At 47.6% G+C, this 56,521-nt stretch carries 62 protein-coding genes (2 of these 62 running past the window's edge); 45 read left to right on the top strand and 17 right to left on the bottom strand.

Translation table 11 applies throughout. From position 1 onward, the window contains the following. Both glnG and trmL read left to right on the top strand, forming a co-directional pair. Positions 1–38, top strand: the 3' end of a protein-coding gene (glnG, locus tag XMD579_RS10820; protein ID WP_173482212.1) for a nitrogen regulation protein NR(I). Its footprint begins 1,372 nt before the window's first position; 38 of the gene's 1,410 nt are visible here — the last part of the coding sequence; its start codon lies beyond the left edge, outside the window; the stop codon is at positions 36–38. A 45-nt stretch (positions 39–83) separates the two neighbouring features. Then, positions 84–539, top strand: a complete 456-nt coding sequence (trmL, locus tag XMD579_RS10815) for a tRNA (uridine(34)/cytosine(34)/5-carboxymethylaminomethyluridine(34)-2'-O)-methyltransferase TrmL (protein WP_173482245.1) — start codon at positions 84–86, stop codon at positions 537–539. Positions 540–565: 26 nt separating this feature from the next. Here the strand turns inward: trmL and holA are convergent, their stop codons facing one another. The 3 genes from holA to leuS are packed head-to-tail and all read right to left on the bottom strand — an operon-like array spanning position 566 to position 4,699. Then, positions 566–1,612 carry a DNA polymerase III subunit delta gene (gene holA / locus XMD579_RS10810; protein WP_173484512.1) on the bottom strand — a complete coding sequence of 349 codons (1,047 nt, stop codon included), beginning with the start codon at positions 1,610–1,612 and terminating at the stop codon, positions 566–568. 3 nt (positions 1,613–1,615) lie between these two features. Continuing rightward, the gene (lptE, locus tag XMD579_RS10805; protein ID WP_173484513.1) at positions 1,616–2,104 is read right to left on the bottom strand and encodes an LPS assembly lipoprotein LptE; all 489 of its coding nucleotides are present in this window, start codon (positions 2,102–2,104) and stop codon (positions 1,616–1,618) included. Positions 2,105–2,113: 9 nt separating this feature from the next. Next, complete coding sequence (gene leuS, locus XMD579_RS10800; RefSeq protein ID WP_173483439.1) at positions 2,114–4,699, bottom strand: leucine--tRNA ligase; 2,586 nt, start codon at positions 4,697–4,699, stop codon at positions 2,114–2,116. A 185-nt stretch (positions 4,700–4,884) separates the two neighbouring features. On the opposite strand from leuS, the gene XMD579_RS10795 reads away from it, so the two are divergent. After that, a complete protein-coding gene (locus XMD579_RS10795; protein WP_173506356.1) occupies positions 4,885–5,403 on the top strand; it encodes a metalloendopeptidase in 519 nt (172 codons plus the stop codon). Here XMD579_RS10795 and lnt read toward each other — a convergent pair. Genes lnt through miaB form a run of 5 tightly spaced genes read right to left on the bottom strand, consistent with a single transcriptional unit; the run spans position 5,368 to position 10,478 of the window. Then, positions 5,368–6,846 carry an apolipoprotein N-acyltransferase gene (gene lnt / locus XMD579_RS10790; protein WP_173482217.1) on the bottom strand — a complete coding sequence of 493 codons (1,479 nt, stop codon included), beginning with the start codon at positions 6,844–6,846 and terminating at the stop codon, positions 5,368–5,370. The two genes, XMD579_RS10795 and lnt, sit on opposite strands and share 36 nt — an antisense overlap. Positions 6,847–6,848: 2 nt before the next feature. Continuing rightward, positions 6,849–7,691: an HlyC/CorC family transporter gene (locus XMD579_RS10785; protein WP_173482218.1), complete on the bottom strand. Its 843-nt coding sequence runs from the start codon at positions 7,689–7,691 to the stop codon at positions 6,849–6,851. A gap of 14 nt (positions 7,692–7,705) precedes the next feature. Next, entirely contained in the window at positions 7,706–8,152 is a 447-nt protein-coding gene (ybeY, locus tag XMD579_RS10780) for an rRNA maturation RNase YbeY (RefSeq protein WP_371731481.1), read from the bottom strand. After that, positions 8,152–9,135, bottom strand: coding sequence for a PhoH family protein (locus XMD579_RS10775; protein ID WP_173482219.1), 984 nt, complete (start codon positions 9,133–9,135; stop codon positions 8,152–8,154). The genes ybeY and XMD579_RS10775 overlap by 1 nt, the downstream gene beginning before the upstream one ends. Beyond that, positions 9,135–10,478 (bottom strand): tRNA (N6-isopentenyl adenosine(37)-C2)-methylthiotransferase MiaB, encoded by a 1,344-nt coding sequence (gene miaB, locus XMD579_RS10770; RefSeq protein ID WP_173482220.1) that lies wholly within the window; start codon positions 10,476–10,478, stop codon positions 9,135–9,137. The genes XMD579_RS10775 and miaB overlap by 1 nt, the downstream gene beginning before the upstream one ends. A 155-nt stretch (positions 10,479–10,633) precedes the next feature. On the opposite strand from miaB, the gene XMD579_RS10765 reads away from it, so the two are divergent. Further along, entirely contained in the window at positions 10,634–10,954 is a 321-nt protein-coding gene (locus XMD579_RS10765; protein WP_173482221.1) for a DUF1820 family protein, read from the top strand. A gap of 17 nt (positions 10,955–10,971) precedes the next feature. On the opposite strand, the gene XMD579_RS10760 is transcribed toward XMD579_RS10765, so the two are convergent. Then, the gene (locus tag XMD579_RS10760) at positions 10,972–11,493 is read right to left on the bottom strand and encodes a hypothetical protein (RefSeq protein WP_173498692.1); all 522 of its coding nucleotides are present in this window, start codon (positions 11,491–11,493) and stop codon (positions 10,972–10,974) included. Between the two features lie 40 nt (positions 11,494–11,533). Then, on the bottom strand, positions 11,534–12,541 hold the full coding sequence (gene epmB / locus XMD579_RS10755; protein ID WP_254443787.1) for an EF-P beta-lysylation protein EpmB: 1,008 nt from the start codon (positions 12,539–12,541) through the stop codon (positions 11,534–11,536). Positions 12,542–12,605: 64 nt separating this feature from the next. On the opposite strand from epmB, the gene XMD579_RS10750 reads away from it, so the two are divergent. The 9 genes from XMD579_RS10750 (at position 12,606) to XMD579_RS10710 (ending at position 19,522) form a co-directional block, all read left to right on the top strand. After that, entirely contained in the window at positions 12,606–14,429 is a 1,824-nt protein-coding gene (locus XMD579_RS10750; protein ID WP_173506355.1) for a recombinase family protein, read from the top strand. A gap of 389 nt (positions 14,430–14,818) precedes the next feature. Further along, complete coding sequence (locus tag XMD579_RS10745; protein WP_173506354.1) at positions 14,819–15,139, top strand: hypothetical protein; 321 nt, start codon at positions 14,819–14,821, stop codon at positions 15,137–15,139. Positions 15,140–15,150: 11 nt separating this feature from the next. Then, entirely contained in the window at positions 15,151–15,615 is a 465-nt protein-coding gene (locus XMD579_RS10740) for an HNH endonuclease (protein ID WP_173506353.1), read from the top strand. Then, complete coding sequence (locus XMD579_RS10735) at positions 15,605–15,769, top strand: hypothetical protein (protein WP_173506352.1); 165 nt, start codon at positions 15,605–15,607, stop codon at positions 15,767–15,769. The genes XMD579_RS10740 and XMD579_RS10735 overlap by 11 nt, the downstream gene beginning before the upstream one ends. 101 nt (positions 15,770–15,870) lie before the next feature. Beyond that, on the top strand, positions 15,871–17,202 hold the full coding sequence (locus XMD579_RS10730; protein ID WP_173506351.1) for a primase-helicase family protein: 1,332 nt from the start codon (positions 15,871–15,873) through the stop codon (positions 17,200–17,202). Between the two features lie 175 nt (positions 17,203–17,377). Continuing rightward, complete coding sequence (locus tag XMD579_RS10725) at positions 17,378–18,343, top strand: hypothetical protein (RefSeq protein ID WP_173506350.1); 966 nt, start codon at positions 17,378–17,380, stop codon at positions 18,341–18,343. Beyond that, the gene (locus XMD579_RS10720; protein ID WP_173506349.1) at positions 18,336–18,545 is read left to right on the top strand and encodes a hypothetical protein; all 210 of its coding nucleotides are present in this window, start codon (positions 18,336–18,338) and stop codon (positions 18,543–18,545) included. The genes XMD579_RS10725 and XMD579_RS10720 overlap by 8 nt, the downstream gene beginning before the upstream one ends. 26 nt (positions 18,546–18,571) lie before the next feature. Further along, positions 18,572–18,982, top strand: coding sequence for a hypothetical protein (locus tag XMD579_RS10715; protein ID WP_173506348.1), 411 nt, complete (start codon positions 18,572–18,574; stop codon positions 18,980–18,982). Between the two features lie 36 nt (positions 18,983–19,018). Further along, positions 19,019–19,522 (top strand): hypothetical protein, encoded by a 504-nt coding sequence (locus tag XMD579_RS10710; RefSeq protein ID WP_173506347.1) that lies wholly within the window; start codon positions 19,019–19,021, stop codon positions 19,520–19,522. A gap of 47 nt (positions 19,523–19,569) precedes the next feature. Here the strand turns inward: XMD579_RS10710 and XMD579_RS10705 are convergent, their stop codons facing one another. Then, on the bottom strand, positions 19,570–19,719 hold the full coding sequence (locus tag XMD579_RS10705) for a carbon storage regulator (protein WP_173506346.1): 150 nt from the start codon (positions 19,717–19,719) through the stop codon (positions 19,570–19,572). 177 nt (positions 19,720–19,896) lie between these two features. Next, on the bottom strand, positions 19,897–20,448 hold the full coding sequence (locus XMD579_RS10700) for a recombinase family protein (protein ID WP_173506345.1): 552 nt from the start codon (positions 20,446–20,448) through the stop codon (positions 19,897–19,899). A 163-nt stretch (positions 20,449–20,611) separates the two neighbouring features. On the opposite strand from XMD579_RS10700, the gene XMD579_RS10695 reads away from it, so the two are divergent. From XMD579_RS10695 to epmA, 3 genes are all read left to right on the top strand, one after another. Beyond that, entirely contained in the window at positions 20,612–21,019 is a 408-nt protein-coding gene (locus XMD579_RS10695) for a hypothetical protein (protein WP_173506344.1), read from the top strand. A 146-nt stretch (positions 21,020–21,165) separates the two neighbouring features. Beyond that, complete coding sequence (gene efp, locus XMD579_RS10690; protein WP_173482223.1) at positions 21,166–21,729, top strand: elongation factor P; 564 nt, start codon at positions 21,166–21,168, stop codon at positions 21,727–21,729. Between the two features lie 63 nt (positions 21,730–21,792). After that, on the top strand, positions 21,793–22,761 hold the full coding sequence (gene epmA, locus XMD579_RS10685) for an EF-P lysine aminoacylase EpmA (protein ID WP_173489272.1): 969 nt from the start codon (positions 21,793–21,795) through the stop codon (positions 22,759–22,761). On the opposite strand, the gene XMD579_RS10680 is transcribed toward epmA, so the two are convergent. Continuing rightward, the gene (locus tag XMD579_RS10680; protein WP_371731480.1) at positions 22,758–23,903 is read right to left on the bottom strand and encodes a MalY/PatB family protein; all 1,146 of its coding nucleotides are present in this window, start codon (positions 23,901–23,903) and stop codon (positions 22,758–22,760) included. The genes epmA and XMD579_RS10680 overlap by 4 nt on opposite strands. Before the next feature lie 108 nt (positions 23,904–24,011). On the opposite strand from XMD579_RS10680, the gene XMD579_RS10675 reads away from it, so the two are divergent. From XMD579_RS10675 to XMD579_RS10605, 15 genes are all read left to right on the top strand, one after another. Further along, positions 24,012–25,550 carry a 2-isopropylmalate synthase gene (locus XMD579_RS10675; protein ID WP_173506343.1) on the top strand — a complete coding sequence of 513 codons (1,539 nt, stop codon included), beginning with the start codon at positions 24,012–24,014 and terminating at the stop codon, positions 25,548–25,550. A 2-nt stretch (positions 25,551–25,552) separates the two neighbouring features. Beyond that, positions 25,553–26,395, top strand: a complete 843-nt coding sequence (locus XMD579_RS10670; protein WP_173482226.1) for a hypothetical protein — start codon at positions 25,553–25,555, stop codon at positions 26,393–26,395. Positions 26,396–26,410: 15 nt separating this feature from the next. Beyond that, entirely contained in the window at positions 26,411–26,848 is a 438-nt protein-coding gene (rimI, locus tag XMD579_RS10665) for a ribosomal protein S18-alanine N-acetyltransferase (protein WP_173489271.1), read from the top strand. 9 nt (positions 26,849–26,857) lie between these two features. Continuing rightward, positions 26,858–27,526, top strand: coding sequence for an energy-coupling factor ABC transporter permease (locus XMD579_RS10660; protein ID WP_173482228.1), 669 nt, complete (start codon positions 26,858–26,860; stop codon positions 27,524–27,526). 219 nt (positions 27,527–27,745) lie between these two features. Next, positions 27,746–28,735, top strand: coding sequence for a DctP family TRAP transporter solute-binding subunit (locus XMD579_RS10655; protein ID WP_217364119.1), 990 nt, complete (start codon positions 27,746–27,748; stop codon positions 28,733–28,735). An 89-nt stretch (positions 28,736–28,824) separates the two neighbouring features. Continuing rightward, a complete protein-coding gene (locus XMD579_RS10650; protein ID WP_371731479.1) occupies positions 28,825–29,499 on the top strand; it encodes a TRAP transporter small permease in 675 nt (224 codons plus the stop codon). A gap of 12 nt (positions 29,500–29,511) precedes the next feature. After that, positions 29,512–31,131 carry a TRAP transporter large permease gene (locus XMD579_RS10645; RefSeq protein ID WP_173489270.1) on the top strand — a complete coding sequence of 540 codons (1,620 nt, stop codon included), beginning with the start codon at positions 29,512–29,514 and terminating at the stop codon, positions 31,129–31,131. Between the two features lie 133 nt (positions 31,132–31,264). After that, the gene (locus XMD579_RS10640) at positions 31,265–32,386 is read left to right on the top strand and encodes a 1-acyl-sn-glycerol-3-phosphate acyltransferase (protein WP_173482230.1); all 1,122 of its coding nucleotides are present in this window, start codon (positions 31,265–31,267) and stop codon (positions 32,384–32,386) included. Beyond that, complete coding sequence (gene moaC, locus XMD579_RS10635; RefSeq protein ID WP_173482231.1) at positions 32,386–32,862, top strand: cyclic pyranopterin monophosphate synthase MoaC; 477 nt, start codon at positions 32,386–32,388, stop codon at positions 32,860–32,862. The genes XMD579_RS10640 and moaC overlap by 1 nt, the downstream gene beginning before the upstream one ends. A gap of 20 nt (positions 32,863–32,882) precedes the next feature. Beyond that, positions 32,883–33,137 carry a molybdopterin converting factor subunit 1 gene (gene moaD / locus XMD579_RS10630; protein WP_173483432.1) on the top strand — a complete coding sequence of 85 codons (255 nt, stop codon included), beginning with the start codon at positions 32,883–32,885 and terminating at the stop codon, positions 33,135–33,137. A gap of 4 nt (positions 33,138–33,141) precedes the next feature. Continuing rightward, the gene (locus XMD579_RS10625; RefSeq protein ID WP_173483431.1) at positions 33,142–33,867 is read left to right on the top strand and encodes a lysophospholipid acyltransferase family protein; all 726 of its coding nucleotides are present in this window, start codon (positions 33,142–33,144) and stop codon (positions 33,865–33,867) included. A 6-nt stretch (positions 33,868–33,873) separates the two neighbouring features. After that, positions 33,874–34,263: a hypothetical protein gene (locus tag XMD579_RS10620; RefSeq protein WP_173506342.1), complete on the top strand. Its 390-nt coding sequence runs from the start codon at positions 33,874–33,876 to the stop codon at positions 34,261–34,263. A 78-nt stretch (positions 34,264–34,341) separates the two neighbouring features. After that, positions 34,342–35,292: a dTDP-4-dehydrorhamnose reductase gene (gene rfbD, locus XMD579_RS10615; RefSeq protein ID WP_173483429.1), complete on the top strand. Its 951-nt coding sequence runs from the start codon at positions 34,342–34,344 to the stop codon at positions 35,290–35,292. A gap of 108 nt (positions 35,293–35,400) precedes the next feature. Beyond that, a complete protein-coding gene (locus XMD579_RS10610; protein ID WP_173483428.1) occupies positions 35,401–36,984 on the top strand; it encodes a peptide chain release factor 3 in 1,584 nt (527 codons plus the stop codon). A gap of 1 nt (position 36,985) precedes the next feature. Continuing rightward, positions 36,986–37,759, top strand: coding sequence for a TatD family hydrolase (locus tag XMD579_RS10605; RefSeq protein WP_173506341.1), 774 nt, complete (start codon positions 36,986–36,988; stop codon positions 37,757–37,759). Here XMD579_RS10605 and XMD579_RS10600 read toward each other — a convergent pair. Continuing rightward, positions 37,756–39,603: a beta-ketoacyl synthase gene (locus XMD579_RS10600; protein ID WP_173484528.1), complete on the bottom strand. Its 1,848-nt coding sequence runs from the start codon at positions 39,601–39,603 to the stop codon at positions 37,756–37,758. The genes XMD579_RS10605 and XMD579_RS10600 overlap by 4 nt on opposite strands. 178 nt (positions 39,604–39,781) lie before the next feature. Here XMD579_RS10600 and XMD579_RS10595 point away from each other — a divergent pair, with 178 nt between their 5' ends. After that, positions 39,782–40,435 carry an OmpA family protein gene (locus XMD579_RS10595; RefSeq protein ID WP_173506340.1) on the top strand — a complete coding sequence of 218 codons (654 nt, stop codon included), beginning with the start codon at positions 39,782–39,784 and terminating at the stop codon, positions 40,433–40,435. Positions 40,436–40,477: 42 nt separating this feature from the next. Here the strand turns inward: XMD579_RS10595 and XMD579_RS10590 are convergent, their stop codons facing one another. Genes XMD579_RS10590 through map form a run of 3 tightly spaced genes read right to left on the bottom strand, consistent with a single transcriptional unit; the run spans position 40,478 to position 44,259 of the window. After that, positions 40,478–40,774: a DUF1244 domain-containing protein gene (locus tag XMD579_RS10590; RefSeq protein ID WP_173481459.1), complete on the bottom strand. Its 297-nt coding sequence runs from the start codon at positions 40,772–40,774 to the stop codon at positions 40,478–40,480. A gap of 9 nt (positions 40,775–40,783) precedes the next feature. Continuing rightward, the gene (locus tag XMD579_RS10585; RefSeq protein ID WP_173481458.1) at positions 40,784–43,483 is read right to left on the bottom strand and encodes a [protein-PII] uridylyltransferase; all 2,700 of its coding nucleotides are present in this window, start codon (positions 43,481–43,483) and stop codon (positions 40,784–40,786) included. A 5-nt stretch (positions 43,484–43,488) separates the two neighbouring features. Beyond that, a complete protein-coding gene (map, locus tag XMD579_RS10580) occupies positions 43,489–44,259 on the bottom strand; it encodes a type I methionyl aminopeptidase (protein ID WP_173481457.1) in 771 nt (256 codons plus the stop codon). Positions 44,260–44,646: 387 nt separating this feature from the next. On the opposite strand from map, the gene rpsB reads away from it, so the two are divergent. The 13 genes from rpsB to lpxB all read left to right on the top strand — a co-directional run. Then, complete coding sequence (rpsB, locus tag XMD579_RS10575) at positions 44,647–45,381, top strand: 30S ribosomal protein S2 (protein ID WP_173481456.1); 735 nt, start codon at positions 44,647–44,649, stop codon at positions 45,379–45,381. Between the two features lie 105 nt (positions 45,382–45,486). Continuing rightward, complete coding sequence (gene tsf, locus XMD579_RS10570; RefSeq protein WP_173481455.1) at positions 45,487–46,347, top strand: translation elongation factor Ts; 861 nt, start codon at positions 45,487–45,489, stop codon at positions 46,345–46,347. Between the two features lie 92 nt (positions 46,348–46,439). Then, positions 46,440–47,189 (top strand): UMP kinase, encoded by a 750-nt coding sequence (pyrH, locus tag XMD579_RS10565; protein ID WP_173481454.1) that lies wholly within the window; start codon positions 46,440–46,442, stop codon positions 47,187–47,189. Further along, positions 47,189–47,746 (top strand): ribosome recycling factor, encoded by a 558-nt coding sequence (gene frr, locus XMD579_RS10560; RefSeq protein WP_173481453.1) that lies wholly within the window; start codon positions 47,189–47,191, stop codon positions 47,744–47,746. Before pyrH ends, frr begins: the two co-directional genes overlap by 1 nt. Positions 47,747–47,787: 41 nt before the next feature. Continuing rightward, positions 47,788–48,549, top strand: coding sequence for an isoprenyl transferase (locus XMD579_RS10555; protein ID WP_173481452.1), 762 nt, complete (start codon positions 47,788–47,790; stop codon positions 48,547–48,549). Continuing rightward, positions 48,542–49,348, top strand: coding sequence for a phosphatidate cytidylyltransferase (locus XMD579_RS10550; RefSeq protein ID WP_173481451.1), 807 nt, complete (start codon positions 48,542–48,544; stop codon positions 49,346–49,348). The genes XMD579_RS10555 and XMD579_RS10550 overlap by 8 nt, the downstream gene beginning before the upstream one ends. Positions 49,349–49,357: 9 nt before the next feature. Next, positions 49,358–50,710, top strand: coding sequence for an RIP metalloprotease RseP (rseP, locus tag XMD579_RS10545; RefSeq protein WP_173506339.1), 1,353 nt, complete (start codon positions 49,358–49,360; stop codon positions 50,708–50,710). 21 nt (positions 50,711–50,731) lie between these two features. Beyond that, positions 50,732–52,999 (top strand): outer membrane protein assembly factor BamA, encoded by a 2,268-nt coding sequence (gene bamA / locus XMD579_RS10540; protein WP_173506338.1) that lies wholly within the window; start codon positions 50,732–50,734, stop codon positions 52,997–52,999. Then, positions 52,999–53,493, top strand: a complete 495-nt coding sequence (locus XMD579_RS10535) for an OmpH family outer membrane protein (protein WP_173506337.1) — start codon at positions 52,999–53,001, stop codon at positions 53,491–53,493. The genes bamA and XMD579_RS10535 overlap by 1 nt, the downstream gene beginning before the upstream one ends. A 7-nt stretch (positions 53,494–53,500) precedes the next feature. Further along, the gene (lpxD, locus tag XMD579_RS10530) at positions 53,501–54,532 is read left to right on the top strand and encodes a UDP-3-O-(3-hydroxymyristoyl)glucosamine N-acyltransferase (protein WP_254443786.1); all 1,032 of its coding nucleotides are present in this window, start codon (positions 53,501–53,503) and stop codon (positions 54,530–54,532) included. A 15-nt stretch (positions 54,533–54,547) separates the two neighbouring features. Next, on the top strand, positions 54,548–54,985 hold the full coding sequence (gene fabZ, locus XMD579_RS10525) for a 3-hydroxyacyl-ACP dehydratase FabZ (protein WP_173506335.1): 438 nt from the start codon (positions 54,548–54,550) through the stop codon (positions 54,983–54,985). Positions 54,986–54,987: 2 nt separating this feature from the next. Further along, positions 54,988–55,758 (top strand): acyl-ACP--UDP-N-acetylglucosamine O-acyltransferase, encoded by a 771-nt coding sequence (lpxA, locus tag XMD579_RS10520; protein WP_173484531.1) that lies wholly within the window; start codon positions 54,988–54,990, stop codon positions 55,756–55,758. After that, positions 55,742–56,521, top strand: the 5' portion of a protein-coding gene (lpxB, locus tag XMD579_RS10515; RefSeq protein ID WP_173495316.1) for a lipid-A-disaccharide synthase. It continues 390 nt past the right edge of the window; 780 of the gene's 1,170 nt are visible here — the first part of the coding sequence; the start codon lies at positions 55,742–55,744; its stop codon lies beyond the right edge, outside the window. The genes lpxA and lpxB overlap by 17 nt, the downstream gene beginning before the upstream one ends.

Below are 56,521 nucleotides of genomic sequence, written 5' to 3'. Positions count from 1 at the left end.
CCCGCAAGCTAAAAGAGCTGGGTATTGAGGCGGATTAGAGTCGCTTAATGCTACAATCGGCATCTAACAGTTTAGGTGCCGATATGCTTCACGTTGCTCTTTACGAACCCGAGATACCACCCAATACCGGAAATATTATTCGCCTGTGTGCTAACACGGGTTTCTCCCTTCATTTGATTAAACCCCTCGGCTTTGAGCTGGATGATAAGCGCCTGCGCAGAGCGGGATTGGATTATGCCGAGTTTGCCTCTATGAAAGTTCATGAGTCATTAGAAGCCTGTATTCAATCAGTCTCCCCAAGAAAAGTATGGTCGATGACGACCAAAACGGATCGCGCCTATACCGATGCTGATTTTGCATCGGGTGATATGATTCTATTGGGCCCGGAGACACGGGGTCTGCCTCAGAGTGTCATCGATTCGACCGATGCAATTACCTTGCCGATGTGCCCTGATTCACGCAGTTTGAATCTGTCTAATGCCTGTGCCATTGTTGTTTATGAGGCGTGGCGGCAGCTCTCTTTTGCGGGAGCCAAGTAGCTAAGGTCTGAGGTGGTTAGGCTTGCTTAAGGGGCTGAGTGTTGGGTATGGAGTGAAGCCATCTCGACACCCGCTAGGCGTAAGCAGATCTGTCCAATTATTAACCAGGGGTCGGTCGGTAGTTGTCCTTTAACGGCCTGATCAGCTTGTCCACAAAGTCGCAGTAACTGCTCAATCTCCGAGACTTTAATCTGACGACTGGCATTGCGAATAGCGGTTTTACGTTTGCTAAACAGTCTCAGTCTGTTCGCAATCGTATCGTAATTCTTCCCTTCTGATATCTCTGTAATCACGCTGCTTAGCGTGCGCAACTCACGTGAAATGGCCCAGAGTATGAAGGTCGGTTCGACACCCTCTTGTCTTAGCGCCTGCAGAATGTGTTGTACTCTTGCAGGTTGTCTTTGTATCGCCGCATCTGCAAGTGCAAAGGCATCAAATCGTGACATGTCGCCAACCGCCTCGGCAACCTGGTTGGCATCAAGGGTTTGGTTGGGGTAGAGCAGAGAGAGCTTCTCTAACTCTTGTTGTGCCGCGAGTAGGTTGCCCTCTACACGATCGGCTAAGACGCCGATCGCCTCTTGATCCATAGAGATTGGAAAAGATTGAAGGCGTGTCGCTAGCCAGCGCGGGAGTTGGTCAACTTCAATGGGCCAGATTTCAACCACTAGCCCGAGCTTTTCGACCAGCTTGAACCAGGCGCTCTTTTTCGCACCGGCATCGAGTCGATCAGCCAAAATGAATATCACCGTATCGGGCGCAGGGTTCTCTAGATAGCGTTGTAGCAGATCTGATTCGGCTTTTTTGATCTTTTGTGAACCGAGTCGTAACTCAATAATTTTGCGCTCTGCAAATAGAGAGAGGCTATTGGCGGCCTCCATCAGGCTGTCCCAGTTAAAGCTGGAATCGATGTGATAGAGCTCTCGTTCAGTGAATTCTAGACCGCGAAGATGGGCTCGAATGGCGTCACAGCTTTCGTCGTGTTGAAGTGTTTCGTCCCCGGTTACAAGGTAGACCGGTAGCGAGGTATTTAGCTTGTTGAGCTGCTGAGGTAGCTGATCAACTCTAACTTTCATAGGTTAGCGCGGAACGAAACTTAGGTATTGGCGAATAATCTGTTCAGCCAGTGCACGATTGATCTCTGTGCGGTAGCGCTCTTCCAGAGTCTCTTGTGCCAAGGTGTCTGAAGTTTCGGTAACACTGCGTTGAACATTGACTCGGCGCTCAATGGCGGGCGCTGTGCTATCACCTTGATAGATGGCAAATTGAGCTTCACCGCTTAATTCGTACTCTTGTGCATCGGCATTGGCATCAAGAATCACCGCGCGGCGATTGTAGCGTGCCGATTCAACGATCAGTTTAAGCTTAGCTCGGGATGTGAGGGTCACGCCGTTGCGTTGCAGTTGAGCTGTCAGCTCTCTGCCTAACGAAGTGGGCTGTGTGGTGTTTTCAACCAGAGTTAATTTCTGTAACGCTGGTGGTACCTCATAAAGCCCTTTTAGGTGGAAGCCACAAGCTGTTAGAAACAGCATGGCAAAACCTGCAACGAACGTACGTGACAACTTCATCTTTTACTCCTAGCTGACGACGATGTTGACCAGTTTGCCTGGTACAACAATCTCTTTGCGCAGCGTTAGGCCTTCCATGTATTTCTGAACATTAGCTTCAGCCAGGGCCAGTTGCAAAATTGTGTCCTTATCGGCATCGGCGGCAACATTGATACGAGCACGAAGTTTGCCATTAACCTGCACAATCATCTCGATGTTATCACGTACCAAAGCGGATTCATCAACACTTGGCCAGCTATCATTTTGGCTTGCACCCGTCAGTTCAGTCAGCAGCTGATCGGCTGCGTGTGGAATGATCGGGGACAACAGCTGGACAGCAGCGCTAAGCGCTTCTTGTTTACAAGCACGTCCTTGCTCGGAGTCATCGTTGAATCGACCGATACTGTTTGAAAGCTCCATGACAGCGGCAATGGCTGTATTGAATGTCTGGCGGCGCTCAATATCATCCGTCACTTTTTGGATGGTTTCATGAGTCTTACGGCGCAGCTCTTTCTGCCCATCATTCAGCTTGGACGTGTCTAAAGTTGATGCTGGGCCGGCTGCGATATGGTCGTGTGCCTGTTTCCAGAGACGTTTGATGAAACGGTGTGCACCTTCCACACCTGAGTCAGACCACTCTAGTGACTGTTCTGGTGGTGCCGCAAACATCATGAATAGACGAACCGTATCGGCGCCGTATCGATCGATCATAACCTGAGGGTCGATGCCGTTGTTTTTCGACTTAGACATCTTGGACATGCCGTCGTGAATCAGCGTTTTACCCGTCTCTTTATGAGTGGCTTTGGTCACACGACCTTTCTCGTCTGTCTCAGTCTCTACATCAACCGGTGAGATCCAAACCTTACCGCCCTGTTCATCTTCGTAGTAGTAGCCATCGGCTAGAACCATGCCCTGACAGAGTAGGCGAGTGAAAGGTTCATCAGAGTTTACTAGACCCTCGTCACGCAGTAGTTTGTGATAGAAGCGTGAGTAGAGTAGGTGCAAAATAGCGTGCTCGATACCACCGATGTACTGATCAACAGGGAGCCAGTAGTTGGCTGCTTGAGGATCCAGCATCGCACTGTCTGAGTAACGGCTTGCATAGCGAGCAAAGTACCAACTTGACTCCATGAAGGTGTCGAAGGTATCCGTTTCGCGTTCTGCATCTGCGCCACACTTTGGACAGCTTGTTTTGATGAAGCTCTCCATCTTTTTAATCGGTGAACCGACGCCGTCGAAGGTTACCTCTTCTGGCAGAAGCACAGGCAGCTGATCTTCAGGTACGGGTACTGATCCACAGCTATTACAGTTAACAACCGGGATCGGTGCGCCCCAGTAGCGTTGGCGTGAAACACCCCAATCGCGAAGGCGGAAGTTGATGGTTGTATGACCGCGACCTTTGTTGTTCAGTTCAGTTGCAATGGCTTTAAACGCCATTTCGAACTCTAGATCGTCAAAGTCACCCGAGTTGCACAGAACGCCTTTCTCTGTGAACGCTTCTTTCGTCAAGTCGACAGTCTGATCGTCAGACAGAGGCTTGATGACCTGTTTGATGTTCAGTCCGTATTTGGTTGCAAACTCCCAGTCACGTTGGTCGTGACCCGGAACCGCCATGACAGCGCCTGAACCGTAATCCATCAGAACAAAGTTTGCTGTCCAAACCGGCACCATTTCACCAGTGAGAGGGTGAGTGGCTTCGATGCCCAATGGCATGCCGCGTTTTTCCATCATCGCCATGTCAGCTTCGGCGACTTTTTGGTGACGACACTCATCAATAAAGCTAGCAAGTTCTGGGTTATTTTCGGCTGCTTCAAGTGCTAGAGGGTGTTGTGGTGCAACGGCTACATAGGTAACACCCATCAGCGTATCAGGGCGGGTTGTGAAGACCTCTAGATCACCTTTGTTAGGCACCGCAAATTTCAGCTCAACCCCTTTAGAGCGGCCGATCCAGTTGCGCTGCATAGTGCGGACCTGTTCTGGCCAGTGATCCAGCTTCTCTAGATCTTCCAGTAGTTGGTCTGCGTAGTCAGTAATTTTCAGAAACCATTGAGGGATTTTCTTACGCTCAACAATCGCGCCAGAGCGCCAACCGCGACCATCGATCACTTGCTCGTTAGCCAGAACGGTTTGGTCAACTGGGTCCCAGTTCACCTCGGCCTCTTTCTTGTAGACCAGACCTTTCTCAAGAAGACGAGTAAAGAACCACTGCTCCCAACGGTAGTACTCCGGGTGACAGGTCGCTAGCTCGCGATCCCAGTCGTAACCAAAGCCCATCTGTTTAAGCTGATTACGCATGTAATCGATATTGCTGTAGGTCCAGTTAGCAGGCGGCACATTGTTTTTAAGTGCAGCGTTTTCAGCTGGTAGACCAAAGGCGTCCCAACCCATGGGCTGAAGAACGTTTTTGCCCTGCATGCGCTGGTATCGAGAGACGACATCACCGATGGTGTAGTTACGTACGTGGCCCATGTGCAGACGACCACTTGGGTAAGGGAACATCGAGAGGCAGTAAAACTTCTCTTTGCTGGAATCCTCTTCAACGTTGAATGCGCCGGATTCTTCCCACTGCTGCTGGACTTTCGGCTCAATATCCTGGGGTTGGTACTGTTCGTTCATCGGTCTCTATATTCTGCAAACATAAAAACGGCATCATTGTTCTTGGAGCAAATTACTTTGCTAAGAAATGACACCGCTCAATGGTTATTTCATTAATACTGTTCAATACTGCATAGGATACATCAGATGCGGTCGCGCCGACAGGTTTGGCTGCTGAATAATCCGCTCTTAAAAGGAGTTTACTTATGAGTGATACAAACCAAGATAAGCTCGATTCTGGCCGTTATGATCAATTGGTCGATCAAGTGATGGATTCTCTCGATGGTGCCAGTGAAGTGACGCTTGAGAAACTTACCTTAGCGGTCAATGAAACGGTTGAGTTGGAGCAGACAGCGCTTGATATGTCTGCAGATGAAGCGGCCCTGCTAAAAGCCTACCTAATGCGTGATCTGAAGCAGTTCTCAATCGGTGTTCAAAAGGTCGGCGGAGCGCTGGCTGATTGGTTAGAGCTGGATCTTGCCGTATTGGAGAAGGGGATTGTTGATCGCTTGATGAGAGTGGCCGATAAAACTCGTATTGAGCAGGAGTTGCTCCGTGAACAGTTGAGTCACGGTGAAGCACACTACGCCGCCGGTGAAATCGCACTACCTGGGCAGTTTGTCTGTACACAGTGTGGAGCTAAGCAGATGCTGAGCGAGAGTCAAAAATTACAGCCTTGTCGTGACTGTTCAGCGGTTCTGTTTGAACGAGCGATGTCTAAATAGCGCGGCTAATAACAGTGCTGCAGCAAGGATAAGCGCTGGCCACAACCCCAGCTGTTGATAGGGGGTTTGGCCCATGCTTGGGGCGATCTCATGGGTTAGGATCGCCGTCTCGAATCTGGGTGCGGTCGCTAAGACTTGACCCTTGGCATCAATGAAGCCTGAAATACCGTTGTTGGTGGCTCTTATCACGGGCCTACCATTTTCGATAGCACGCATTCTGGCGATCTCAAAGTGCTGATCTGGGCCATGAGATCCGCCGAACCAGGTGTCATTAGAGAGCGTCAGAATCATGTCACTCTGATTGGCATTCTCTCTGACCAACTCTGGGTAGGCGATCTCATAACAGATTGCGCCCGCCAGCGACCCCTGAGGTGTCTCTACCTGAAAAGTTGGTTGTTCTGGCAAGCTAAAGCTGGACATTGGTAGATCAAAAAAGGCGATCAGCCCTCGCAACTGATTTTCAAAGGGAATGTACTCCCCAAAAGGGACCAGTCTCTGTTTGTCGTACAGGCTGATTTTACCCGTCAACGTGCCCACCGAGTTGTGGTACAGGTTTCGCTGTTGGCTCTCACTCCACTCTTTTCTTGGGAAACCTGAAATTAACGTGGTGCCTTGTTGGTTGAGGATCTCCACTAGCGGACTGATCTGGTTGATGGCGCGGCCTATTAATTTGGGTACGGCGGTCTCAGGCCAAATGAGCAGATCGGTAGCGGGTGCTTGGACGCTTAAATTAATAATGTTCTGTATGTGTCGATCAACTTGCTCAATTTGCCACTTAGACTCTTGGGCTAAATTGGGCTGTATTAATGTGATCGAGACGGTCTTTTCTGAACTCTCTGTCCAGTGTGACGGAATAAGGTAAGAGGCACCTAATATCGCAAGGATCAGTAGGAGAGGGGTCGGTTTTTTACGGTGGATGACATGGGAAGCCGAGACAGCAATGATCAGAACCATCGCCGACACTAGCCACACGCCGCCGATCGGGGCTAATGAGATAAGTGGTGTATCGATGAACGCATAGCCGATGAGCAGCCAAGGGAAGCCGGTAAATAGCCAGCTTCTCACCCATTCAAACAAGATCCAAAGAGCGACAAATCCTGGTGCTGAGCCGTCAGTAAACAGGCGTTTGTAGAGCCAAATTTGTGCGGCAAAGAGTATCGCTAACGCGCCAGTGAACATGAGAGTCATCAGTGCGGCGGCTAAAACACCCATGCCACCGTGTAAGTGAATACTCACATAGACCCAAGAGACACCGGCGGTGAAGTATCCCAAACCATAGAGCCAACCCATCAGGAACGCTGAATCGGATTTAAGGGTCAGCAAGTAGAGGGTGGCAATAGAGACAATCGCTAATAGCGGGTAACTAAAAGGGGCAAAAGCGAGTGTCGCTATTGCCCCTGCAGCAACCGCCAAAGTCCTATTCACAAGAGGCTGGAGCAGCATCACTACTCCTTGTGGTGCTTAACCTGTAGCAGTCTAATTCTGCGGTTTTCAGACGCTAGCACGGTGAAGGTGAAGTCATCGAGTCGAATCGTCTCCCCTTTATCGGGTAGGTGACCAAATTGACGTGTCACCAGTCCACCCACGGTATCGAACTCATCATCAGGTAGGCCGACGTCAAAGTACTCGTTAAAGTCTTCGATAGGGGTTAACGCTTTGACAATGAAGCCATCATCTTCAAAGGCTTTGATGTTGCCCTCGTCTTCATCTTCGTCGTGCTCATCTTCGATATCCCCGACGATCTGTTCGAGCACGTCTTCGATGGTAATAAGACCGGCAATTCCGCCGTACTCATCAACGACGATGGCCATGTGATTGCGTGTGACACGGAATTCACGTAGCAAGACGTTCAGTCGCTTACTTTCAGGAATGAAGGTTGCTTTGCGAAGGTGCTCAGCGAGACTGAACTGTTCTAAGCGGCCGTCCAGTGCATAGGGAAGAAGATCCTTGGCAAGAAGAATGCCGACGATCTCATCTGGGTTTTCACCTGCAATAGGAAAGCGAGAGTGTGCACTGTCGATGACCAGTGGCATAAATTCGTGGGCAGATTGATCGATCTGTACCGAGACCATTTGTGATCTAGGGATCATGACGTCACGCACTTGCATGTCGGTCACTTGTATAGCGCCTTCTACAATCGTTAGCGCATCTTGGTCTAGTAGGCCAGTGTCGTTGGCCTCATAAAGAACTTCAAACAGGTCTTCGCGGGTTTTGGGCTCATCCGAAAAAGCTGAAGCAAGTTTGCTAAAAAAGCTTTTGGATGAGCCGCTCGATCGGTCTTCACTCATAGTGTGTGGTTGCCTCAAATATAGGGGTCTGGGATTTGGAGTTGAGCGAGCAGTTCTCGTTCAAGTGACTCCATCTCCTCGGCTTCTTCATCCTTTATATGATCGAATCCAAGTAGATGCAATACCCCATGGATCACCATGTGAGCCCAATGGTGATGAATCTGTTTGTTTTGTTCGGTTGCTTCGCGCTCTACAACCGCGGCACAAATCGCTAGATCACCTAATATATTGCCAGGGAAGCCCGGAGGTGCTTCAAACGGAAAAGAGAGTACGTTGGTCGACTTGTCTTTACCGCGATATTCACGATTCAGTGTCTGGCTCTCGGTTTCATCAACGATACGAATGCATAGTTCAGCTTCGCCCGATAGCTGTGATGCCGCTAATTCGGCCCAGGATTGAAACTGCTCATCACTCGGGAGTGAGTTGCTATCAACAGCGCGAATAACCTCTAAATGAATCACTATTTACGCTCGTCTGTATGTTTGGCTTCGTACGCTTCATAAGCACGTACAATGTGCTGCACGATAGGGTGACGAACCACATCTTTCGCTTCGAAGTGAGTAAATCCAATCCCTTTCACCCCGTCCAGTACCTGCATTGCATGAATAAGGCCTGAGCTGGCGCCGCGTGGTAAGTCGACCTGGGTTTTATCCCCTGTGATAACCGCTGTTGAGCCAAACCCTATGCGGGTAAGAAACATCTTCATCTGCTCGCGTGTCGTATTTTGTGACTCATCAAGAATGACAAACGAGCCGTTCAACGTTCTGCCGCGCATGTAAGCTAAGGGTGCGATCTCTATGACATTCTTTTCGATCAGGCGTGCTACCTTCTCAAAGCCCATCATCTCATAGAGTGCGTCGTAGAGAGGGCGTAAGTAGGGATCGACTTTCTGAGTCAGATCGCCGGGTAGAAAACCGAGTTTTTCACCCGCTTCGACGGCAGGGCGAACCAGTAGTATTCGACTGACCTCTTCGCGCTCAAGGGCCTCAACCGCACAAGCAACCGCAAGGTAGGTTTTACCGGTGCCGGCAGGTCCGATACCAAAGTTAATGTCATGGTAACGAATCGACTGAACGTACTTTTGCTGATTCTCCCCGCGAGGTCGAATCGTCATTTTTCGAGTACGAATAGTGACATCATCCGTCGCAGTCGATTTCACATCAGTTTGTGAAATGCCTGAGTGTTGTAGCGATAGATGAATGTCTGATGGGGCAAGTGGTTTGCCGTTTAGAGACTCTTTGTACAGTGCTTCAATCAGTGTGCAGACCGGGCGAACGGCCTGAATTGCACCTTCAACTTTGAACTGGAATCCACGGTTACCGATTTGGACTCCGGTGCGCTCTTCAATCAGACGTAAGTGCTCATCAAACTGGCCGACTAGATTAGCCAAGGCTGCGCCATCTTCAGGCTGTAGGTTGATGTGGAAAGATTGTGTTTCGCTCATTATTGATCCAGCTCGGAGCTAACTAACTCACCGATCAACGAGTTCGGAAGCGCTTCAGCAATGCGGACATCGGCGAAGTGACCAATCAGGTCTGGATTATCGCAACGGAAGTTCACAACACGATTGTTCTCCGTGCGACCCGATAGTTGGCCAGGGTCTTTACGCGAGTAACCGTTGACCAGAATGCGTTGAGTGGTTCCGACCATGCGGCGGCTGATCTGCAAAGCGTTCTGAGTGATACGGCTTTGCAAAATGTGTAGGCGTTGTTTCTTCGTCTCTTCCGATACGTCGTCAGGCAGGTCTGCCGCAGGGGTGCCTGGGCGACGGCTGTAGATGAAGCTGAACGACGTATCAAAACCTATATCCTCGATTAGCTTCATGGTCGCCTCAAAGTCGGCATCCGTTTCACCTGGGAAGCCGATGATAAAGTCCGACGAGAAGCTGATATCTGGACGCTTCGCCTTGATTCGACGTAATTTCGACTTGTACTCAATCGCCGTGTGGCCGCGCTTCATTGCCATTAGTATGCGGTCAGAGCCACTCTGAACCGGTAGGTGAAGATGACTCACCAATTCCGGCACTTCGTCATAAACCTCGATCAGGCTGTCGGTAAACTCTACAGGGTGTGAAGTAGTGAAACGAATACGATCGATACCCTCAATCGCGGCAATGGTGCGAATCAGCTCAGCCAGATCAGCCGTATCACCGTCATGAGTCGCACCGAGGTAAGCGTTGACGTTTTGGCCCAGTAGATTGACTTCACGCACGCCCTGTTCAGCCAGCTCAACACACTCGGCTATCACATCATCCAGCGGGCGGCTGACCTCTTCGCCACGGGTGTAGGGCACGACACAGAAAGTACAGTACTTACTACAACCTTCCATGACTGAAACAAATGCCTCTGCCCCCTCAACTTTAGGAGCGGGGAGGTGGTCGAACTTTTCGATCTCTGGGAAGCTGACATCAACGATACCGACCTTGCCCCCCTTTGTATCTTCAATCATCTCGGGAAGACGGTGTAGGGTCTGTGGGCCAAAAATCATATCGACGAACGGCGCGCGATCACGAATCGCTTCGCCCTCTTGGCTTGCAACACAGCCGCCTACCCCGATCATTAATCCGGGTTTTTGCTCTTTCAAAAGACGCCAACGGCCTAACTGGTGGAACACCTTCTCTTGCGCCTTTTCACGAATTGAACAGGTGTTTAGAAGCAGGACGTCAGCCTCTTCTGGATTATCGGTTAGCTCCAGCTTGTGGCTATCGCCCAGAAGGTCAGCCATTCGTGCGGAGTCGTACTCATTCATCTGACATCCGTGTGTCTTGATAAAGAGCTTTTTAGTCATGTTTCACCTGTCGTTACGTTGAATCTATGCCCCATCATTTGGGGCGATGAAGTATACCTCAGCGCACTCTTTGGCGCTAACGAACTTGCAATTGTTTAGAGCGCCCCCACTAACCTGATTAGGCAACTCAAGTTTAGATTGATTGGAGATTCTCAATGGCCGATGCCAAACGCCTCTATCGCGTCACTTACATCAACAAAGATAAAGTCTACGAGCTTTACGTTGAACAGGTTTACAGTGCTGATATGTGGGGGTTTGTTGCGCTAGAGGGTTTCGTGTTTGGTAGTCACACTGAGATGCTGATTGATCCTGCCGAAGATCGTCTACAGCAGGAGTTCGCAGGTGTAAAACGCTCTTTCGTTCCGATGCAGGCCATTATTCAGATTGATGAGGTTGAGAAGCGAGGAAAAGCTCGTATTACGGATGCCGAGGGCACCGTCACCGCTTTTCCAGTCATGCCCTCACGGAGTAAATAACCTCGCGAAACTGATAATCAGTTACTAGCCAGCGACCCTTGGTCTTGCTGACAGATGGCAGGCTGCAAGGTGGGTAGTTGGAGCTCGATCTGATCTTTAGAGTAGTCCTCTACGCTTGAGTCCGAAAAGATCAGTTCAGCACTCTCAATTCTAAAGCAGCTAACCGAGCTGTCAGCCCAGACCTTATCCCACTGTTGATCGCCGGTTCTATGCTCGGGCGACAAAGGCCCTGCAATTCTCAAGTAGGCATGATCATCGCCGCTCTTCATCGCAGGAATAACCTTACCCTCTGCGTCGAAAGCGATCGTCTTAAACATCACGTAGTCTAGGTCGCGATCCGTCTGATTACTGAAATCGATGACTGCAGCAACATTTTTTGGGGTGATGACTTCCGTCTGAAGTTGGTGAATGACCAGTGTTTTTTGTAGTGGAGTGGGTGTGATGGGCGGTTGAGTTGTCAGCTTAGCTGTTGTGTCTGGCAAGCTGATACAACCTGACAATACCAGTGCTGGCAGGGTCAGTTTTAAAGCGTTTTGCATTGTTATTCTTTTTGCAATCACGTTGTTTTCTCCAAAAACCTTAACTGGATATTAACAAGGTTTTTGATGTTTTGCCTGAAATTTCTTTCGCGAGTCTAGGAACAAGATATCCTGGTAGCTCTCTCTGCATTTGCGTAAAGATCTCTTTACCCTGTTCAATCGGGATATCAAAGTGACTGGCCCCCGCGACAGGATCAAAAAGAAAGAGGTAGTAGGGGAGGATGCCTGCGCTAAACAGAGCACGTGAGAGTCTGACCTGCTCATCGGCGCTGTCATTGACCCCTTTTAACAACACCGCTTGATTGAGAATGGTTGCACCACTCTGTTTTAGCTTGGTGACGGCGTCGCTCAGACTCTGATCAATCTCATTGGCGTGGTTGATGTGAAGGACCACGACGCAATTGAGCCTTGAATTATGCAAGGTGTCATTGAGTTGATCGGTTACTCTGGATGGAATCACCACGGGTAGGCGAGTGTGGACTCTGAGTCGTTCGAGATGAGGTATGGCTTCAAGATCCGCCACCATCTTTGAAAAACGGTGATCAGAGGTGACCAGTGGATCACCGCCTGAGAAGATCACCTCTCTTAACTCTGTATGCTCTTTTAGATAGGCGAGAGCCCTTTGCCAATGCTCCCCACTAAGCTGGTTGTCAGAGTAAGGGAAGTGTCTGCGAAAACAGTAACGACAGTTTATGGCGCAAGCTCCGCTCAAGATCAACAGTGCTCGATCTTTATATTTGTGCACAACGCCTGGAGTCGGGCGTGCATCACTCTCGTTTAACGGATCTTCTGTGAAACCTGGAGTTTGAATGAACTCGTCTCTGATCGGAAGGACCTGTTTTAGCAAAGGATCGTCTGGATTGCCTAGCTCCATGCGGCTTAGGAACTCAAGAGGGACTCGCAATGGGAAGAGCTGGCTAGCCGCTTGAGCCTGTTCGAGTAGCTCGTTGGGTAGGGACAGTCTCTCCAGTAAGGCTTTAGGATCGGTGATGGCACTTTTCAGTGAGTCTTGCCAAGAGTTTGGCGTAATGTCCAACAGCTGCATCATTGAAGTGACCAAAATTTCCAAGAATGTAAACGATCTGTTGGAGCCGATTCTCCTTTGAAGTAAGATGCCATTAGTACCAAATAATGGAAGACTTAAAGTGCCTCAAGCAATTCGCTACATCAGATTCAGCAGCGACCAACAGCGCTATGGTAGCAGTGTAGCTCGCCAACAGGAAAGTATTGATAAGTGGCTGGCCAAAAACCCTCAATACCAACTCTCCAATCTTAGTGCTAGTGATCTAGGTAAGTCAGGATATAAAGGCGAGCATCTGGCCGACGGAGCTGGCCTGAACTCCATTATTCAGGCTATCCATGATAGGAAAATTAACACAGGGGATGTAATCCTAGTTGAGGCGCTTGATCGCCTTGGGAGATTAGAGCCGCTCAAGATGATTAGTCTTATAAGTACTATTCTGAGTAGTGGTGTAGAAATTGTCACGCTTGAGCAGGGTCACGTTCAGAGATATAGCGAAGAGTCATTGACTAATAATATGGGCGAACTTTATATGCTAGTTGGCAAGGTTCAAATGGCCCATGATTATTCAAGGAAACTGTCCGAGAGAATCTCAGCGGCTAATAGGGAGAAAATTAAGAAAATAGCAAAAGGTGAACACGTAAAGTTTTATAAGACTCCGTGGTGGTTGGATAATACAGGTAAGTTGATTCCTGATAGAGCGGAGTTAGCCATTGTTATTATTGAAGAGTTTAAAAAGGGTAACTCTATCAGGGGCATTACAGCACTTTTGCACGATCAATACAGTGAGAAATTGAGTAAGACAGCGGTTGAAACAGTGCTTACTAGTAGAGCTGTCTACGGTGTGTATCAAAATAAAGACCGTACTGAGATGGTTTTAAACGCCTATGAGTCTCTGATAAGTGAAGAAGATTACCATTCGCTCCAGTTATTGAAGTCCTCCCGACCCAAGCAGTCAAAACCTCAAACATCCAGCAAGACCATATTAAGTTCATTCATCCGATGTGGTTGCGGAGCTGGTACTCATAAAGTTAACAAGAATGGTTACGATTACCTTAGGTGTAATAGATATGGAAAAGTTGGAAATTCATGTGGTGAGAAACAGTTTCCGTATCATCTAGGAGAGTGGGCGTTTTATAGGTTCTCACGCAAAGCACTTCAACAATGGACTAGATCAGTGCGTGTTAACGAGTATGAGCAAGAAATACACACCATAGATGTCAGGCTGTCAGAGTTGAACGAACAAGCCGATAACCTAACTGACCTTTTTGCTGTTACTGGTAGGAGTCAGTTGAAGGAAAAGATTGCTGACATTCAAGAGAAAATAAATAAGCTTGAGGGGCAACGGGGATTGTTGTCTGTTAGCTCTGCGGAGCAACGAGCCACAATGACTGTCAAGGAAGAGTTTCTTCAATCGGAGGGTTTGTTAGGCTTTTCTAGTACTGAAACTTCAAAGTTCTTAAATATTTTAAGGCTGTCAGGCTACTCGCTGACCTTAATTGACGCTCAAATAGTTTCTAGTGCGGGGCAAGTGCTTAAGATTCTGAAGCACAGACGATCTCTTGTTGCTCATCAGGTTGAAGTGCTTGATGAGAAGAATCCTCCGAGAAGTTTTCTTATCAGAAAAGACCTGCATTGGAAGGAGGGCGATGACTCTACTTGGCTTACTCCTCTTGATGCCGATTGGGCGGTTTCAAACTGGTCGCAAGTATTTAAGTTCTTGGATGAATTGTCCGAAAAGAAACTATTCAAAACGATAGAGGATATTGCTCTGAGGGAAGGTTTTGAATTAAGCGATCTATCTCCAGTTCAGAGAGCGGCATTGCTACTAGAAAATGGAACTCAGGACGAGCTTAAACAGCTTGAAGAAGCAATTGGCTTAACGCTAAATTTTGTTGGAAGAGAGGGCGCATAAAGCACCTGTACAGGCTTCATAGAAATAACGGCCTTTACAACGGCCTCACTTATTATTTAAAGCCCGTCACATTAACTAAAAGCTGTTCATATTTTGACCATTCCTTATAACCAAAACATACAATATGTCTTGACAAATGAACAAAAGTGTGGTATAATAACATGTATAGATTCAATGCCGATGATGCCTATAGCTTCGGCTAAATTTCATTCCAGTTTCTATACTGTTCTCCAAACAAAGAATCTATATTTAAAGCGGCTTAGAGCCGTTTTTTTTAAACAAACCAACCCACAACTTAGCCCTAATCAGGTCATTAGAATCTGCGTATTCGTATGCACGTTCGTTATGTCCAACGATTGGGGCTTTGTCGTTTAAAGGATACTTAAACCATGACGAACCTAACTCGTGTTCCATACGATGCCAATGACTTTGAAGTTGGCGCTCTATCCCACATCAAAGACCACCTGCAGCTCGCCTTTGGTAAGCAAAAACGTGTCACTACAGCTGATGCAATCACCTATGCCGTTCTTATCGGTTTAGAGACGATTGATGAAGCTCCGACATACACAGCGGCTATGCCCTACTCGTTTACAGCAGAGCAGACCCGCTTAGGACGCTTCCTTCAGAGTCATCCAAGCAATGAAGGCTTTGACCCAGACGCTCCGCTCGATGAAGTGCAACTAGATCTGTTCAACAAACTAAAACACTAAGGAGACGGACAATGACATCTAGACAGACTTTGAAGGCTTTAACTCCAGTCACAATTATCGTTAAAGATCGCCTCTACTACGCATTGCCTGTACCAAGCTATCACGGCTACTTAGCTACAACGACAGGAGAAATCATCAGCTGTGTAAGTCACTTCAATGGAAGAGGAGCAAGGATTAACAAAGCCGAACCACACGTCTTAAAAGCCCAAAATAGCGGCAATGGATACAAGAAGGTCACACTGACGACTAGAGAGGGAAAACCACACCAAGAACTAGTGCATAGGATTGTAGCTAGGACATTCTTAGAAGATGGTGGATGTGACAGAGACGGTTCAAAGCGCATCCAAGTAAATCATATCAATGCTGTTACTGATGATAATAGGCTCTGCAATTTGGAGTACGTCACAGCTAAAGAGAACTCTGATTGGGCAATATTGCTCAATGCGGTTAAGGAGGAAGTGAAGTATGCAAGCTAATGAGATTGTAATTTACCTGTCGTCTGCAGAGACGGCTGAGTTAATGGAACTTAAAAGACTCATAAACGAAGGCTCATTAGTTCGCTACAGCACCAGTAGAGTGGTGGCACAGGCTATTAAGACTGCATTGAGCAGTGGAGCTAACGAGTTCTAATACAGCACCACCTTACCTTTCAGCAAACATCCCCGTCTGCCTTGTCCGCTTTGCCCTAAAGCTGCAGACACCACAGAACATCAGACATCTAGGTATAAATTATGAACACAGCAGTGAATGTGAGCATTGTCTCGCCATGTCCAAAAGAAACAAATACAGCTTCTGAATACAAAAAGCGCCAGCAAGCAGAGAACTACTTAGCTAAGCGGTTCTTGATTGCTAAAGATAGCCCCACTGTAAAGCTCTACGTGGATACGGCTGACAATCAAAAAGACCTGCAAAGGGGTGCTGTCATTGGTGCACTAGCACACGCTACTGATATTGATTACGAGCTTGCTAAAGAGATCGTAGAAAACACCAACCAACTAAGGTACTGGTCAGGCCGTGAGATTTACGCTCCTAATGAGGGCGTGGTAGTTAATCGCAACCACAAGTACCACCTGAACCTATGGAAGCCCGCATCTATTAAACCTGACGCCAATGTTGATGCGACACCTTTTGTTGAGCATTTGCAGCTGGCGCTTGGCAGCAATGAAGAAGTAGAGTTTGTTTTAGACTTCCTAGCGTATCGCTACCAGAACCCCAAGCCCAAACATAAAGCACACCACGCACTTTACCTGTTCAGTGAGCAGCAAGGTCAGGGTAAAAGCCTTTTTAAAGACACCATCATGGAAGTATTTGGGCGTGACGCTATTCGGGTAAGTTCGGATGTTAAGGAGATTACAGGCCAGCCCTCATATCAGTTCTGGGGAAGAACATTGTTAGTCGTAGAAGAGGTCAAAGTCGGTGCTGATACACGCTTATATGACTCCATCAAAGCCTTATCTGGAATGAACGTAATGGATGCAAACCCGAAAGGACGTGAGTCCTTTGAAGCAGAGATACCTGCTCAAGTAATTATGCTATCTAACCGTGCGCCCATGTTTATTGAAGAACACGATCGTAGGTTCTTTGTTGCTGAGTGGGATACAGGCTTACGTGGAAGTGAAAAAGAAGAGTATTTCACAAGGTATATAGCTTGGCTTGAATCAGGCGGCTATGAAGCTATAGCAGGTTTGCTAGATACTAGAGACCTTAGCGGTTACAAACTAACTGCTCATGCGCCTATGACACCTGCAAAGTCTGCTTGCATTGAAGACTCTATACCTCCAGCTGTTGAAGAGCTAATTGAGTTTCTAGCGGATAATCCGAGATCACTTGTGTTTAGCTATAGCGACCTCAAGAGCTTCTTGAAGGATATGGAAACAACTAGGCAAAAGGAGTTTCTGGCAATGGCTGGCCTAAACAAGGGCCGCAAACCTGTTAATGCTAACAAGCCTACTTTGTACTGGCGTGATGGTGTTGAGATTACAAAAGCAAATGGGGAATGGATTGTTACATATCAAGGTAGCAGTAATCAGCTAGAGAGAGTAGTCTATAAAGATAGCCTATAAGCATTTAAGAGGGTTTGGCGTGATGTTTAAAACTATTATGGCAATTACTACACTTTTGTTCATAACTGCTTGCTCGCAAGTTTATGTAGATGCACAGGGTAATAGATATATTGAGACTGAAGAGGGAATGAAGCTCATTGAACAGCCTGGCAACTAAAACGAAAGGGAACATTCTATGAGTTTAATGCAGCTTGTTGGTATTGCTTGTATTACAACATTCCTGTCTGGTTGCGTTCAGCAAAATGTCTCGCCTTACCCTCCTGCTGATAACCCAGCCCCATTGGAAGCACGTTTAGCAGTAAATGAATTATTGATAGAAAAGCTGCAGGATATGCCAGAGTCTTACTATATCCGCTTTGGGAATAATATTTATGCAGTTTACAAGATTAAGCTTCTTAACTTGAAGGGTGATATTTCTGTAAATGCAAATCGAGAGCGTGTTATTTACACAAAAGACGGTAAAACCCTCAAGCTGTGGGCTCATACACGAGAGCTTCAAGAGGCTTTGGTAGCTTATCTCAAGCCCATTCTAGAAGATCAAATAGAAGCCTATGATGCTGTTAGAGAGTTCACGGCCAGCAAAGCATTTATGAGAGCTTCTACTTACTTGTCCACCGAAGAGCTGATTAATGCCTCTTCTCTGTGCTTTGACCTTTCAACAAGAACTGGTAGAGGAGACTTGGATTCTGATGGTGTAATTGACTTCTATTCAGCAATGAATCTAAAGAACATGAACTATGACACATCAGCCAATTATTATAAAAAAGGTAAGCGAGATATAGATGAGAAAAAGCTTACTAAAGGGTTCACAAAAGCCATAGCTAAAGAATACAAGTTATCGGAAGGCAGTAAGTTATATGAAACTGCGTACTACTGTACCGCCCAGGATGCGATTGTAGGCGAGGGTATAGCTAAAGCACTGTATGCGTATATGAGAAGTCTTAAAGGTAAAAAGCTTGAGCAAATGCCGCCTCAAGCACAAAAGCTCATTAACATGATTACAGGCAAAACTACCAAGAAAACCATTGAAAACTCTGCTCAAGAATCTGAGATGGTTAGATGCCGAACTAAAGGTCGCAAAGAGCGAATAATCACTAGGAAATACTGTACTGAACTATGGGGTGGAACAGTAGTTGACTAAACACATCGGTATTATAGTTAAGATTGTTATTGTGGTTTGTGCCTTATCCACAACGACAGGTTGCATGACTAAGAAATACGGACTGTCACATCCTTTGTCAGCAGAGGCATTCAAGCAAGATATTGCTATTGGAGCTGTTGTAGCTGTCGGTGTTGTGGCTTACAAAAAGGCGGAAGAACTCTTAATAGAAGAGGACTTATAACTTAGGGAATCATGCTTGAGGTAAAATTGAAACTACTAACATTTGTTGCGCTGTTAACAATAGCCACAAGTCATTTAAAAGCTGAAACTCTTGAGTATTCCTGTATGGATACTTGGAGAGGTTCGCTTTCTCATTTTCCATCAAAGCCTGATACTGCTGAAATCCAAGATGTTTCAAAGTACCAGCCCAAGGTTTTCAGTTTTGCAGATATTTCATCAAACGAAATTAATGGCAGTAAAGATCAATGGCTCGCCTTAGATTGTAACCGACAAATCAATGACCAAAGAGATCTTTTGGATTGCTCTAGTGGCGACAGAGAGTATCTTCTCCATTTTGATATTTTGACGGGCACATATGCTGAATGGTTATTAAACTCTGGAGTTGATTGGAGCATTGCAATTATGTCTCGTGGCAAGTGTAAAAAGATTGATAGTTAAGCTCATATCAAAACAAGACGATTAGGAAGTAAATCAGTGATAACTAAAATATATGCAGTTTTAATTTTAAGCGTTACAGCAACATTCTCATATGCTGAGTCTCTTAAATTTGAGGCCAATGCCTACCTTAATATTGAGGAGGGAATGGCAGAGAACGATTACAATAAAACTCTTATGGGTATAAGTCATTGCCTAGGAGTAATGTACTTAGCCTCAGAGGCAGGTTTTGTTGAAAACCCACAAGATCAAGAGAAAAGATTCCATAAAGCCGCCCGAGGCCTAATTGGTCTTGGGGTCATGATGGATATAAACAACTCAGGCTACACAGAAGATGGCAAGACGGATCAAGAAGTCAAAGACCACGCAATGGAGACCATCTTTAAAGTTAGACAAGAAGGCATCAATACTGCTATTGCTTATGATGACCAACTAGATGACGTTGTCGTTGATGGTACAGTAAACTTTTTCCACCCCTTCTTTGGTGAGCTTGAGTACTGCATCATGGTAGGCAATCAATCAAATGTTATAGAAAAGCTTTGATTAAAGAAAATTAGTGCGACTAAATAATCTGCAGTCGCACTTTTGTATCAACCTTTCAACTTACCCCGCAAGACCTTCACAGTCTTCGGTGCTTCAACAGCTAGCTTTGTTTCCGAACCTTTGACTTTATTGATAACGATCTTAATGTCATCGCCAATGTGAAGTGTTTCACCGTCCTTGATAGTTAGTGCAAGCATATCCATGTGCTCCTATTTTGTTTGTGGAGACTGTAGCGTAGGACGCATTTGAGATATTGCCACCTCTTTTAAAATTTCGATCCTAAAATGCAGCCTGATGTATCTGGCGAGGTACATATAAAACTAAAACGGCCTAAATGGGTGGCCCGCCCTATGCAAAATTGCCAAGGCTTAAATTTACGCCTCAACAATCCTCTTGATGGTTAGGCGACTAACTCCGAACTCCTGACTGAGAGCGTTCTTAGAAGCGCCAGCGGCAAATTTAGCTTTCACGGACTTTCTAGCCACATCATCTAATTTAGGAGGTCTGCCACCTAGCTTACCAGAGGCCTGTCTGCCAGCTTGTGTACGTTCAACAATGAATGTGCGCTCCATCTCTGCAAACACACCCAAGAGCTGGAGCATGGCGTTACTGAAGGCATCATCTTTGGAGGTATCCACTGGTTGCTCTAGAGCCTTCAAAGAAGCGCCCTTGGCTCTCAAGGTCTCAATAGTCTGCAGAACCTGTCTCAGAGAACGTCCAAGCCTGTCTAGCTTTGTCACCACAACGGTATCACCATCACGCACATAGTCTGTGAGCTGGGCTAGAGCATCTTCATTGGTCTTTGAAGCTCCGCCATGTTTGCCGCTGAACACTTTTGTGCATCCAGCTTCATTAAGTGCCTCTATTTGGTGCTCTAGGCTTTGGTCTTGAGTTGATACTCGTGCATAACCAATCAATGTGCTCATATTGCCACCTGCTCATATCTTAAGAGTAATGGACATATCTTACAGGAGGTGCTCATAACTATCAATTTAATAAATATGAGCAATGCTCTTAATGTATTAAAAGTTTGTTACATATGTTTTGCGGCTACAATGGGCTCTACTTGTTGAGGTGTAAGGAGAATCTATGAAAATAGTATTTTTATTGCTTTGTAGTGCTTTTGTTTCAACTAGCTCTTTAGCTGGTTCAATCAACAATTATTTCTGTTCTATGGATGGATTCTCTACATCAGCAGACCCTGAAAAATATGTCGATCACATTACTAGTAATCTCGCTAAGCAATTTTTAGTAAAGGTATCATTGGATAGTATTACGGTCTCTCAGGTGTCTAATACTTCTCTGAAATATTCCGAAACTTATAAAATTTTTGAGCGCTGGCACGGTACTGTTAAAGCCATGAATATCAGAGCTGACTCTGCATACCTGTTTCTAATTGAAGAGAAAATGCGGGAAGACAAATTTTTTGCCTCAATGTCCCTTATAAAATCCAATGTCGTAAATGGGTGGGAGATGACTTGTGACAAGCTGGATTAATCAGACACAAACTAACCAATTATCATTACTACAGATTGGTTTGGAGGTATAATAAATCCAACTAGTGCATTTTACTTGGTAGTTTCGGCTTTATGCTTTGAAGTAGAATGCTCGTCAAACATTCAATCAATGATTTGGAAAAAGAGATGGGAAACGTTTCAAGTGGTCAGTTTAAGACTGGCATGAAAGTGATGATCGACGGCGATCCATGTAACATGGTTGAAGTTGAATTTGTTAAACCGGGAAAAGGTCAGGCGTTCACTCGAGTTCGTCTTCGTAACCTTATGACGGGTCGTATTTGGGAGCGTACTTTCAAATCGAACGAATCAGCTGAAACAGCCGATGTGATGGATCGTGACATGGAGTACCTCTACAGTGATGGTGAGATGTGGCACTTCATGGAGCCAAGCACATTTGAACAGTACGCTGCGGATGAGAAAGCCGTTGCCGACTGTTCGCAGTGGTTGAAAGAGGGTGACAAAGTGATGATCACTCTATTTAACGACAACCCTATTGCTGTGACACCTCCTAACTTTGTTGAGCTTGAAGTGACTGAAACTGATCCAGGCCTTAAAGGCGATACGGCTCAGGGCGGTTCTAAGCCTGCGACTCTCAGCACGGGTGCAGTGGTTCGTGTGCCACTATTTATCAACCAGGGTGAAGTTCTTAAGATCGACACTCGTACCGGTGAATACGTAAGCCGTGCCTAACACGGGTTTGTAATAGAAACGGCAGCTTCGGCTGCCGTTTTTGGTTCTAATTTTGGAGTCTGTATGAATCGAAATCACTGGCAACCTACAGCAGAGATCTTAACACTTCGTGAGCGAGCAAAGATGCTGGCTGATGTGCGCGCTTTTTTTGCTGAACGCGGTGTCATGGAGGTGGATACTCAATGTCTGTCACAAGCGGCAGTCAGTGATCCTTTTATCGATTCACTTGAAGTCTCCTACTCAAGTTACCCCGGGGCTGAAGAGCAGCGTTACTACCTGCAGAGTTCGCCAGAGTACGCCATGAAGCGCCTATTGGCAGCTGACTCAGGCCCCATCTATCAGTTGGCTAAAGCATTTAGGAATGGCGAGGTAGGGCGGCTTCACAATCCTGAATTCACCATGCTTGAGTGGTATCGCCCTCGTTTCAGTGCGCAGCAGCTGATGGATGAAGTTCAGGCTCTGGTTACTGCGGTGCTGGGGCCGCAGCATTGGGAACGTCTCAGTTATCGTGAACTGTTTAAACGCTTTGTGGGCATGGATCCTCATCAAGCGACCATTGACCAGTTAAAAGCTCTGCTTGAGCCCCATTTTGAGTGCCCTTTTACGGATGATCGCAAAGATACTTGGCTCGAGCTGGTCATGTCGCATCTGATTGAGCCGAAACTCATTGAACCGGTGCTAGTATTTGATTTTCCCGCCTCTCAAGCTGCGTTGGCTGAGGTTGTTGAGGATGATCAGGGTGTCAAAGTGGCTGCCCGCTTCGAGCTGTATGCGGGCGGTATGGAGTTGGCGAATGGTTATCAGGAGCTGCGAGATCCCGCTGAGCAGGCTGAACGGCTGGAAGCTGACGATCAGCAGCGTGAATCCTCAGGGCTTCCACGACGACCGCTGGAGACTCGTTTAGTCTCGGCCCTAGAATCCGGCATTCCAGCTTGTGCCGGCGTGGCACTTGGTTTTGATCGGTTGCTGATGATCAAAGTTGGCGCGAGCAGTATCAAAGAGGTTGTCCCTTTCGGGTTTGAGCGCTGTTAGAGCGAATCGACGGCCAGCTTCATCCTACGAACAGCTTCCTCAATACGCGATCTTGGACACCCGAAGTTAAGTCTAACAAATCCAGGTGCACCAAAATCCTCCCCATCAGATAGTCCCACACCCTGAGATTCAAACAGTTGTTGTGGGCTGTCGACGCCAAGCTGATTGGCATCGATCCAGGCAAGGTAGGTGGCCTCGTTAGGTAGCATGCTTAAGCCGGGAATCTTGCCTATTTCAGAGATCAGGTAGTCTCTATTTCCCTTCAGATATTCGCACTGCTTGCGATTCCATTCGTCTCCCTGTGAGTAGGCGGCTTCTGCCGCGGTGTAGCCCAGTAGATTGACGTCGGGCACTATGCCCTTGCGTACCTTTTTAAATCGCGCTCTTAATTCGGGGTTTTGAATGATCGCAACAGAGCAGGCCAGCCCTGCAATGTTCCAGGTTTTACTGGGCGCCATCAGCGTCACAGTGCGTGAGGCGATCTCTTCACTCAAACTCGCGATCGGTGTGTGCTGTAGTTCAGGTTGTAAAATGAGATCGCAATGAATCTCATCGCTGCAGATCAATAGATCCTGATCGATAATGATCTGTGCGAGCCTCTCGAGCTCTTCATGGCGGTAGACGCCACCCCCAGGATTGTGTGGGTTGCAGAAAAGTAGCAGTCTGGTTTCTGCTGTAATGGCCTCTTCTAGTGCATCAAAATCAATGACACGACCCTTCATGGGAATGGTGATCAACGCCCTCGAAGAGAGAGCGGGAGCGGACATAAAGGGTGGGTAGATAGGTTGGGCGGTGATGACGGATTGCTCAGCCGTGCTTAAAGCGCGGGTCGCTAAATTTAGCCCGCAGACGAGACCGGGTAACCAGACTAGATCTTCAGCAGAGACCGTCCAGTTGTATAGGCGCTGCATGCGTTCAGAAAACAGCTGATTGAGTGTTTCTGGTGTGCGGGTGTAGCCAAAAACGCCATGATCGACACGCGTTTTTAAAGCATCAATCACAGCTTGTGGAGAGCGAAAATCGGTATCAGCAACCCACATTGGAAGTATGTCTGTACCGGCGTATTTAGACCACTTGTCACTCCAGGTCCCTTGGCGATCAATTAAGTGATCAAAATCGAAATCATTCATTGGTTCACTCACTACTCTTCCCTTTCTACTGGTCGATCATCAAGCTATCATAGGCCAATTACTCTTTATAGCGAGCCGTTAGAGAAATTATTTCTACGGCCTAAATTCGTGGAGACCCTTATGAGCAACGATCGCGTTATTATTTTTGATACCACGCTGCGCGATGGTGAACAGAGTCCCGGTGCGTCTATGACCGGTGAAGAGAAACTGCGAATCGCTCGTCAGCTTGAACGTATGAAAGTTGATGTGATTGAAGCGGGTTTCGCCATTGCGAGTCCCGGTGATTTCGAGGCGGTAAAAAATATTGCCGACAACATCAAAGATAGCCGAGTTTGTTCACTCTCGCGTGCTTTGGATGCGGATATTGATCGTGCGGGTGAAGCGCTGAAGAATGCTGCGCAAGGTCGTATTCATACCTTTATCGCGACCTCGCCGATTCACATGAAGTACAAGCTTCAGATGGAGCCAGATCGTGTTGTTGAACAGGCTGTACATGCCGTTAAGCGAGCGCGCAATCTGATTGATGATGTCGAGTTCTCGTTAGAAGATGCTAGCCGCTCTGAGTTGGATTTTATGTGCCGTATTATCGAAAAAGTGATCGACGCTGGCGCTCGTACTATCAATATCCCTGATACGGTCGGTTACGCCGTGCCTCATCAGTTTGCTGAGGTGATCGGGGAACTGATTCAGCGTATTCCAAACTCGGATAAAGCGATCTTCTCTGTCCACTGTCATAACGATCTTGGCCTAGCGGTTGCCAACTCACTGGCAGCCGTGGGAGCGGGTGCACGTCAGGTAGAGTGTACAATCAACGGTTTGGGTGAGCGTGCCGGTAATGCAGCGTTAGAAGAGATCGTTATGGCACTGAAAACTCGCCAAGACGTAATGGGTCTTGAGACCAATATTGATACTCAGCACATTGTCGGTGCCTCTAAACTGGTGTCTAGCGTGACGGGTTTCCCCGTTCAGCCTAACAAGGCGATTGTCGGCGCTAACGCCTTTGCTCATGAATCGGGCATTCATCAAGATGGTGTACTGAAGCACCGTGAAACCTATGAGATCATGACCGCAGAAAGTGTCGGTTGGACGACTAATAAAATGGTATTGGGTAAACATTCAGGTCGTGCTGCATTTAAATCACGTCTTGAAGAGCTGGGTACTACGTTCAAGAGTGATGCTGATCTAAACACCGCTTTCCAAGCCTTCAAAGTGTTAGCCGATAAGAAACATGAGATCTTTGATGAGGATCTTATGGCGCTGGTCAGCAATAGCCGTGCCGAAGCGTCAAGCGAACGTTTTCAGTTGGTCAACCTATCTGTGACATCGCAAACGGGTGAGACACCTCAAGCCGATCTAGTTGTGAGTATTGATGGGCAAGAGCACTCGTGCTGTGCTGAGGGTAGTGGTCCAGTCGATGCTATCTTTAAAGCGATTGAGTCACAGGTGAACTCTGGCTCTACACTGTTGATCTATTCGGTGAATGCCGTGACTGAAGGAACCGATTCGCAAGGTGAAGTCACCGTGCGTCTTGAGAAGGGTGGTCGCATCGTAAATGGTTTAGGTGCCGATACCGATGTCATCATTGCATCGGCTAAGGCCTATATCCATGCGCTCAATCTTCTGGATACTAACGCGGAAAAAGCGCACCCACAGGTTTAATCATGTCAGTTCAGCAGGCTCGAATCCAAGCCGCCTATTTAGATCAGCTTGGTATCCAGCAGTGGATGCCTCGTCAAATCTTGCCAGCAGCAAAGCCTTCGCCTGATTGGGTCTATCGCTTTGCTCATCCTGCGGATCTCCTTGGTGACGATGAAGAGGTGATGCAGGCGTTGGCTCCACAAGCACACAAGCCTGTCGAGCCTCATGCTGAGCGTCGTGCGATTACTCAGATTGGTGAAGCCTTAGAGGTCTCCGCTCCCGATGAGGCAGAGGTAGGTTCTTCTAACATCAGACGTGCTGCCGTTGCTGAGTTGACGGCTGATGAGAGTTCTAAAGAGCCTCAAACATCGCCCACTACTTCGGTCAAACGAAGCTTTGAACCTGCGCCGCGTTATAAAATTGTTATGGCTCGAGCGGGCCGACTCCTACTAATCGATAATCTTCCCATTCGTGCTCGCGAAGGCTTCTCCAATAAGCATAAGCGTCTTTTGGCGGGCATTGTTCAAGCTCTTGGAGAGTCACCACAATCAATCACACTGCCGATTACGCTTGAGTGGCCTATGCTTGCCGGTAAAACCCTGGATCAGGGGCCGCATGAAGCGAGAAAACATGTGCAGCGACAGTTGAGCTTTATGCAGAAAGAGTCTGGTCTAGAGACCGTTATTCTGTTTGGCGAGGGGCTTGCGAATTGGGTGGTTGGTGAAGGTGTGGATGAGACTCATGGGCAACTGCTGCCACTGCAACAATCGGGACTGAACTATCTAACGACCCAATCACTCTCGCAGGCGCTCAATATGCCTGGCGCTAAACAGCAGATCTGGTCTGATCTTCAGCCACTGGTTTAGTGTTTATCTTCTGAAATGCCTGCTGTGATGACGATTGATCAACTGTTTGCTCTGGATCAACAGTGCTTTCCTGATTACTGGTCAAAATCTCAATGGCAGACGTATCTATCTCAAGATGATCGTTTTCCCTGCTACACACTGTTTGACGCTAACGAACCGATCGGCTTTGCGCTCTACCAAAGGTTATTTGATGAAGCGGAACTGCTCCGCATTGGCGTAGTGCCTGATCGGCGTGGAGAAGGTTGGGCGGCGAAGATGCTGACTGATCAGCTTGAACAGTTCACTGGGGATGGAATCAGCCGTGTCATGTTGGAAGTGCGTGCTTCTAATGAGGCGGCGATTCGTCTCTATCAATCGGTGGGTTTTGTCACGGACGGTCTGCGTAAACATTACTACCCGCTGATCGGTCAAGAGGGTAGGGAGGATGCGATCCTAATGTCACGACCGGTGTAAATTAAACAGATGGAAAATCCTATCTTAGACATCAATCTTATTTGGCATCTGGTAGCGGCACTGTTAGCGGTTACCTCTATCTGGAGTGCCTTTAAACGTGTGCCTTTTCAAGCGCTTTGGGCTGAGCCTCGACTTCAGCATCTGTTGTTCGGCGCTATGGTCTTGCTGATGTTGACTTGGACCTTTAGAGCGGGCCTATCGGAAGGGTTGAGTGTTCACTTTTTGGGTATGACCGCGTTGACACTGATGTTTGGCTGGGATCTTGCCATCTTGGCTGGCGCGATTGCGATGCTCGGCATCACTCTAGTTGGAGTGGAGCGCTTTGATATGCTGGCCATAAATTTAATTGCGATTGTTGTGGTGCCAGCGACACTGACCATCACGCTTCTTAAATATATTGAGAGACGATACCCGCCTAACTTCTTTGCCTATCTCTTTTTAGCCGCCTTTATTGGTGGTGGGTTTGCAGTCGCTAGCTCGGGGTTGACCCTGTCGCTTGTGCTTGGCTTGTCAGGTATCCACAGTTGGCAAACGATTTATCACGAGTACATCTCCTTCTTGCCGTTGATTATGTTCCCAGAGGGGCTCATTAACGGCATTCTTATGACCGCTGTCATGGTGTTTCATCCCGATTGGATTCGTACATTTGACGCGGCTAAGTACATCGACAATCAGTAGTAAGCCATCGCATTGCTAAGTGGCGGTTTTCCGCCACTTCTTGCTGATTAGCTTCGGCGAGCATCCGCCATTAATGCCTCCTTTAAGTCTTATGTCCTGTATTTATTTTCACTAACTTGTTGAAAATAAATATATATCTAGGTTGTTGGCACGTTTTCTGCTTTGCAAAAGTGCTTTTTACAAGGTCGTTGTGACCTAATACAAACTGGAGTGTAAATAATGAAAAAACTAACTCTTGGCCTTTCTGCCTTGGCTCTATCTGTATCGGCTGCTACTGCACAGGCTAACTGTGACGCTGGCGAGATCGTTGCAAAACTTTCACACGTTACTGGTGGTACAACTCACCCTAAAGTGGTTGCGGCTAACAAACTTGCTGAGCGTGTAAACGCTGAAATGAACGGCACTATGTGTATCGAAGTTTACCCAAATTCTACACTGTTCGGTGACTCTAAAGAGCTTGAAGCGCTTCTACTAGGTGACGTACAGATCCTAGCGCCTTCACTATCTAAGTTCGGTTCTTACACTTCTAAGTTTGGCGTATTCGACCTTCCATTCATCTTCAAAGATATGGACGCTGCAATGCGCTTCACTAACTCTGATGCTGGTCAGGACCTTCTTCTTGCAATGGAAGATGTTGGTTTTGTAGGCCTAGGTTACTGGATGTCTGGTATGAAGTACTTCTCTGCCAACAAACCACTACTAAAACCATCTGATGCTGAAGGTCTAAAGTTCCGCGTACAGAACTCTGACGTTGCTAAAGCGATGATCGCAGCAATGGGCGGTTCACCACAGCCAATGGCATTTAAAGAGGTTTACGGTGCACTACAGACTGGCGTTGTAGACGGTCAGGAAAACACTTGGTCAAACATCTACACTAAGAAGTTCTTCGAAGTGCAAGATTCAACGACTGAGACTAGCCACCAGCTTCTTGCATACCTATTCATGACGTCTCAAGAGTTCCTAGACTCTATGCCTAAAGACGCTCGTGAGCAGTTCATTGCGATCGCTAAAGACGTGACTAACGAAGCCAACTTAAGTGTTAAAGATAAAGAAGCGAACTACCGTCAAAGCATTTTGGATGCAGGTGGTAAAATCAACACGCTAGACGATGCAGGTCGAAAAGCTTGGGTTGACGCTATGAAACCTGTTTGGAAACAGTTTGAAGATAAGATCGGTGCTGATCTAATCGAAGCTGCTGCAAACTCTTAATCAACTTAGGTTGATGATCGACGGGCTCGTTTAGAGCCCGTCCTTTCCTTTTCCCGAGCTTATGTAGCTCAACATATTGGAGTACTGACGTGGAGTGGCCGCATCTTTACCTCTTAATTCTTATTCTAGTGATCTGGGGCTTAGAGAAACGTTTCCCAAGATTTATGGAAAAACTGGAAGAGAATTTCCTTGTTCTAATCATCTTCTCGATCATGGCCGTATCCTTTGGTCAGGTTATTGCTCGCTACGCCTTCGGAACCGGTTGGTCAGCGGCACTTGAATTCAGCATGGTGATGTTCTCATGGCTGATTTTGATGGGGATGAGCTTCGGTATTAAGAATGGTACCCACTTGGGTGTCGATATCGTTCTTAATGCGGTACCTAGCAGGGTCGGTAAGTGGTTGTCGCTGTTTGCAGCTTTTGCAACGCTGATGTACGCCTTGATTCTTCTTGATAGTGCTTGGTTGGCAGCCTTGGGCGTCGATGTCCGCGGTGGTGCCATTGAGTACTGGGCTAAAATGTACAAGATCAACATCGGTGTCGAAGAGATGCGTTGGCCTGACTTCATTATGGAGTGGTTCGGCGTTAAAGAGCGTGTTCAACGTTGGTTGGTGTTGGTTATTCTGCCAATCAGTTTGGCTCTGTTGGCTTATCGCTCACTGCAGGCGTTTGTCGGTATTTGGACCGGTGCACGTCATCACCTCATTGCTGGTCACGAGGCGGAAGACCTTGTTGATGAGCACAAAGATGCACTGAAAGATTAAGGGCCTGAACTGATGGAAGCATTAATTCTATTTGCACTGGTATTGGGTCTGCTCTTTATCGGTCTTCCTGTGGGTGTGGCGCTAGGCCTATCCTCAATTCTATTTATTACTTTCTTCTCTACAGACTCATTGTCGTCTGTAGCGATTTCGCTGTTTGGTGTGGGTACACACTACACTCTTTTAGCGATCCCGTTTTTCATTATCGCGTCGTCGTTCATGTCGACCGGTGGTGTTGCGAAACGCTTGATTAACTTTGCGATTGCGTCAGTGGGGCACTTCCGTGGTGGTCTTGCGATGGCGTCAGTATTGGCCTGTATGATGTTTGCTGCACTCTCTGGTTCATCGCCAGCGACTGTTGTCGCGATCGGTACGATTGCTATCGCCGGTATGCGCCAAGTGGGTTACTCAAAAGAGTTCGCTTCGGGTGTTATCGCAAACGCGGGTACTTTGGGTATCTTGATTCCGCCCTCTATCGTTATGGTCGTTTACGCGGCATCGACGGATGTGTCGGTAGGTCGTATGTTCTTGGCTGGTGTTATTCCAGGTCTAATTGCCGGCGGTATGCTGATGCTGGCTATCTACGTGGTTGCACGTATTAAAAACCTGCCTGCAGAGGAGTGGAAAGGTTTCGGTACCATCGTTCGTGGTGGTAAGGATGCATTCTGGGGACTGTTCCTGATCGTCATCATCATGGGCGGTATCTACGGAGGCGCATTCACCCCAACAGAGGCTGCGGTTGTTGCGGCGGTCTACTCAATTATTGTTGCGCTCTTTATCTATCGCGATATGGGGCCTTTGAAAAACACGCCATGGGTACTTGAGTCGGATGCGCCACACGCGAAAGTCGGCTTCAGTGGTTCGGTTTATGGTGTGTCACTCTTCTTAGTCTGGATGATCCTGTCGTTCTTTGCGACGTCGGATCCAGATAGCACGGTAACCGCTGGCGAGCGTGCAATCTGGGGTGCTGTGGTCAGTATCGCCTTGACCATCTTCTACACCATTAAGCGCAGTCACGCCATGAATGAGAGTTTTGCTCACTGCTTTGTTGCAGGCTTAGCGATCTGGAAACGTAACTTTGTGACTCTGATTACAGCCTTCTTCCCATCACTGTTCGGTGAAGAGAGCCGTAAGACCATGCTTGAGGGTACCAAAACCACAGTGATGCTGATGTTCATCATCGCCAATGCTCTGTTGTTCGCACACACTCTATCGGCTGAGCGTATTCCTCAGCACGTGACTGAGTGGATGCTCGACGTTGGTTTTACTTGGTGGTCATTCCTGATTGCAGTCAACATTCTGTTGTTGATCGGTGGCCAGTTCATGGAGCCATCAGGTCTATTGGTTATTGTGGCACCGGTTGTATTCCCGATTGCCATGGAGTTGGGCATCGACCCAATTCACCTAGGTATTATCATGGTAGTTAACATGGAAATCGGTATGATCACACCACCGATCGGTTTGAACCTGTTTGTAACCTCGGGGATTACAGGTATGAGCTTGTCGCGTGTCGTGAAGGCGGCCGCACCGTTTGTCGCGGTACTCTTTGTCTTCTTGATTCTTGTGACCTATGTGCCAGCGATCTCGACCTGGCTACCCTACAGCATCATGGGTCCTGAATTAGTGACCAAATAGTCCTTAATTCGACTCATTTTTTAAACGGGGATGGTTCTATGAACCCTCCCCGTTTTTGTTTAGGTAGATGGCAGGTGCTAATTAGCGCTTAAAGCTCTAAAATAAGCGCCTATTGCTATAACACTGGATATCTATGAGTCACACTGCTGTTAACAACGACGACCCCTATAAAGAGATTCGCCCCTACCGCGATGATGAAGTGGGTCAGGTTCTGTTTGATCTCCTCCACAATAATGAGTTTGTGGATGCCATTACAAAGTATCAGTTTCCTAAAGCCTCAGGTTGGGCGGGATGGTTTTTAAGGCCCATCGTCAAGCAGTATCTAGCGGCACGCATGGGTGATGTTGATACCGTTCGTGATTTTCAACAGCTTGTTGAAAGCTACATGAACAAGATGATCAAACGATCCACGACCAAGTTAAGTTGCAGTGGATTGGATAAGCTCGATAAAGAGGATGCTTATCTGTTTGTCTCTAATCATCGCGACATTGCTATGGATCCAGCGTTCGTCAATTGGATGCTCTACCATGCAGGGATGGACACAGTCCGAATTGCGATCGGTGATAACCTGCTGCGTAAGCCTTACGTGTCAGATCTGATGCGTTTGAACAAGTCGTTTATCGTCAACCGTTCTGCTAAAGGACGTGAGATGATGACGGCCTTAACTCAGCTCTCTAGTTACATCGATCACAGTGTCACCACGGGACACTCCGTCTGGATCGCTCAGCGCGAAGGGCGTGCGAAAGATGGTGACGATCGTACAGATCCAGCGCTACTGAAAATGTTCTATATGTCTCAGCGTAAGCAACGTAGCTTCTCTGAGATGGTGGAGCGACTCAATATTGTCCCAGTATCTATCGCATACGAACTAGACCCTTGTGACTCGGCTAAAGCCAATGAGTTGGCTGCCAAAGCTGAGGGCGGAACTTATGAGAAGAGTGAGTTCGAAGATATTCAGAGTATCGTCAAAGGGATTGTCGGTGACAAAGGCCGCGTTCATGTAGGCTTTGGTGAGCCTATTCGAGGTGAATTTGAATCGGCAGAAGAGCTGGCGGCAGAAATTGACCGTCAGATACACCAAAATTACCGCTTGCATGCCACCAATCTAGCCGCTGCAGGTGAAGCAACTGATGAGGGGCTGGCGTTACTTGAGTCAAGGCTGAGTCAGGTTGATGGCGCTGCTAAAGATATTTTGAAAGCGATGTACGCTAAACCGGTTTTAAACTACAACAATGCGCAAACGGAGAGCCACTGATGTCAGAGTTTACTCATATCGATGAGAAGGGTCAGGCTCGAATGGTCGATGTCTCTGAAAAAGAGGTTAGCTTCCGTGAAGCAAGAGCCTATGGTCGTGTGACCATGTTGCCAGAGACTCTCTCAATGATCGTCAATGGCGGTCATAAAAAGGGTGATGTACTGGCGACAGCACGTATTGCTGGGATCATGGCGGCTAAACGTACTTCCGACCTCATTCCAATGTGCCACCCTCTGATGCTGTCGAGTGTGAAAGTTGAGCTGACGCCGAATGAAGCAGAGAGCTGTGTTGAGATCAGCGCGATCTGCAAATTGAGTGGCCAGACGGGTGTTGAGATGGAAGCGCTGACCGCTGTCTCTGTGGCCGGTTTGACACTTTATGATATGTGTAAGGCGGTCGATAAAGGTATGGTGATCGATCAAGTCTCTCTGCAAGAGAAAAAGGGTGGTAAATCGGGCCACTGGATTGCTGAATAACAGCACTATTTGGAAGCTACATGTTAAAAATTGTCTATTTCGCCAGTTTAAAAGATCGCATCGGTCGCTCTGAAGAGAGTATCGGCCTTCCTGAAGGTATCAGTTCAGTCGACTCTTTGATTGATCATCTTTCGACAATGCACGGGGAAGAGTGGTCTTCAACCATTAATGGGTCGACGGTTTTGGTTGCGGTGAACCATGAGATGTCTGATAGAAGTGCTCCCATTAAAGAGGGTGATGAAGTCGCCTTCTTCCCGCCTGTGACAGGGGGTTGATGCAGTGACTAAGCTGATTGGGTTTGTTCGTGCGCTCTGCTATTACGCAGGCTTCTATCCAGTGACGATCGTCTGGGCATCACTCTGTCTGGTGGTTGCTCGTGCACTGCCGTTTAAACCAAGATTCTATTTTGTAACCGCGATCAATAACTTCTACATTGTTTGGCTACGAGTCTGTTGTGGCGTTAAGGTCAATGTTCAGGGGCGAGAAAACCTCCCTGCATCGGGTGCTTATGTTGCGATATCTAATCACCAGAGTGAGTGGGAGACGATCTATTTTCAGCTGTTGATCCAGCCACAGGTGGTGGTCCTTAAGCAGGAGTTACTGAAAATCCCATTTTTTGGTTGGGCGCTTGCTCTGCTAGAACCGATCGCTCTTGATCGCAGTAAACGTCGAGGCGCACTAAAACAACTGCTGGACCAAGGTAAGGCAAAATTGTCTGCGGGTGTGCCCATCCTTATTTTTCCTCAGGGTACCCGACTTCCGGTGGGTGAATTAGGTCGTTGGAATAAAGGTGGAGCTATGTTGGCTGTGAGCAGTGAAGTTCCTCTAGTCGCCATCGCTCATAATGCGGGTCGTTTCTGGCCAGGAAAGGGTTTTATTAAGCACCCTGGTACGGTTGATGTGCTTATAAGTAAACCTATCGAAACGACAGAGAGAACTGTTGAAGAAGTGCATAAGGATTCTGTAGACTGGCTTGAAGAAAGTCTTACACGCATCAAAGCCTAAGGATCTATGTCACTGTTTGGATACGCCTCAATACATGACGATGAAGGTAAAGCCCAGCTTCAGGCTCGATTGGCTGACAGTGCTCGAGTGGCCGGTATCGAGCTTGATTCAGTGGCCTTTGAAGAGACCTCTGAACCCATTCAGCTCTTAAAGATTTTGGATAAATTGAAGTCGGGCGATCTGCTTCTACTCAGTAAAGTCTATGACTTTACCCGGCTGTCGAGTGATCAGTTTGCTAAGGTTGCTCAAGTGTTGCTGGAAAAACAGATCTCAATCGCTGCGTGCGATGTTCTAGATTCGGTTATCAGCTTACGCAGTAATGACAAAGCGCGTTATCTAACCTCTAAAGTTCTGATCGAAATGATCGCACAGCAGTCACAACCTGCAAGGGTGTGACTGAAGCAGCAATTACTGGTTGCACTGCCGGTTTCCCCTTTTTAAACTCATATTAATGGTTGTTGGAGTGATTCAGAGTTGTACGGCGATAAAATTAGAATTTTAGTAACCGGTTCGGAAGGGCAGATTGGCCGAGCGTTTTGTCGTGTCGCTGAAAAGCTAGAAAATATCGAAATAATCCCCGTCAACCATCGCAGTTTTGATGTGACTGATCCGGCTGCCATTGAAGCCAAATTGGCGGATGTACTTCCACATTACGTTCTTAATGGTGCCGGTTTCAATCAGGTTGATGCGGCCGATGCCCACCCAGGCAAAGCCTTTGCAATTAATGCGGATGGGCCTCTTAATCTGGCTAAAGCCTGCAGTGACCTTAGTATTCCAATTATCCATATCTCGTCTGATTACGTGTTCGATGGTCACTATGCGAGTGGCTATACTGAACTGGATGAGCCGGCTCCCTTAGGAGCCTTTGGTGAGTCAAAACTGCGCGGTGAAGAGCATGTTAGAGCTTATCAACCTAAACACATTATTCTTAGAATCAGCTGGGTATTCAGTGAGTCCGGAGTCAACTATCTGACCAAAATGCTCGATAAAGCGCGTGAGTATAAAACCATTGAAGCGGTGGATGATCGACGTGGATGCCCAACCGCTGCGCATGATGTGGCTCGAGTAATTTTGGCGATTATCCAACAGTTGGAAGAGGGTGCTGATCACTGGGGTACCTACCACTACTCCGGTGCAGAGATCACAACGCGCTACCGATTTACTGAGGCGATCATCGCTGCTGCTGGCCAATATGAGGAGCTGGCGGTTCGTAAAATTCGCCCGGTGGCTGGCGCAGAAGAGGAGGGGGCCGAACGCCCAACTTCATCCGTGCTGACCTGTAAGAAGATTTTGAATACCTTCGGTATTCGTCAACGTCCATGGCGCGTCGACCTGCAAAGACTGATTCGTGAAATCTACGGTGAAGATGGCAGTAAAGTGCCTCAACCGACGGTAGAAACCAAAGCGGAAGAGCTAGGTTCCTAGTCAATCTGCTCTAAAACGGTCGAGTCGTTTGTCTAATCGCTTAGAATCAGCGAAAATACGCGCCAATTCTGAGCGACGGCTCTTTTCAATTTTCTAGAAGAACGATTCATGTCAAACGCAGTTCACGATCAAGTGGCTAACCGCCGCACTTTTGCAATCATCTCCCACCCTGATGCGGGTAAAACCACTATGACCGAAAAGCTATTGCTATTAGGTCAGTTGATTCAGGTTGCTGGTACCGTAAAAGGCCGAGGCAGTGATCGTCACGCGACCTCTGACTGGATGTCGATGGAGCAGGAGCGTGGCATCTCGATCACCTCGTCTGTGATGCAATTCCCATTCCGTGACCGTATCGTTAACCTACTGGATACACCGGGGCACGAGGACTTCTCGGAAGATACCTATCGCACATTGACCGCGGTGGATTCTGCTTTGATGGTGGTTGACGGCGCAAAGGGTGTCGAGGACCGTACCATTAAACTGATGGATGTCTGTCGTCTTCGCGATACTCCTATTTTCTCATTTGTGAATAAGTTAGACCGTGAGATACGTGACCCTATTGAGCTCTTGGATGAGATTGAATCGGTACTAAAAATTGAAGCCGCACCGATTAACTGGCCTATCGGTGCCGGTCAGCGTTTTAAAGGGGTCTACAATCTTTACACGGATCAAATTCACCTGTTCACCAAGGGGCAGGGGCATCTGCTTGCTGAACAGAATATCATTCAAGGCTTGGATAGCGACGAAGCTCGTGAGCTGTTGGGTGCCGATTATGAAGAGTTCTGTGACGAGATCGAACTGGTACAAGGGGCTACCCACCAGTGGGACAAGGAGTCCTACCTAGCGGGTACCATGACTCCGGTATTCTTTGGTACGGCATTAGGTAACTTTGGTGTTCGAGAAATGATGCATGATTTTGTTGATTGGGCTCCTGCCCCTTCTCATCGTGCAACAGAGACACGTGAGGTTCAGGCGGATGAAGATAAATTCACAGGCTTTGTCTTTAAGATCCAAGCGAATATGGATCCAAAGCACCGTGACCGGATTGCCTTCATGCGTATCTGTTCTGGCAAATACACTAAAGGGCTCAAGATGAAACATACGCGCATCGGCAAAGATGTTCGTATCGCAGACGCGGTTACCTTTGTTGCGGGTGATCGCGAGGCGGTGGAAGAGGCTTGGTCTGGTGACATCATCGGATTGCACAACCACGGTACCATTCAAATCGGCGACACCTTTACAGAAGGTGAAGAGCTTAAATTTACCGGCATTCCACACTTTGCTCCTGAACTGTTTAAGCGTGTGCGTCCTACTGATCCACTGAAGATGAAGCAGCTTCAGAAAGGGTTGCAGCAGCTGTCCGAAGAGGGTGCGGTGCAGTTGTTTATGCCACTTCGCAACAACGATCTGATTCTCGGCGCGGTCGGTCAGCTTCAGTTTGACGTGGTCATGTATCGCCTTAAAGATGAGTATAAAGTGGACTGTGTCTATGAGGCGATCAGTGTTGCGACGGCTCGTTGGGTTGAGTGTGCTGACGATAAGATGCTCAATGACTTCCGCAAAAAAGGGTATGACAACCTGGCCGAAGATGGTGCAGGTCTAATGACCTACTTGGCACCGACACGAGTGAACTTAAACCTCACCGAAGAGCGTTGGCCGGATATTCAGTTCCGCGCTACTCGCGAGCACTAACATGCTTTTTGATTCCCATTGCCATCTCGACTTTCCCGAGTTTGCAGTGGGAATCAGCTCTCATCTCGATCAAGCACAGGCAAAGGGTGTAACGGATATTCTGGTACCCGGAGTCACGGCTAGCGATTGGCCTAGAGTGATCCATACCTGTCAGCTTAACCATCCCATTCGGCGTCATCTGGCGCTTGGCTTGCACCCCTGTTTTCTAAAACAGCACGATATTGATCAAGATCTTTTGACCCTAGAGACGCTCCTTAAGCAGAGAGATGACGTTGTTGCGATTGGTGAGTGTGGATTAGACCTTTTTATTGAAGATCCACAATTAGATAGGCAGCAGAAACTCTTTGATGCTCAGTTAGAGTTAGCGGCTGCATTTGAATTGCCGGTTGTGCTTCATGTTCGCCGCTCCGTCGATCTGATTACGCAGCGCTTAAAACGCCACCGTTTACGTAGAGGTGGCGTTGCCCATGCATTCTCGGGTAGCCAGCAGCAAGCGGATAATCTTGTTGCCTTGGGATTTTTGATTGGTGTTGGTGGGGCAGTGACCTATGATCGAGCTAATCGACTCAGAAGGGTCGTCTGTTCACTGCCAGTGACAAGCTTGGCGCTTGAGACGGATGCGCCCGATATGCCGTTAAGCGGTCATCAGGGTAAGCCAAATCACCCGTTTAGGGTTGCAGAAGTGGCTGAAGCAGTCGCCGAGTTACGTGGTGAGTCTACTGAATCTATTGCTCAGCAAACTCATCACAATGTGACTGCTCTTTTGGGGCTTTAGGTTAGATCTTCGTAGGCGTTTGAAACGTCGAAGCTGACTGGCAAAGAACGACCTGGAACTTTAATTCCAGAATGAGTGATCTCTAAATCTTCACCAGCAAGCACCGCATAGTCATAACGGTAGGTCGGTCGAGTCGTGCCTTTGAGTGCGGCTTGGTTATACTCTTGAGCCTGAGCGACTGTCGCTTCTGAGCGTTTCTGCCACTCAAGCATCTCTGCAGCGCCATAACGTTTTTGAAGCAGGTTAATCGTCTCAGTCGGCGAGATGAGTACCGCAGTCGCGTTGTTGCCACCAAAGCCTTTAGAGTTGATCAACGCGTTAGAAATGAATTGATTACCCACCTCTTTATGCTGAAGAGGTAGCTCAAGATGGCTCTGATGAACGTCGCTAGCTACTGCCTGAGTAGTAACTATGCCGGGGATGACTCCCTGTTCCCAAACACCCAGTGTTGAAACCAGTTGGTCACCACCCGCAGTGCCCTGAGAGTGTCCGAGGTAAGTCTTAACCGCAGTGACCGTCCAATCATTGATGTTGAACGCTTTACCGACCTCGTTTAATACATGTGATTCAGTCACTCGGTTCTGTGGTGTGCTGGTGCCATGCGCTTGAATCATTGAGTGCTGCTGTAGCGCTTCAGAACCGAGTAGCTTCTCAACCAAAGAGGCCGCTTTGCCCAGGGTTAAGTAGTTACCGACACCGGGTGCTGAGATCGATTTTTTATAACCGTCGGCATGAACATAGACATCAGGCACCGAAGCATAGATCTGAGCGCCGGTCTCGATCGCTAGGCGATCACTCATCAGAACAATAAATTGACTCGATTCACCAATGGTGAAACCGCAGTTGTCCCCAAATGGACGGCAGGCTGAACGGTGGTCTACATCAGCAAGTGAAGCGAGCTTATCCAGTGCCTGAAGCTGTTTGTCTTCAGCCAATGCGCCCATGGCGCGGAACCCTTCAATAACCTCTGGAGTGACCGGGGCGTCAGACCCGCCAACCAGAACAAACTCAGCCTTATTGGTGCGAATCGCTTCAACGGCATTACGCAGGTTGTACAGGAAAGTCGCACAGGCACCGAGCGCGCCGCCGGTCGTGCCAAGGTTGCCAAGCATGTAGGCGTTAACGAAATCAGCCGGCATTTGCGCATAACCCAACGGCATCTGCTTAGAGGTTGTGCGCTTACCAATCGCAGGGTATTTATTGAGACCGCCAAAGCCTAAGTCGTCGAGTTGGCCAATTGAGTTAGAGGCAAATACCGCAATTTGATCAGGAGCCAGAGTATCGAGCAGTTTATCGATATCCAGACCTGTGGAGGCCAGTGCATCAGAGGCTGCATAGATCGCCATTTGCAGTGCGCGCGGATGGTTGCGTGATTGGTATAGAGAACCCGGTTCAAACCCTTCAGGCAACATACCGGCGCTCTGAACAGGCAGTACGCGTGTATCGTTGAAGATTAGGTCGAGCGCACCGGTTAGGGTGACTTCGACCTGGCCTGCCTCGGTATCTGCCAATGTCCAGTTGTCGGGGATGTTGGTCGGAAGATCACGTTTGCGCAGAGTGAATTTAATGGATTCACCTGCTGGATGGATCTTCGATGCCTTGTTCATCAGGACACGATTTGCGTCAAAGAATGAACTTGGAATTTTACGGATCAGGGTGGCATCAAGCAGTGCCTGCCGCTCATCTGCATTACTGTTGGTGAGAACGGCGAGATCCTGTAACACATCCTGCTGATCTTTATCAGACAAGGTTTCAAAGATGAGGCGTTTGTAGCCTTGGTTGAATGAGGAGCGACCGGCGGGGCTGATGCCACCAAAACCAACGATGACCGGTAAATGAGACACTGCCTTGCTCCCCATAAATGACACAAAAAATATCAGGAAATTGTAACTTGCAGGTCAGGTTCTGGCTAGACGCTGAGGCGGCAAATGTAAAAAAATGTTAACCCACATGCTCGGTTCGACTTTTGAGGCTACACTGAGCATAGAAAAGGATGAATTTAAGAGATGTAAGAGGAATTTGATGAAAGGTTCAATACTCTCTATAGCGGTATGTTGTGCTCTGGTTGGGTGTCAAACCATCGATCCCTATACACAGCAAACTAAAACAGCCAATGCGACCAGCGGTGCAGGTATTGGCGCAGCAGCGGGTGCTGTACTGGGTGCCATTGTATCTAAAGGTAATCGTGCCGAGGGTGCACTGATTGGTGCAGCCCTGGGTGGTGCTGTTGGTTCTGGGGTCGGTTACTACATGGATCAGCAAGAGATGCTACTGCGTCAAGAGCTTGAAGGGACGGGTGTGCGCGTCGAGCGAGTGGGTGATGAGATTCGCCTGGTTATGCCAAGTAATATCACCTTTGCTGTGGACAATGAGCGTTTTGATAACGCCTTTTATCCGGTTTTGGATTCAGTCGCTAAAGTGTTGGCGAAGTTTGAAAAGACCAGCATTAATGTGGATGGTTACACCGACTCGACTGGGTCATTTGAATACAACCAGATGCTCTCTGAAAGACGTGCGGCTGCTGTTTCTAACTATTTAAGACAGGTAGGTGTGGATGCTCTTCGTATCGCGACTCGCGGTTTTGGTGAGCGCTATCCGCTGGCTTCTAATGAGACAGAAGAGGGGCGTGCACAGAATCGCCGAGTAGAGATCTGGATTCGTGGTACGGAAATGTAAAAAAGAAGATGGTGCTCGGTTGAGCACCTGGATATAAAAAGATTACTTAGCGCCGGTGACTTCGTTGAACTTGCTCAACTGGTCTGCGCTGGCCTCTTTTTGGTACTTCACTTTCCAATCAGCATAAGGTTCGCCGTAGACAAGCTCTCGCGCTTGCTCATAATCAACGCTCTTGCCGCGCTCTTCAGCCGCTGCAACATACCACTTCGAGAGACAGTTTCGGCAGAAAGAGGCTAGGTTCATCAGGTCGATGTTCTGAACCTCTTTGTGGTTGTCTAAATGCTCCACTAGACGGCGAAATACCGCCGCTTCGATTTCTGTTTTAGTCTGTTGTTCCATCTCGGTTCCTTACTGCATATGCTGATCAAGCTCTTTACAGATCTCACTGGTGAGTTGCTCACAGATTTCTGGATCAGTAATCGGCTGATTGTTGGCATTGGTTAAATAGAAAAAATCCTCAACGCGCTCGGCGATGTTGGCGATCTTGGCGTTGTGAACATTGATCTCAAACTGCGCAAAGATACGTCCGATTCGAGAGAGTAGACCAGGGCGGTCCGCTGTGAATACCTCAAGTACGGTCTGTTTCAGATTGGGATCGGTGTGTACTGAAGCACTGGTTTTGATCGGAAACAGTTTAAGCTGCCTCGGTACTCTTCGATGAATGATGTCAGGGAAGTCTGCGGGATCATCCAGTTCATCGACCAACTGCTGTTGAATCTCTTTTTGGTAGTCTGGATTGTCATTCAATGGCTGATTGTTCTCATCCAGCACCATGTAGATGCTGAGCGTGTAGCCGTTATTGGTTGCCATGATGCGGGCATCTTGAACACTGAGATTTTGCTGGTCTAATGAGGCAACCGTTGCGGCGAAGAGGTTGGTCGTATCTTCAGTAAAGATGAAAATCTCCGTCGCACCCTCATGAGAGCGATAGCTGTGTTGGTGCAGCGTCACAACCGGCAATGGCTGGTTGCCATGTTCAAGTATGGCCTGTGTGTGCCGGGCAACGGCTTGACTGTCGATGCGTAAAAAGTAGTCATCCCCAAAGTGTTGCCACAGATTTTTAACGCGCTCCTCTTTGGCTCCCAATCGCTTAAGGGATTGCAGTGCTTCAAACTGAGTCTGTTCAATCAACTCCTCTTTACCCAGAGGGTTCTCTAGTCCGCGTCGAAGAGCACGCCTGGTTTCGGCATAGAGTTGACGAAGCAGGGTTGCCCGCCAGCTGTTCCAAAGTTCATTATTGGTCGCATTGATGTCAGCGACGGTCATCACATAGAGATAGTCCAGGTGTGTCACATCGCCCACGATGCTAGCAAATTCATGAATGACTTCAGGGTCTGAAAGGTCGCGTCGTTGTGCCGTCATCGACATGATCAGGTGTTTATCCACTAGCCAGGCGACCAGTGCGCTGTCCCATTTTCCTAGGTGGTGTCGTTTACAGAACTCCAGTGCATCGACTGCGCCGAGTTCTGAGTGATCACCTCCGCGACCTTTGGCGATGTCGTGGTAGAGGCCGGCCGCGTAAAGTAGCTCAATTTTCGGTAGATTGTTCACTACGCGATGAGCCACAGGGAAGGTTTCACGAAACTCTGTGTGCCGGAACTGACGCATCATCTGAATCACTTTGAGCGTGTGTGCATCAACCGTGTAGATATGGAAAAGATCGTGTTGCATCTGGCCAACAATATTACCGAACTCAGGTAGATAGAGGCCTAAAATGCCGTAACGATTCATTCGCTTCAACTCTGTTGAGACACGTTCAGGTGAGCGCAGTAGCTCCATAAAGAGGCTGGTATTTCGTAGGTCAGACCTGAAATCATCATCGATCAGGTGTTTGTGATCTCGAAGTAATCGAATCGTCGAGGCACGAACACCTTTAATTTCAGGATTCTGTGCCATCAGAACAAACAACTCCATGATGGCAAAAGGGTTCTGCTCAAATACCTTGTTGTGTGCGACGGCCAGAAAATTGTCGCGAACGATAAAGCGTGAGTTTAGCTTCTGTATCTGTTGCTCTACATCGGCTCTAAGAATAACTTCGTCAAAGTATTGCAGTAGCATGCCGTTGAATTCTGACATCGCTTTAACAACACGGTAGTAGCGGCTCATGAACTGTTCAACCGCTAACGAACCTTTGTCATCCGAGTATCCAAAGTACTCAGCCAGAGTGCGCTGGTGATCAAACAGCAGTCTATCTTCACGGCGCTTTGAGTGCATATGCAGGGCATAACGAACTGTCCAGAGGTAGAGTTCACCTTTGTTGAGTGTTTCAAGCTCTGACTCCGTTAAAAAGCCGTGATTGACTAAGTCTCTAATATAGGTGGCACCAAAGTGTCTCTTGGCAACCCAGCCGATGGTTTGAAGATCGCGCAGTCCACCTGGGGAGTTTTTGATGTTAGGTTCAAGATTGTATTCGGTGTTGTTGGTGCCTTGGTGCCGTGCTGTCTGCTCCTTCATTTTCGCTTTGAAAAATTCAGAGTCTGTCCAGGCGTCATCCTGAGTGACGCGCTCAAACATTTTTAGTTGCAGGGATGGGTCCCCTGTCAGCGGGCGTGACTCGATCAAGTTGGTGGCGATGGTAATGTCATTACGGCACTCTTGATAGCACTCTTCAATGGTGCGCACACTAGAGCCAATATCCAGGTTGATATCCCAAAGAAGTGTCAAAAAGCCGCTAATGGTCTCCTCGAAACTTTCAGCCTCAACACCATCGATCAAAATCAGAATGTCGACATCGGAGTGGGGGTGTAGCTCCCCTCGGCCATAGCCCCCGACTGCGATCAGCGAGACTTTGGATTCGTCTGGCCAATCGAAATGTTGCCAGGCAACTCGTAAGATTTGGTCAATCACCCAGGCACGACCGTAGATCAACTTGCGAATATCCTCTTTCGCTTTGAAGCTCTCATGCATCGTTTCCGTAGCATGTCTAACTGCGCTTTTCAGGGCAGTGGTCAAGTTGCCATCATTGATCTCTTGTTCGAGCCGTTTGATATCTAAAAACTTCTCGATGCCATTGATGGGGACGGGTGTCAGCTTGATAGCTTGGCTCATCAAATTTAGCCTTTCTCTTCACTACGCAGGGTGAGAATTTCATGGCCATCAGCCGTCACTAAAATCGTGTGTTCATACTGAGCAGAGAGACGACGGTCTGCTGTCTCTACAGTCCAGCCGTCACGCTTGTTTAACTTAACCTGGCGTTTGCCGGCGTTAATCATCGGTTCGATGGTTAGGCACATACCCTCTTCAAGGGTTTCACCAGTTCCTGCTTTGCCGTAGTGGAGGACTTGAGGCTCTTCGTGGAACTCTGCACCGATGCCGTGGCCGCAATACTCGCGAACCACCGAGTAGTGGTTTGCTTCGGCATGTTTCTGAATCACAGCGCCGATATCACCGAGTTTCACACCCGGTTTGACCAGCTCAATACCCATGTTCATACACTCTTGAGTGATCTCGCAGAGGCGTTTTGCATGTGGTGCAACATCACCTACAAAGAACATTTTGCTGGTGTCGCCATGGTACCCATCTTTGATCACGGTAATGTCGATGTTGACAATGTCGCCGTTCTTTAAGGCTTTGTCATTGGGGATGCCGTGACAAACGATTGAATTGACTGATGTACAGATGGATTTAGGAAAACCGTGGTAGTTCAAAGGTGCTGGAATCGCTTGCTGCACATCAATAATGTAGTTGTGACAAATTTGGTCAATCTCATTGGTTGTGATGCCAGGCTTTACATGCTCTTCGATCATCTCAAGAACCTCGGCGGCTAAGCGTCCTGCCACTCGCATCTTTTCGATTTCGTCAGCGGTTTTGATCTTGATGGTCATCGGTGAATCCTTTTTAAATCGGTGATTTGCGCTTCGGAAAAGTGAAGGCGTTTTTGATACTGCTTATTGTACAGGAGGTAGTGTTTTGGTCTACCGGAGTTTGCTATGTAATTTTGAAAGCGGATGTCAGGCTGAAAGCCAGACGCCCTAGATCTTTAAGTGGTTTTTAATTGGGTGTCTGGCCTTCAGCCTGACATCCGATTTAAAAGGTAGGTAGGGAGTAAAATTACTTCTCAAACGTTAGTCTTTATGGTATAAACTGCGCTCCCAAAAATCGTGCTTCGGCACTAAAACTAAAACACACACACTTCGTCACGTTTGTCTGGGTGCCCTAAGGGGTTGATAAATGGGGGGTGTGGAGGTTTAAACCCATAGAGGAAATACCAAATGGCACAAGTAAATATGCGCGATCTGCTTAAAGCAGGTGTTCACTTCGGTCACCAGACTCGTTACTGGAACCCAAAAATGTCGAAGTTCATCTTCGGTGCGCGTAACAAAATTCATATCATCAACCTTGAGCACACTCTGCCAGCTATGAACAACGCACTAGACGTTGTTAAAAACATGGCTTCTAACAAAAACAAAATTCTTTTTGTTGGTACTAAACGTGCAGCTGCTAAGGTTGTTAAAGAAGAAGCATCACGTGCGGGCATGCCTTACGTAAACCACCGTTGGTTGGGTGGCATGCTAACTAACTACAAGACAATCCGTCAGTCGATCCGTCGTCTACGTGATCTTGAAGCTCAAGCACAAGATGGTACTTTCGAGAAATTGACTAAGAAAGAAGCGCTAATGCGTAGCCGTGAAATGGCTAAGCTTGAGCTATCTATCGGCGGTATCAAGGATATGGGCGGTCTTCCAGATGCTCTATTCGTTATCGACGTAGATCACGAGCGCATCGCAATCAACGAAGCTAACAAGCTTGGTATCCCTGTCATCGGTGTTGTTGATACTAACAGCAACCCAGACGGTGTTGACTACGTTATCCCAGGTAACGATGACGCACTACGTGCCATTCAGATCTACGCTCAGTCTGTTGCAGACGCGTGCCTAGAAGGTTCTGATGCAACGGGTGGCGCTGCAAGCGAATTCGTTGAAGTTGAAGAGCAAGCGGCTGAGTAATTCAGTCTTAGGTTTGTAACCTTTAACTTACATACTTTCAAAAGGGGGAGCCAGGCTCCCCTTTTTTAGATTTACCTAACTAATTTCTTAAATGAGGATTGCAAAATGGCAAATATCTCTGCGGCAATGGTAAAAGAGCTGCGTGATCGTACTGGCCTAGGCATGATGGAGTGTAAAAAAGCACTTGCTGAGTCTGGTGGTGATGTTGATAAGGCGATTGAAGATCTACGTAAGTCTTCAGGTCTAAAAGCTGCTAAAAAAGCTGGCCGTACTGCTGCTGACGGTGTTGTTGTGGTTCGTGTTGCTGACGACAACAGCTACGGTGTAATCGTTGAAGTTAACTCTGAAACAGACTTTGTTGCTCGTGACGAAGGTTTCCTTGGTTTTGTTAGCCAGGTAGCTGACAAAGCGTTTGCTGATAAGCAGACAGATGTTGCAGCTCTAATGGCTGGTGACCTTGAGTCGGCTCGTGAAGCGCTAGTTCAAAAGATTGGCGAGAACATTACTGTTCGTCGTATCGCTCTTGTTGAAGGTGCAGTCGTTGCTGGATACGTACACAGCAACAACCGTATCGCTTGTCTTGTCTCTCTTGCAGGTGGTGACACTGAAGTGGCTCGTGACGTTGCTATGCACGTTTCTGCAGCTAACCCTCGTGTGTGTAAGCCTGAAGATATGCCACAGGAAGAGCTTGATCGCGAGAAAGAGATCATCATGGCTCAGCCTGACATGGAAGGTAAGCCACAAGAGATCAAAGAGAAAATGGCAATCGGCCGTGTTAAGAAGTTCCTTTCTGAAAACAGCCTTGTTGAACAGGCGTTCGTTAAGAACCCAGAGACAACTGTCGGCAAACTTATCAAAGATGCTGGTACTGACATCAACGGTTTCACCCGTCTAGAAGTTGGTGAAGGCATTGAAGTTGAGAAGAAAGACTTCGCTCAAGAGGTAGCAGAGCAGCTGCAAGGCTAATTCTGTACTAAACTAGCCCTGCCGACTTGCGGGGCTAGTTGTTTTCGATATACCTTTATCACACTTCTTTTAATCGCCTGCCGGGGGTGCCCATGCCTGTAAACAAGCCTAACTCCAAATATAAGCGAATTCTTCTGAAATTAAGCGGTGAAGCTTTAATGGGAGAAGAGAACTTTGGTATCGATCCAAAAGTTCTTCATCGAATGGCTCTGGAGATCGGTCAGTTAGTGGGTATCGGCGTTCAGGTCGGTCTAGTGATTGGTGGTGGTAACCTGTTTCGCGGCGCTGCGCTAAGTGAAGCAGGATTGGATCGAGTGACTGGCGACCATATGGGTATGCTAGCCACTGTGATGAACGCACTTGCAATGCGTGATGCACTCGAACGCTGTAATATTGCGACGCGAGTGATGTCGGCAATTCCGATGAGCGGCGTTGTGGATCACTATGATCGTCGAAATGCGATGCGTTACCTGTCACAAGGTGATGTGGTGATCTTCTCTGCTGGTACCGGTAACCCTTTCTTTACAACCGACTCTGCTGCCTGTCTGCGTGGCATTGAGATCGAAGCCGATGTTGTACTTAAGGCAACTAAGGTTGATGGCGTCTACACTGCGGATCCTATGAAAGATCCAACGGCTGAGCGTTACGACCGTCTAAGTTTTGATGAGGTGCTTGAGCGTCAGCTGGGTGTGATGGATATGACAGCAATTTGTCTGACCCGTGACCACGATATGCCCGTGCGCGTTTTCAATATGAACAAGCATGGTGCTCTTGTTAACCTAGTTGTAGGTGGCGACGAGGGTACATTGATCGATAGCGGTAGCGCTAACGGAGATAAATAATGATTACTGAGATTGTTCAAGACGCTGATCAGCGTATGTCTAAAAGCGTTGATTCTCTTGTAGAACAGTTTAAAAAAATTCGAACAGGTCGTGCGACCCCTGCCATTCTTGATTCTGTGATGGTCCACTACTACGGTTCTGATATGCCGATTCAGCAGGTTGCTAACGTGACGGTTGAAGATGCGCGTACACTGTCGATCATCCCATGGGAAAAGAACATGGTTCCAGAGATCGAAAAAGCGATCATGAAATCAGATCTTGGTCTTAACCCAGCGACAGCCGGTGATGTTATTCGCGTGCCAATGCCAGCGCTGACCGAGGAGACTCGTAAGGGCTATATTCGTCAGGCACGTGGCGAAGCTGAGAATGCTCGAGTGGCTGTGCGCAATGTGCGTCGTGATGCTAACGGTGATATTAAAGATCTTTTGAAAGAGAAAGAGATAACAGAGGACGATGCGCGTCGTGGCGAAGATCAGGTTCAAAAAGAGACTGATAAGCACGTTGCTGAGATCGACAAGCTGTTGGCTCAAAAAGAGAAGGATTTGATGGAGATTTAATCCATCAAATTCGCGCACAGCGCATTAGGATACGACCTTTAATGGCCGATAATAACGATAACACCGTCAATACACGTCCTGCTCCACGCCATATTGCCGTCATTATGGATGGCAATAACCGTTGGGCCAAAGAGCGTCGCTTGCCGTCTCTCGCCGGTCATAAAGCGGGCGTCGATAGTGTCCGTGATGTCATTCAAGGCTGTATGGAGTCAGGGGTTGAATCTCTGACTCTTTTTGCCTTCAGTTCTGAGAACTGGCGCCGTCCTGAAAAAGAGGTCCGTGGTCTGATGGATCTCTTCAAGTTTGCCCTCGATCGTGAGGTTAAAAAACTCGTCAAAAATAATATTCGTCTTCGTGTCATTGGTGATAAGTCTGGTTTTTCCGAATCACTACAGCAGCGCATCGAAAAAGGCGAACAAGCGACTGCCCACTGTACTGCGCTTAATCTGAATATTGCAGCTAACTACGGTGGTCAGTGGGATATTGCTCATGCGGTTCAGCAGATTGCTGAGCAGGTCAAGCAGGGCGAGCTAGAACCTACCGATATCAATGCAGATCTTATTTCAAAGCATGTCTCACTGGCCGATCAGCCTCTGCCAGATCTCTGCATCAGAACGGCCGGTGAACAGCGAATCTCTAACTTTTTAATCTGGCAATTCGCTTACACAGAGTTCTACTACAGCGATCTCTACTGGCCAGACTTTAACCGCGAAGAGCTTCTCAAAGCGGTTGATAACTTCCAAACGCGTGAGCGTCGATTTGGCCGAACCAGTGAGCAACTGGAGGCCGAAAGTCATGTTTAAACAGCGCGTCATTACCGCTTCAATTTTGGCGCCATTGGCGCTAGGTTCGGTTTTCCTTCTACCTTTGTCTGGGTTTGCTATCGTTATGGCGCTTGTGATGATGATTGGGGCCTGGGAGTGGGGTAATTTCGCGCTCTATTCACGTCGCATGCGAGCGCTCTTTGTGGCGTTAGTGGGAGTGGTAATCGCAGCGATCTACCCATTTGTTACTGCTTTGACGCTCCCTATATTAGTTGTCGCAGCGCTATTTTGGGTGTTTGCGATTACTCGGGTGGTTCGCTACCCAAAGACCCTAGGTATCGATGGGACTGTGACTAAGTTGATTACCGGTCTGTTGGTGCTAGTCCCTGCTTGGGTGGCGATGGTGGGTCTGAAAACCCATGAGAGCGCGCATCTATTACTACTGCTGCTGTTTTTGTTGGTTTGGGGTGCTGATATAGGCGCCTACTTTGCCGGTAAGCGCTTTGGTCGAGTTAAGCTTTTACCTAAAGTTAGTCCTGGCAAAACGCGTGAAGGGGTTTATGGTGGTTTGTTAGCAGCCATGATGATCGCTCTTGGATTCTCGATTGTCTTAGGTCTCTCTTCTACTTCTATTATTCTGCTGATGGCGCTCTCTGCTTTGGTGGTGGTTGTCTCTGTATTTGGCGATCTGTTTGAGAGCATGTTTAAGCGTGAACGTGGTATCAAAGACAGTGGTGTGATCCTGCCAGGTCATGGTGGCGTACTGGATCGTGTCGACAGTCTTACGGCTGCTGCACCGCTGTTTTTGTTAGGAATTCAACTGCTTCCGATTCTTTAAGGGTAAGTGATGGATTTTATCCAAACGGTTCTCTCTCTTCTTATAACACTTGGCATACTGGTCACAATTCACGAGTGGGGTCACTACTGGGTAGCTCGTCGTTGTGGCGTTAAGGTACTGCGCTTCTCTGTCGGCTTTGGTAAACCTATCTGGATGCGTAAGGGCAAAGATGGCACTGAGTATGCTGTCGCCTCCATCCCTTTAGGTGGCTATGTTCGAATGCTCGATGAGCGTGAAGGACCGGTTCCAGATGAGCTCAAATCTCAAGCGTTCAACAACAAAAGCGTCTATCAGCGAATCGCGATCGTTGCAGCAGGCCCGTTTGTTAATTTGATCTTTGCCCTCTTTGCGTATTGGTTCCTATTCATATGGGGGGTGACGGTTGTAAAACCTGTCGTTGGCGCCGTTGCACCTGACTCGCTTGCAGAGCAAGCTGGTCTTCAGCCCAATTATGAGATCGCTGAGATTGACGGGCGAGAAGTGCTCTCATGGGAGGAGATCAATTTAGCGTTGGCAGCACGAGTGGGTGAGACAGGTGTATTAACTCTTCGTGCAGGTGAACCTAATTCTGGTTGGTTAAGAAACTACTCGGCTGATCTGCAAACTTGGGATGTTGATCTAGAGACCACTTCGCCACTTCGAGCCTTTGGCTTGTCACCCTGGCAGCCAGAAGTGCCTGCCGTTATAGGTCAAATCTCTCCTGATGGCCCAGCTTATAAAGCAGGTCTGCAAGAGGGCGATAGGGTCGTCAGCATTGACGATACGCCTATCGAAAACTGGATGGCTTTGGTTGGAAAAGTGCAAGCCTCTTACGATAGCGATCTTCGATTTGAGGTTGTTCGTGATGATCAGCCCGAAGAGGTAATCGTTCGACCCGGTCTAAGACCTGGCAGTGATGCGTCAGTTGGCTATATCGGTGCCGGCGTTGTCGTCCCTCAGTGGCCAGACTATATGTTAAGGGATCTTTCCCAGGGGCCGGTGGATGCTCTAGTGAGTGCCTACGAAAAGACCGTTCAGATGATTGGACTGACGCTGGACTCGATCAAGAAGATGATCGTTGGTGTCATTTCAGTGAAAAATCTGAGTGGCCCAATTACGATCGCTAAGGTGGCCGGCGCTTCGGCATCATCAGGGTTGGAATCCTTTATCAGTTTTTTGGCCTATCTCAGCATCAGTTTGGGTGTGCTAAATCTTTTACCAATTCCGATGCTAGATGGCGGTCATTTAGTGTACTATTTTGTAGAACTGATTCGAGGTCGTCCTGTCAGCGAGCGTACCCAAGCTTTCGGAATGAGGTTGGGTATGGCGCTGTTGTTTAGTTTGATGGCCATTGCATTTTTTAACGATTTAGCGCGTCTTTAAGCGTACTAGAGGAATCACTGGATGAAACGCTTCACACTCTTATCACTGTTAGGACTTATCTTCTCGGTCCATGCTATTGCCAGTGATTTTGCCGTCGATGACATTCGTATCGAAGGTTTGCAGCAGGTTGATCCAGCCATTGTATTCCGAAATTTTCCGATTAATCGTGGTGATCTTGTCGATCAACGAGCTCTCAATGATGCGACAAAAGATCTGTTCGAATCCGGTTATTTTGATGATGTAGAGCTACTCAAAGATCAAGGTGTGTTGATTGTTCGAGTTAAAGAGCGCCCGTCCGTTGCGCTGATTCGTCTTGAAGGTAACGACATGCTTAAAGATGAGCAGCTTATGGGTGCTCTAGAACAAGCTGGCGTTCAAGAGGGAGATATTTTTCGACGGGCTGCATTGGATAAAATCCGCTTAGAACTTCTTCGTGTCTACAATGAGGCCGGTCGCTACACCGCTGAGGTGACTACCGAGGTTGAACAGTTAGAGTCCAATCGTGTGGCGATTAATGTTGAGATTACAGAGGGTCAAACGGCCGTTATTCAGAAGATCAACATTATAGGAAATACCGTATTCAGCGATGAAGAGTTGCTTGACCTGTTTGATTCAGGCTTAACCAACTACCTCTCTTGGTGGACGGATAACGATAAATACGCAAAAGAGCGCTTAAGTGCTGATATTGAGCGTATGACCAGTTTTTATCTGGATCGTGGCTATTTGAAATTCAATGTCGACTCTACCGATGTCTCAATCAGTCCAGATCAGAAACAGATTTTTATCACGATAGCGATCACCGAGGGTGAGTTATTCACTCTTAGTGACGTTAAAGTGGCCGGTGATATCGCCGAGTATGCACAAGAGTTAAATGCGGCACTGCTTGTCTCTAAAGGTGATACCTACTCAAAAAAGCTGTCTACTTATACTCAGTCATTGATTAGAAATATAGTTAGCGCCTATGGTTACCTAAACGCTAGAGTTATTGTAATCCCCGAAGAAAAGGGTAATAACGCTGTTGATCTCACATTCTTCGTAGAGCCAGGTGAGTTGACTTATGTGCGCCGCATTGAAATTCGAGGTAACTCAACTACTGCTGATGAGGTTATACGGCGTGTGATTCCTCAACTAGAAGGTGCAGTAGCAATCGGTGTCAATATAAAGCGGGCTAAAGAGGAACTTGATAAAACTGGATTTTTCTCAAAGGTTTCTATTGGCACTAAGCCGGTTCTTGGTGCTGAAGATCAAATTGATATTGTTGTTGATGTTGAAGAGGGGTTGTTGGGGCAAATTAGTGCCGGGGTTGGCTATTCAAGTTCTGATGGTGTGGGGTACCAAGCGGCTTTTCAACAGGATAATTTCCTAGGGTCAGGGACCAGTATTAACGCTTCCTTCGATATGTCAGATGTTGTTACATCCTTTTCAGTAGCATATGAAAACCCCTACTACACATTAGATGGCGTAGGAAGAGGGTTCAGTCTATATGCAAGTCAAAAAGATTACTCTGCAGCCGATATATCCGACTATGATGTTAATTCGTTTGGCGGTGATATTAACTTTTCTTATCCAATCGATGCATATCAAAGGCTTCGCTTTGGTTTTGGCCTAGATCAAACTGATCTAGCTTTGGGAATAGCTCCGCAAAATTATGTTACAGATTTTGTTCGTACTGAGGGCTTTGAATATTTAACCTATAAAATAACCGGCTCATGGGTAAGTAATCGCTTGAACAGGGCAATGTTTCCCTCAAAGGGAGGGTACCAGTCATTCAGCGCTGAAGTTGCCCTTCCAGGTGGTGATTTGAGTTTCGCGAAGGCGACCTACACCGGTAAGTACTACTACCCATTTGACCGACAAGAGACCTTTGTTGGTGCTTTGCGCACTCGCGTTGGCTACGCTGACTCCATTGATGGCGGTAACTACCCCTTCTTCGAAAACTATTTTGTCGGTGGTTTGACCAGTGTCCGTGGTTATGCAGCTAATACGATTGGGCCTAAAGAGGGTACTAGCGTGATTGGCGGTAATGGACTATTTTCGGGTTCTGCTGAGTTCATCTTCCCAATGCCATTTGTTGAAGATAAAGACTCTTGGCGTACTCTTTTCTTCTTAGATGGTGGTTCTGTATATCAGGATGATCCTAGTTTTGATGATATGAGATACTCAGCAGGTATAGGCATATCATGGATCACGCCGATCGGTCCGCTCTCTATCTCAAGTGCTAAAGCCCTGAATGCTTCTTCTGATGATACTGAAGAGCAGGTTCAGTTTGCGATTGGGCGTATGTTCTGATGTTGAAAAAACTTTTAGTTTCTCTGGCAATCTTTACTACCTCCGTAGCGAATGCGGGTCAGGCTGTTGTATTGGATGTCCAAGCGGCGCTTCAGTCGAGTAATGCTGCAGAAGCCTTTCGCGCAGATTTAGTTAAAAGCACTTCCCAGCAAGAGTCTCAGGTTCGTGATTTAGAAAATCAGGCTAAAAAGATGCAGTCTGATTTTGAGTTGAATAAGGGGCTGCTGACTCAAGAACAGATTCAGCAAAAAGATCTCCAGTTTAAGAAAGTGTATGGCGAGTATCAGCGACAGCTGCAAGCGCTTCAGCAGCAGCGAGCGGCTATGGAGAAAGAGTTTTTAGAGGGTATGCGTCCCAAGTTGGATCAGGTCATCAAAGCGCTTATTGATGAAGGCGATATTTCGCTGATTATCAATCGTCAGTCGGCTATCTATGTTGAGCCTAGAATCGACATTACAGGTGAGATTATTAAACGCCTGAATGCCCAGGAGTGACTGGGGTTTGACTGATTTTTCCGAAAAAGCGTCCGATTTAGCTCTTCGCGTTGGTGGAGAGCTTGTTGGTAGTGATTGTCTAATCTCTGGGATGTCTACCCTTGATAAAGCGGGTATCGGTCAGCTCTCTTTTCTATCCAACGCCAAATACCAAAAACAGCTTCCAGACACTCAGGCTGAAGTCGTTCTAGTCAGTGCAGAGTTCGTTGATCTGGTCCCCAATAGCGCTATTGTCGTTGCTAATCCCTACCTAGCCTTTGCAAAGTTATCGCAGCTGTTTGATTGGCGTGGTCCTTTAGTCGCTGGAATTGCGCCGACTGCAACAGTAGACCCTTCTGCCGAGATCGACCCCTCTGCTCAGATTGCGGAGGGTGCAATTGTTGGCGCTCAAGTTAAGGTGGCTGCCCATGCCTATGTGGGTCCCAACGTGGTCATAGGTGAGGGTGTATTGCTCGGTGAGTCAACACGGCTTGAAGCGAATGTAACCCTCTATCCTGGAGTTTCCATCGGTAAGCGATGCATTATTCATTCTGGTGCTGTGATTGGAGCCGATGGGTTCGGTTTTGCTCATGACGGTCAAGGCTGGGTAAAAATCGCCCAAGCCGGTGGTGTGATTTTAGGTGATGATGTTGAGGTCGGTGCAAACACAACGATCGATCGCGGTGCTCTGTCGGATACTTTGATTGCTAATGGTGTGAAATTGGATAATCAAATTCAGATTGCACACAATGTTGAGATCGGAGAGTCAACGGCCATAGCTGGTTGTACTGCAATTGCGGGTAGCACTCGTATCGGCTCTCATTGTACTATTGCAGGTATGAGCGGTGTCACGGGGCATTTAGAGATTGCCGACCGAACCCACATCACGGCGATGACTTTGGTCAGTAAATCAATCAAAGAGTCGGGTGCTTACTCATCGGGTACTGGGGTTGAACCTCACGCTCAATGGAAGCGAAATGTGGTCCGGTTTAAGCAACTTGATGAGTTGTCCCAACGCGTTAAAAATCTAGAAAAGCTTGTAAAAAAGCTTGCTGAATAAGGCTAAAAACTGAATATGATGGATGTAAATGAGATCCGTAAATACCTTCCGCACCGCTACCCTTTTCTATTGGTTGACCGCGTTGTAGAACTAACACCCGGTGAATCCATTGTCGCTTACAAGAATGTGACCGTTAACGAACCTTTCTTTAACGGCCACTTCCCTGATAATCCCGTCATGCCGGGTGTCTTGATTGTTGAAGCGATGGCTCAAGCGGCCGGTATTCTTGGTTTTAAAACCATGGATAAAACACCTCAGGATGGTTCGATCTACTACTTTGTGGGTGCCGATAATCTGCGTTTTAAACGCCCAGTAGTGCCTGGCGACCGCCTTCAGCTTGAAGCGTTGGTATTGTCTGAAAAACGCGGTATCTGGAAGTTCCAAGTTAAAGCGACGGTTGAAGGTGAAACGGTTAGCTCGGCAACCATTCTGTGTGCTGATAGGAAGGTCTGATTTTGATTCACCCGCAAGCTATTATCGATCCCTCTGCTAAGTTGGCAGAGGGTGTTGAGGTTGGACCTTGGAGTTACATCGGACCTGATGTCGAGATCGGTGCAAATACTCGTATCGAATCACATGTTGTCGTCAAAGGCCCGACCAAAATCGGTAGCGGAAATCATATATTTCAATTCGCATCTGTGGGCGAAGATTGCCAAGATAAAAAGTATGCCGGTGAACCCACTGAATTGATCATCGGTGATAACAACGTTATTCGAGAAGGCGTAACGATTCACCGCGGAACAGTTCAGGATAAAAGCCTGACGCAGATTGGCAGTCATAACCTTCTGATGGCCTATGTCCATGTGGCCCATGACTGTGTTGTCGGTGATCATACGATTTTGGCCAATAATGCAGCCTTAGCTGGGCATGTTCATGTTGGTGATCATACGATATTGGGCGGTTTTACAGCTGTTCATCAGTTCTGTCACATTGGTGCACATGTTATGTGTGGTGCCGGTACTGTTGTGCTCCAGGATATCCCCTCTTACACCCTTGCAACCGGTAATCCCGCATCACCACACGGCATTAATGCTGAAGGTCTAAAACGTCGAGGCTTCTCATCTGAGTCGATACGTGCGCTTAAGAATGCCTATAAAACGATCTACCGTAAAAACCTTACTCTTGCGGATGCGATCGCTCAACTAGAGTCGCTTGAAGCTGGCGAGTCAGCATTGACCCCATTGATTGAGTCGCTTCGTAACTCCTCTCGTGGAATCATCCGTTAATTCAACTAGACCCATTAAGATTGCTATTGTTGCTGGAGAAGAGTCCGGTGACATTCTTGGCGCTGGGTTGATCAGTTCGTTAAAGAAGCGCTATCCCAATGCCACATTTGAGGGGGTAGGAGGCCGTCGAATGATTGCTCAGGGCCTTAATTCAGAGTTTCCTATGGAGCGTCTGTCGGTTATGGGTCTGGTGGAGGTCTTAAAACGGCTTCGCGAACTTTTAAAACGGCGCAAGAAGTTAATAGAAAAGTGGTTGCAAACACCCCCCGATCTTTTTATTGGCATTGATGCTCCCGACTTTAATTTAGGTCTTGAGAGAGTCCTAAAAGAGCGTGCCATCCCAACGGTTCACTATGTCAGCCCCTCGGTTTGGGCATGGCGAGAGAAACGTCTAAAAAAGATTGAACAGTCGGTTGATTTGATGCTCTGCTTTCTCCCTTTTGAAGCGAAGTATTACAAAGATACTCAGGTTAATGCTCAGTTTATTGGCCATCCATTAGCCACTCAGCTGCCACTCTCTATTAGTCAAAGCCAAGCCAAAACGGCTCTTGGTCTGAGTGATGCGAGTCCCGTATTGGCTCTGATGCCAGGAAGTCGCAGTTCTGAAGTGGGTAAGTTGGCACCCCCGTTCATTGAAACGGCACTCGCGCTTTGCAGTAAGATTCCCAATCTTCAGGTCATCCTTCCAGCCGCTAACGAAGCCCGTTATCAGCAGATAGCCCTGTTAATTCGAGAGGCTCAGGCAGAGAGTAAGATTAAACTT

It is taken from the genome of Marinobacterium sp. xm-d-579 (assembly GCF_013282935.1).
In the GTDB taxonomy this organism is placed as follows: domain Bacteria; phylum Pseudomonadota; class Gammaproteobacteria; order Pseudomonadales; family Balneatricaceae; genus Marinobacterium_E.
This window is presented reverse-complemented; position numbering and strand designations above follow the sequence as displayed.

Bases quoted from the DNA above. Each gene is read 5' to 3' on its own strand.
- bamA (WP_173506338.1), top strand. From the start codon at position 50,732: ATGAAACGCTTCACACTCTTATCACTGTTAGGACTTATCTTCTCGGTC.
- XMD579_RS10795 (WP_173506356.1), top strand. From the start codon at position 4,885: ATGAGTGATACAAACCAAGATAAGCTCGATTCTGGCCGTTATGATCAA.
- epmA (WP_173489272.1), top strand. From the start codon at position 21,793: ATGAATCGAAATCACTGGCAACCTACAGCAGAGATCTTAACACTTCGT.
- XMD579_RS10785 (WP_173482218.1), bottom strand. From the start codon at position 7,691: ATGAGTGAAGACCGATCGAGCGGCTCATCCAAAAGCTTTTTTAGCAAA.
- XMD579_RS10660 (WP_173482228.1), top strand. From the start codon at position 26,858: ATGGAAAATCCTATCTTAGACATCAATCTTATTTGGCATCTGGTAGCG.
- XMD579_RS10655 (WP_217364119.1), top strand. From the start codon at position 27,746: ATGAAAAAACTAACTCTTGGCCTTTCTGCCTTGGCTCTATCTGTATCG.
- XMD579_RS10705 (WP_173506346.1), bottom strand. From the start codon at position 19,719: ATGCTTGCACTAACTATCAAGGACGGTGAAACACTTCACATTGGCGAT.
- XMD579_RS10590 (WP_173481459.1), bottom strand. From the start codon at position 40,774: ATGGAACAACAGACTAAAACAGAAATCGAAGCGGCGGTATTTCGCCGT.
- XMD579_RS10695 (WP_173506344.1), top strand. From the start codon at position 20,612: ATGAAAATAGTATTTTTATTGCTTTGTAGTGCTTTTGTTTCAACTAGC.
- XMD579_RS10605 (WP_173506341.1), top strand. From the start codon at position 36,986: ATGCTTTTTGATTCCCATTGCCATCTCGACTTTCCCGAGTTTGCAGTG.
- XMD579_RS10640 (WP_173482230.1), top strand. From the start codon at position 31,265: ATGAGTCACACTGCTGTTAACAACGACGACCCCTATAAAGAGATTCGC.
- holA (WP_173484512.1), bottom strand. From the start codon at position 1,612: ATGAAAGTTAGAGTTGATCAGCTACCTCAGCAGCTCAACAAGCTAAAT.
- XMD579_RS10760 (WP_173498692.1), bottom strand. From the start codon at position 11,493: ATGCAAAACGCTTTAAAACTGACCCTGCCAGCACTGGTATTGTCAGGT.
- pyrH (WP_173481454.1), top strand. From the start codon at position 46,440: ATGCCTGTAAACAAGCCTAACTCCAAATATAAGCGAATTCTTCTGAAA.
- epmB (WP_254443787.1), bottom strand. From the start codon at position 12,541: ATGATGCAGCTGTTGGACATTACGCCAAACTCTTGGCAAGACTCACTG.
- fabZ (WP_173506335.1), top strand. From the start codon at position 54,548: ATGATGGATGTAAATGAGATCCGTAAATACCTTCCGCACCGCTACCCT.
- XMD579_RS10700 (WP_173506345.1), bottom strand. From the start codon at position 20,448: ATGAGCACATTGATTGGTTATGCACGAGTATCAACTCAAGACCAAAGC.
- leuS (WP_173483439.1), bottom strand. From the start codon at position 4,699: ATGAACGAACAGTACCAACCCCAGGATATTGAGCCGAAAGTCCAGCAG.
- miaB (WP_173482220.1), bottom strand. From the start codon at position 10,478: ATGACTAAAAAGCTCTTTATCAAGACACACGGATGTCAGATGAATGAG.
- XMD579_RS10765 (WP_173482221.1), top strand. From the start codon at position 10,634: ATGGCCGATGCCAAACGCCTCTATCGCGTCACTTACATCAACAAAGAT.
- XMD579_RS10550 (WP_173481451.1), top strand. From the start codon at position 48,542: ATGTTTAAACAGCGCGTCATTACCGCTTCAATTTTGGCGCCATTGGCG.
- lnt (WP_173482217.1), bottom strand. From the start codon at position 6,846: ATGCTGCTCCAGCCTCTTGTGAATAGGACTTTGGCGGTTGCTGCAGGG.
- XMD579_RS10735 (WP_173506352.1), top strand. From the start codon at position 15,605: ATGCAAGCTAATGAGATTGTAATTTACCTGTCGTCTGCAGAGACGGCT.
- moaC (WP_173482231.1), top strand. From the start codon at position 32,386: ATGTCAGAGTTTACTCATATCGATGAGAAGGGTCAGGCTCGAATGGTC.
- XMD579_RS10725 (WP_173506350.1), top strand. From the start codon at position 17,378: ATGAGTTTAATGCAGCTTGTTGGTATTGCTTGTATTACAACATTCCTG.
- tsf (WP_173481455.1), top strand. From the start codon at position 45,487: ATGGCAAATATCTCTGCGGCAATGGTAAAAGAGCTGCGTGATCGTACT.
- XMD579_RS10775 (WP_173482219.1), bottom strand. From the start codon at position 9,135: ATGAGCGAAACACAATCTTTCCACATCAACCTACAGCCTGAAGATGGC.
- efp (WP_173482223.1), top strand. From the start codon at position 21,166: ATGGGAAACGTTTCAAGTGGTCAGTTTAAGACTGGCATGAAAGTGATG.
- XMD579_RS10585 (WP_173481458.1), bottom strand. From the start codon at position 43,483: ATGAGCCAAGCTATCAAGCTGACACCCGTCCCCATCAATGGCATCGAG.
- XMD579_RS10730 (WP_173506351.1), top strand. From the start codon at position 15,871: ATGAACACAGCAGTGAATGTGAGCATTGTCTCGCCATGTCCAAAAGAA.
- frr (WP_173481453.1), top strand. From the start codon at position 47,189: ATGATTACTGAGATTGTTCAAGACGCTGATCAGCGTATGTCTAAAAGC.
- XMD579_RS10620 (WP_173506342.1), top strand. From the start codon at position 33,874: ATGTCACTGTTTGGATACGCCTCAATACATGACGATGAAGGTAAAGCC.
- XMD579_RS10535 (WP_173506337.1), top strand. From the start codon at position 52,999: ATGTTGAAAAAACTTTTAGTTTCTCTGGCAATCTTTACTACCTCCGTA.
- XMD579_RS10555 (WP_173481452.1), top strand. From the start codon at position 47,788: ATGGCCGATAATAACGATAACACCGTCAATACACGTCCTGCTCCACGC.
- rseP (WP_173506339.1), top strand. From the start codon at position 49,358: ATGGATTTTATCCAAACGGTTCTCTCTCTTCTTATAACACTTGGCATA.
- XMD579_RS10595 (WP_173506340.1), top strand. From the start codon at position 39,782: ATGAAAGGTTCAATACTCTCTATAGCGGTATGTTGTGCTCTGGTTGGG.
- XMD579_RS10645 (WP_173489270.1), top strand. From the start codon at position 29,512: ATGGAAGCATTAATTCTATTTGCACTGGTATTGGGTCTGCTCTTTATC.
- XMD579_RS10750 (WP_173506355.1), top strand. From the start codon at position 12,606: ATGCCATTAGTACCAAATAATGGAAGACTTAAAGTGCCTCAAGCAATT.
- XMD579_RS10670 (WP_173482226.1), top strand. From the start codon at position 25,553: ATGTCAGTTCAGCAGGCTCGAATCCAAGCCGCCTATTTAGATCAGCTT.
- rpsB (WP_173481456.1), top strand. From the start codon at position 44,647: ATGGCACAAGTAAATATGCGCGATCTGCTTAAAGCAGGTGTTCACTTC.
- XMD579_RS10740 (WP_173506353.1), top strand. From the start codon at position 15,151: ATGACATCTAGACAGACTTTGAAGGCTTTAACTCCAGTCACAATTATC.
- moaD (WP_173483432.1), top strand. From the start codon at position 32,883: ATGTTAAAAATTGTCTATTTCGCCAGTTTAAAAGATCGCATCGGTCGC.
- trmL (WP_173482245.1), top strand. From the start codon at position 84: ATGCTTCACGTTGCTCTTTACGAACCCGAGATACCACCCAATACCGGA.
- XMD579_RS10610 (WP_173483428.1), top strand. From the start codon at position 35,401: ATGTCAAACGCAGTTCACGATCAAGTGGCTAACCGCCGCACTTTTGCA.
- XMD579_RS10675 (WP_173506343.1), top strand. From the start codon at position 24,012: ATGAGCAACGATCGCGTTATTATTTTTGATACCACGCTGCGCGATGGT.
- XMD579_RS10745 (WP_173506354.1), top strand. From the start codon at position 14,819: ATGACGAACCTAACTCGTGTTCCATACGATGCCAATGACTTTGAAGTT.
- lptE (WP_173484513.1), bottom strand. From the start codon at position 2,104: ATGAAGTTGTCACGTACGTTCGTTGCAGGTTTTGCCATGCTGTTTCTA.
- map (WP_173481457.1), bottom strand. From the start codon at position 44,259: ATGACCATCAAGATCAAAACCGCTGACGAAATCGAAAAGATGCGAGTG.
- rimI (WP_173489271.1), top strand. From the start codon at position 26,411: ATGCCTGCTGTGATGACGATTGATCAACTGTTTGCTCTGGATCAACAG.